Below are 53,980 nucleotides of genomic sequence, written 5' to 3' on the forward strand. Positions count from 1 at the left end.
GCAGTTGAGGCAGTTGAGGCAGTTGAGGCAGTTGAGGCAGTTGAGGCAGTTGAGGCAGTTGAGGCAGTTGAGGCAGTTGAGGCAGTATCAGAATGGATTAAAAGAAAAGCCGGGACAAGCCCGGCTTTTTCTTTATCACTCAGCAGCTGCTTCAGCAGCGGCCGGGCGGTCTACCAGCTCAATATAAGCCATAGGGGCGTTGTCGCCAGCACGGAAACCGCATTTCAGAATGCGAGTATAACCGCCGGCGCGCTCCAGGTAGCGCGGGCCCAGTTCATTGAACAGCTTAGCCACGATCGCGTTGTCGCGAGTGCGGGCAAATGCCAGACGACGATTAGCAACGCTATCAGTCTTGGCAAGGGTGATCAGCGGTTCAACTACACGACGCAGCTCTTTTGCCTTAGGCAGAGTCGTCTTGATGATCTCATGACGAACCAGGGAGCTGGCCATGTTGCGGAACATAGCCTGACGATGGCTGCTGTTCCGGTTCAGTTGACGACCACTCAAACGATGGCGCATGACCTTATCCTTCTAACTAAATCTGTGAAACCCGTAATCTGGATTACTCGTCAGCGATGCTGGCGGGCGGCCAGTTCTCAAGGCGCATGCCAAGAGACAGACCACGGGAGGCCAACACGTCCTTGATCTCAGTCAGGGACTTCTTACCGAGGTTAGGAGTCTTAAGCAACTCAACTTCGGTACGCTGTACCAGATCACCAATATAGTGGATAGCTTCTGCCTTCAGACAGTTCGCAGAACGAACTGTCAGCTCCAAATCATCGACAGGACGCAGCAGAATCGGATCAAACTCGGGTTTCTCTTCTTTCTTCTCGGGCACGCTGACATCGCGCAGATCCACGAAGGCTTCCAGTTGCTCAGCCAGAATAGTGGCAGAACGACGGATAGCTTCCTCAGGATCCAGGGTACCATTGGTCTCCATGTCGATGACCAGCTTGTCCAAGTCGGTACGCTGTTCCACACGTGCTGCCTCAACATTGTAGGCAATACGAACGATGGGGCTGAACGCGGAGTCCAGCAGCAGGCGACCGATAGGACGCTCTTCGTCATCGTTGTGAACACGAGCAGAAGCAGGCACATAACCACGACCGCGCTGAACTTTCAAGCGCATGCTGATTTCAGCATTGGCACCAGTCAGGTGGCAGATTACGTGCTCCGGGTTTACGATCTCGACTTCATCACCGTGAGTGATATCACCTGCGGTAACGGGGCCTGTTCCAGACTTGGTCAGGGACAGAGTTACCTCGTCCTTGCCTTCCAGCTTCACAGCGATACCTTTCAGGTTGAGCAGGATTTCAAGAATGTCTTCCTGTACACCTTCTTTGCTGCTGTACTCATGCAGTACCCCGTCAATTTCGACTTCAGTAACTGCACAACCGGGCATAGAAGACAGCAAAATACGACGCAGGGCGTTGCCCAGCGTGTGACCAAAGCCACGCTCGAGTGGCTCAAGAGTCACTTTCGCATGAGTCGGGCTAACTTGCTCGATGTCAACTAGCCGCGGTTTAAGAAAATCTGTTACAGAACCCAGCATTGTGTCCTCTCTTTAGAAGCTAGCTTTACTTGGAGTAAAGCTCGACGATCAGCTGTTCGTTAATGTCGGCAGACAGGTCGGAACGCTCTGGCAGGCGCTTGAAGGCACCTTCCATTTTAGCGGCATCAACCTCTACCCAAGTCGGCTTCTCGCGCTGACCAGCAACCTCAAGGGCAGCTTTGATACGCGCTTGCTTCTTAGCCTTCTCACGAACGCAGATCACGTCCTCAGGGGAAACCTGGAAAGAAGGAATGTTCACAACGCGGCCGTTTACCATGATGGCCTTGTGGCTCACCAGCTGACGAGATTCAGCGCGGGTAGCACCGAAGCCCATGCGGTATACGACGTTGTCCAGACGACCTTCCAGCAGCTGCAACAGGTTTTCACCGGTGTTACCCTTTTGACGGGCAGCGTCGCGGTAGTAGTTGCGGAACTGTTTTTCCAATACGCCGTAGATACGACGAACTTTTTGTTTCTCGCGCAGTTGCACACCGTAATCGGACAGACGGGGCTTGCGAGCGCCGTGCTGACCAGGAGCGGTGTCAATCTTGCACTTAGAATCAATCGCACGAACACCAGACTTCAGGAAGAGGTCTGTGCCCTCACGACGGCTAAGCTTAAGCTTAGGACCGATATATCTTGCCATCTTCTTTCTCCAACAATCCTAGACCAAGTAGCTACAGCGTTACACGCGGCGCTTCTTGGGAGGACGACAACCGTTGTGCGGGATCGGAGTCACATCAGTAATGTTAGTGATGCGGAAACCAGCCGCGTTCAGGGCGCGGATGGAAGACTCACGACCGGGACCCGGACCTTTGACCATGACTTCCAGGTTCTTGACGCCATATTCTTTGGCCATCTCACCAGCGCGCTCGGCAGCTACCTGAGCAGCGAACGGGGTGGACTTACGAGAACCACGGAAACCGGAACCACCAGAAGTAGCCCAAGACAGAGCATTGCCCTGACGGTCAGTAATGGTCACGATTGTGTTGTTGAAAGATGCATGAACGTGCGCAATACCGTCGCTCACTTGCTTTTTAACGCGCTTGCGAGCACGAGTCGGAGTTTTAGCCATTTTCTACCTTCCCGTTACTTCTTGATAGCCTTGCGCGGACCCTTACGGGTACGAGCGTTGGTCTTGGTACGTTGACCACGAACAGGCAGGCTACGACGGTGACGCAAACCACGGTAGCAACCCAGATCCATCAATCGCTTGATGTTCATGGAAATCTGACGACGCAGGTCACCTTCAACGGTGAATTTACCTACTTGTTCACGCAGACTCTCGATCTGAGCTTCGTCCAGGTCTTTAATTTTCACATTCTCAGCGATACCGGCTGCGGCACAAATGGCCTTGGAGCGGGTACGACCGACGCCATAAATCGCAGTCAAAGCAATGACTGCATGCTTATGGTCAGGAATGTTAATGCCAGCGATACGGGCCACTATTCACTCCTACATATAGTAGATTACGACCACCACAAAGCCCGTGAGCGGATACGTGGCGGTCAACCAATACACAACAAAAGTTGGCTGGCTATATTAGCCAGCACAACTATTTGTTGCAAGTACTAACCGTAAAAAATTAGCCTTGGCGCTGTTTATGCTTTGGCTCGCTGCAAATCACACGCACCACACCGTGACGCTTGATGATTTTGCAGTTACGGCAGATTGCCTTAACGGAAGCACGAACTTTCATTGCTTAACTCCGTAACTACGCCGACCTTTAGCGGCCGTAGCCCTTCAGGTTGGCCTTCCTCAGGACGTCACCATATTGATGAGACATCATATGGGTTTGTACCTGAGCCATGAAGTCCATGATAACCACCACAATAATCAGCAGCGAAGTGCCACCGAAGTAGAACTGTACGTTCCAGGCAGTCATCAGGAACTGGGGTACCAGACAGATAAAGGTTATATAGAGCGCACCTGCCAATGTCAGGCGAGTCATAACCTTATCGATATAACGTGCTGTCTGCTCGCCCGGGCGGATCCCCGGGATAAAGGCTCCACTCTTCTTCAGGTTATCTGCTGTCTCGCGGGGGTTGAACACCAGCGCGGTATAGAAGAAACAGAAAAAGATAATGGCTGCTGCATACAGCATCTCGTAAAGCGGCTGACCCGGCTGCAGGACCATAGAGACCTGTTGCAGGATATCAGCGACTTTACCCTCACCCTGACCAAACCAGGAGGTAATGGTACCCGGGAAGAGGATGATACTGGATGCGAAAATCGCAGGAATCACACCAGCCATATTCACTTTCAACGGCAGGTGCGTGCTTTGCGCGGCAAATACCTGGCGGCCTTGTTGACGCTTGGCATAGTTAACGACGATACGACGCTGACCACGCTCCACGAACACCACAAAGTAAGTCACTGCGAAAACAATCAAGCCCAGCAACAACAACAGCAGGATGTGCAATTCCCCTTGACGTGCCTGTTCGGCCGTAGCGCCAATGGCATGCGGCAGACCAGCAACGATACCTGTGAAAATAATCAACGAGATACCATTACCAATCCCACGCTCGGTAATCTGCTCACCCAACCACATCAAGAACATGGTACCGGTGACCAGACTCACAACCGCTGTGAAATAGAAGCCCAAACCCGGATGAGTCACGAGTCCTTGCATCATATTCGGCAGACCGGTTGCAATACCAATGGCCTGGAAAGTTCCCAAAACCAGCGTGCCCCAACGGGTATATTGGCTAATCTTGCGACGGCCGGATTCACCCTCTTTCTTGAGTTCAGCAAGAGCAGGATGAACCACTGTCAGCAGCTGGATAATGATCGACGCCGAAATGTACGGCATGATCCCCAACGCAAGAATAGAAGCACGCGATAGTGCACCACCACTGAACATGTTGAACATCTCAATGATGGTGCCCTTCTGTTGCTGGAACAACTCGGCCAGTACGGCGGCGTCAATACCAGGAATCGGCACATAAGAGCCTGCACGGAAAACGATAATCGCCCCGAGAACGAAGAGCAGACGGCTCTTCAGTTCACTCAGACCACCCTGTGCTTTAACATCCAATCCTGGTTTCTTAGCCATTGTACTGATTATTCCTCGATTTTACCGCCAGCGGCCTCGATGGCTGCACGTGCACCTTTGGTGACGGACAGACCACGAACGGTCACAGCACGGTCAATGTTGCCAGACAGAACAACTTTAGCGAACACGATGTTCTTGGTCAGAACGCCGGCTTGCTTCAGAGTGCTCACGTCGACTACATCACCTTCTACCAGGGCGATTTCGTTCAGGCGCACTTCGGCAGATACCAAAGATTTGCGAGAGAAGAAACCGAACTTCGGCAGACGGATTTTCAAAGGCATCTGGCCGCCTTCGAAACCGTTGCGGACTTTACCGCCACCGGAACGAGAGGTTTGACCTTTAACACCACGACCACCGGTCTTGCCCAGACCAGAACCGATACCACGGCCCGGACGGTGCTTAACGCGCTTGGAACCAGCGGCCGGAGACAGAGTATTCAGACGCATGCTTAGCCCTCCACCTTAACCATGTAATAAACCTGGTTGATCATACCGCGTACGCAAGGAGTATCTTCCAGCTCAACGGTGTGACCAATGCGACGCAGACCCAGACCACGCAGAGTCGCCTTGTGCTTTGGCAGACGGCCGATAGAGCTGCGAGTTTGAGTTACTTTTACAGTGTTAGCCATGTCGCATTACCCCAGAATTTCTTCAACGCGCAGACCACGCTTGGCAGCGATCTGTTCCGGTGACTGACCGTGAACCAGAGCGTCTACAGTTGCGCGAACAACGTTGATTGGGTTGGTGGAACCGTAGGTCTTAGCCAGCACGTTGTGGATACCAGCAACTTCCAGAACGGCACGCATGGCGCCGCCTGCGATGATACCAGTACCTTGAGAGGCCGGCTTCATGAACACGGTGGAACCGGAGTGAACACCTTTCACCGGGTGGTGCAGGGTGCCGTTGTTCAGTTCAACCTTGTTCAGGTTACGCTTGGCCTGTTCCATTGCTTTTTGAATAGCAGCCGGAACTTCACGGGCTTTACCGTAACCGTAACCTACACGGCCGTTACCATCACCCACCACGGTCAACGCGGTGAAGGACATGATACGACCACCTTTAACAGTTTTCGAAACACGGTTTACTGCAATGAGCTTTTCTTGCAGTTCGCCGGCTTGAGATTCGACTTTAGCCATCTTCGACTCCTAGCTTAGAACTGAAGACCAGCGTCACGTGCGGCAGCTGCCAGGGCAGCGATGCGACCGTGATACTTGAAACCGGAACGATCGAAAGATACGTTCTGAACGCCTTTGGCAATAGCACGCTCAGCGATAGCTTTACCTACAGCGGTAGCAGCATCTGCGTTACCGGTGTATTTCAGAGCTTCACTGATGGCTTTCTCTACTGTGGAAGCAGAGGCCAGAACTTCGGAACCGTTGGCTGCAATAACCTGCGCATAGATATGACGCGGGGTACGGTGAACAACCAGACGGGTAGCTCCCAGTTCCTGCATCTTTTTCCGAGCACGAGTAGCACGACGGAGACGAGCTGCTTTCTTGTCCATAGTGTTACCTTACTTCTTCTTAGCTTCTTTAGTACGCACTTGCTCGTTGGCATAGCGTACACCCTTGCCCTTGTAGGGCTCCGGAGCGCGGTAAGCACGGATATCGGCGGCGACTTGGCCAACCAGCTGCTTGTCGACGCCACGCAGAACGATTTCTGTAGCAGTCGGGCACTCAGCGGTCACACCAGCCGGCAGCGCATGCTCTACCGGGTGAGAGAAGCCCAGAGCCAGCGCAACAGCATTGCCCTTGATGGAGGCTTTATAACCTACACCAACCAGCTGCAGCTTGCGCTCGAAGCCTTGGGTAACACCGATTACCATGTTGTTGACCAATGCACGGGCAGTACCGGCCTGAGCGTCAGCACCAGCGATGCTGCTGCGCGGGGCGAACTTCAGTACATTGTCTTCTTTGGTCACTTCTACACCGGCGTGAATAGAGCGAACCAGAGAACCTTTACCACCTTTGATGGTCAGTTCCTGGCCGTTCAGAGTCACCTCTACGCCAGCAGGAATAGTGACGGGTGCCTTAGCAACACGAGACATTTCCTACCTCCTATTAAGCGACGTAGCAGATGATCTCACCGCCCATGCTTGCTTTGCGAGCAGCACGGTCAGTCATCACACCTTTAGACGTGGACACGATAGCAACACCGAGACCGCCCATAACTTTCGGCAGATCAGTAGTGCGCTTGTAAATACGCAGGCCTGGACGGCTTACGCGTTGGATCAGTTCTACAACTGGCTTGCCCTGGAAATATTTCAGTTCAATTTCCAGTTCCGGCTTCACGTCACCAGCTACGGAGTAGCCAGCGATGTAACCTTCTTCTTTCAGCACTTTGGCGATAGCCACTTTCAGCTTGGAAGAAGGCATGGAAACCGCAACTTTGCTCGCCGCCTGACCGTTACGGATGCGGGTCAGCATATCCGCGATCGGATCTTGCATGCTCATAAGTCTAACTCCCGAGATTCGTTACCAAGAAGCCTTCTTCAGGCCCGGAATTTCGCCCTTCATGGCATGCTCACGCACCTTGATGCGAGACAGGCCAAACTTGCGCAGGAAACCGTGCGGACGACCAGTAATATTGCAACGGTTACGCTGGCGGGACGGACTGGAATCACGGGGCAGCTGTTGCAGTTGCAGTACAGCATCCCAACGCGCTTCTTCAGAAGCGTTCATGTCAACGATGATAGCTTTCAGCTCGGCACGCTTGGTCGCGTACTTGGCTACCAGCTTGGCACGCTTTGCTTCGCGCGCTTTCATGGATGTTTTAGCCATAACCCTAACCTTACTTGCGGAATGGGAAGTTAAAGGCAGCCAGCAGAGCACGGCCTTCTTCATCGGTATTCGCGGAAGTGGTGATGGTGATATCCAGACCACGGACGCGATCGACTTTGTCATAGTCGATTTCCGGGAAGATGATCTGCTCACGCACGCCCATGGAGTAGTTACCACGACCGTCGAACGCTTTAGCGTTCAGGCCACGGAAGTCACGGATACGCGGTACGGAGATGCAGATCAGCCGTTCCAGGAACTCCCACATACGCTCGCCACGCAGGGTTACTTTACAACCTATCGGGTAGCCTTCACGAATCTTGAAGCCCGCAACAGATTTGCGAGCTTTGGTGATCAGCGGCTTCTGACCGGAAATGGCAGCCATATCGGCAGCAGCATTTTCCAGCAATTTCTTGTCAGAGATCGCTTCACCAACACCCATGTTCAGGGTGATTTTCTCGATCCGAGGGACTTGCATGATAGTCTTGTAACCGAACTGCTTGGACAGTTCATTTACTACATCGGATTTGTAGTAATCATGCAGTTTCGCCATCGTTAAACTCCAATTACTTCACAAGTTCGCCGGTGGATTTGAAGAAACGGACTTTTTTGCCGTCTTCAATCCGGAAACCAACGCGGTCAGCTTTGCCAGTGGCAGAGTTGAACAGCGCTACGTTTGATACATCGATGGGGGCTTCTTTGGTGACGATACCGCCAGCCTGACCCAGTGCGGGTACCGGCTTCTGGTGTTTCTTCACCTGGTTGATGCCTTCCACGATTACCTTACCTTTTGCAATCAGGACTTGAGTGACTTTGCCACGCTTGCCCTTGTCTTTGCCGGTAAGAACAATCACTTCGTCTTCGCGACGGATTTTAGCTGCCATCGTTCGACTCCTTACAGTACTTCGGGTGCCAGGGACACAATCTTCATGAACTTCTCATTACGCAGTTCACGGGTCACCGGGCCAAAAATACGAGTACCGATTGGCTGTTGGTTGTTGTTAAGCAACACAGCCGCATTGTTGTCGAAACGGATGACAGAGCCGTCCGGACGACGAACGCCTTTACGGGTGCGTACGACCACCGCGTTATACACATCACCTTTCTTCACTTTACCGCGAGGAATGGCTTCCTTGATGGAAACCTTGATGATGTCGCCGATGCCGGCGTAACGGCGGTGCGAGCCACCCAGAACCTTAATACACATTACACTGCGAGCGCCGGAGTTGTCGGCAACACCCAGCATACTTTGCATCTGGATCATCTTAGTGCTCCGCTTTGTTTACTTCTTATCCCTAATGGGATCTGGCTGCCTTCAAAAGGCGCGAAACTATAACACAGGATTTTCAGAAAAGGTAGCCTAAAAAACAAACGGCCCCTGAAAGGGGCCGCTTGGACTACAAAGTACCGATTAGGCCTTTTCTACAACGGCAACCAGGGTCCAGGACTTGGTCTTGGACAGCGGGCGGCATTCGCGGATTTCCACGAGGTCGCCAGCTTTGCACTCGTTGTTTTCGTCATGTACGTGCAGCTTGGTAGTGCGCTTGATGATCTTACCGTAGATCGGGTGCTTTACCTTGCGCTCGATAGCAACAGTGATGGACTTGTCCATCTTGTCGCTGATTACACGACCTTGCAGAGTACGGATCTTGTCAGTCATTACGCACCTGCCTTCTCAGTCAGTACAGTCTTGATACGTGCGACGTCACGACGCACTTGTTTCAGAGTGTGAGTCTGAGCCAGCTGGCCGGTGGACGCTTGCATGCGCATGTTGAATTGCTCACGCAGCAGGCCCAGCAGCTCCTGGTTCAGTTCTTCGACGCTCTTTTGACGCAGATCTTGGGCTTTCATCACATCACCGTCTTAATTACGAAAGTGGTCTGAACAGACAGCTTAGCTGCGGCCAGGGCAAACGCTTCACGCGCCAGAGCCTCAGGTACACCGTCCATCTCGTACAGAACCTTGCCAGGCTGGATCGGGCAAACCCAGTATTCCACGTTACCCTTACCTTTACCCATACGAACTTCAAGGGGCTTTTCGGTGATGGGCTTGTCCGGGAACACACGGATCCAGATCTTACCTTGACGCTTAACGTGACGGGTCATGGCACGACGGGCTGCTTCGATTTGACGAGCAGTCAGTTGACCACGGGATGTCGCCTTCAGGCCAAAGGTACCGAAGGATACTTCGTTACCAGAGGTGGCCAGACCGCGGTTACGACCCTTGTGGGTCTTGCGGAATTTAGTACGCTTAGGTTGCAACATTTACCGAATCTCCTTACTTAGCAGCGCGGCGCTTGTTGTCACGCTTGGGCTTTGCAGGAGCTTGCTCTTGAGCAGCGGCAGCGTTAACAGCAGCCAGACCGCCCAGAACTTCGCCCTTGAAGATCCAAACTTTAACGCCGATCACACCGTAAGTGGTGTGGGCTTCAGAAGTTGCGTAGTCGATGTCGGCACGCAGGGTGTGCAACGGCACACGACCTTCACGGTACCATTCGGTACGCGCGATTTCAGCGCCGCCCAGACGACCGGAAACTTCCACTTTGATGCCCTTGGCACCCAGGCGCATTGCGTTCTGTACGGCGCGCTTCATAGCACGACGGAACATTACACGACGCTCCAGCTGGGAAGTGATGCTGTCGGCAACGAGTTTGCCATCCAGCTCCGGCTTGCGGACTTCGGAAATGTTGATCTGAGCAGGCACGCCAGCAATAGTGGCTACAGCTTTGCGCAGCTTCTCAACGTCTTCGCCTTTCTTACCGATGACAACACCCGGACGAGCGGTGTGAATGGTCACACGGATGCTCTTGGCCGGACGCTCAATGGTGATCTTGGACAAGGACGCGTTTTTCAGTTCCTTGGTCAGGAACTGGCGTACTTGAAAATCGCTGTACAGGTTGTCAGCGAAGTCTTTGGTGTTCGCGAACCAGGTAGAATTCCAAGGCTTGGTAATACCCAGGCGAATGCCATTAGGATGTACTTTCTGACCCATTGCTTATCTCCCAGCCTTAGCGTCGGATACCACTACAGTGATGTGAGCGGTACGCTTGAGGATACGATCCGCACGACCTTTGGCACGCGGACGGATGCGCTTCATGGAGGGACCTTCGTCGACCATGATAGTAGCAACACGCAGCGCGTCGATATCGGCGCCTTCGTTGTGCTCAGCGTTTGCAATGGCAGATTCCAGCACTTTCTTAACCAGCACTGCAGCCTTTTTCGGGCTGAAGGTCAGGATATTCAGAGCCTTGTCTACGGACAGACCACGTACTTGATCGGCTACCAGACGAGCTTTCTGGGCAGAAGTACGGGCATAACGGTGTTTAGCGATAGCTTCCATCATTTATCCCTTAGCGCTTCTTAGCCTTCTTATCAGCAGCATGGCCGCGATAAGTACGAGTCGGTGCGAATTCACCCAGTTTGTGACCGATCATTTCTTCGGTAACGAAAACCGGAACGTGCTGACGACCATTATGGACAGCGATGGTCAAACCGATCATGTTCGGGATGATCATTGAACGACGGGACCAGGTTTTAACCGGCTTTTTATCCCCGCTTTCCACCGCTTTCTCTACCTTCTTCAGCAAGTGCAGGTCAATAAATGGACCCTTCTTGAGAGAACGTGGCATGGTGATTCCTCTATGTTAACAATTACTTGTTACGACGACGTACGATGTACTTGTCGGTACGCTTGTTCTTACGGGTCTTGAAGCCTTTAGCCTTCTGGCCCCATGGGGACACAGGCTGCATGCCCTTGTTACGACCCTCACCACCACCGTGCGGGTGGTCAACAGGGTTCATCGCCATACCGCGAACGGTCGGACGAATACCACGCCAGCGGTTTGCACCGGCTTTACCCAGTTGACGCAACATGTGCTCGGAGTTACCGACTTCACCGATGGTAGCGCGGCACTCGGCCAGAACTTTACGTACTTCGCCGGAACGCAGACGCAGAGTTACATAGTTACCTTCACGAGCCAGGATCTGGATGAAAGTACCAGCGGAACGAGCCAGCTGGGCACCTTTACCAGGCTTCATCTCTACAGCGTGAACGGTAGAACCAACCGGGATGTTGCGCATCGGCAGGGCGTTACCTACCTTGATGGCTGCATCAGCACCAGAAGCGATCGCGTCACCAGCTTTCAGGCCTTTCGGAGCCAGGATGTAACGACGCTCACCGTCTGCATACAACACCAGAGCGATGTTAGCGGTACGGTTCGGATCGTATTCCAGGCGCTCTACTTTAGCCGGGATACCGTCTTTGTCGCGCTTGAAGTCGACGATACGGTAGTGCTGCTTGTGACCACCACCGATATGACGGGTAGTGATACGGCCGTTGTTGTTACGACCACCGGACTTGCTTTTGCTGTCCAGCAGAGCGGCGAAGGGCTTGCCCTTGTACAGCTCTTGATTGACGATCTTGACGACGTGGCGGCGGCCCGGAGAAGTAGGCTTGCACTTAACGATTGCCATTTTTGAGAACTCCTCTTACTCGGCTGCGCCCATGAAGTCGATGTCCTGACCAGCTTTCAGGGTCACATAAGCCTTTTTCCAATCGGAACGACGGCCTACGCGTGCACCTGCGCGCTTGGTCTTACCCTTCATGTTCAGGGTACGGACGGTCTCAACTTCGACCTCGAACAGTTTCGCAACTGCAGCTTTGACTTCCGCCTTGGTAGCATCAACAGCAACTTTGAACACGATAGTGTTCTGCTTTTCTGCAACCATGGTGCTCTTTTCAGAGATGTGCGGAGCCTTCAGAACTTTCAGCAGACGCTCTTCACGGATCATGCCAGCATCTCCTCGATTTGCTTAACTGCGTCAGCAGTCATCAGAACCTTGTCGAAAGCGATCAGGCTGACCGGGTCGATACCGGCAACGTCACGCACGTCAACTTTGTACAGGTTGCGAGCAGCCAGGAACAGGTTCTCATCGACTTCAGCAGTCACGATCAGAACGTCAGTCAGTTCCATTTCTTTCAGCTTGGCGATCAGTTCTTTGGTCTTCGGAGCTTCGATGCCGAACTTCTCAACAACGATCAGGCGCTCTTGACGTACCAGCTCGGACAGAATGCTACGGATAGCGCCGCGGTACATCTTCTTGTTTACTTTCTGGCTGTGATCTTGCGGCTTAGCAGCAAAAGTCACACCACCGGAACGCCAGATGGGCGAACGGATGGAGCCAGCACGGGCACGACCAGTACCCTTCTGACGCCACGGCTTTTTGCCGCCACCAGACACTTCAGAGCGAGTCAGCTGCGCACGAGTACCCTGACGGGCACCAGCGGCATATGCAACGACGACCTGGTGAACCAGAGCTTCGTTGAATTCGCGCCCGAAGGTAGTCTCGGAAACTTCAAGAGCGCTCTTGGCGTCTTTCATTACCAATTCCATTACTATCTCCTCAGACGTTACGCTTTGACGGCAGGTTTGACGATCACGTTGCCGTTGGTTGCACCCGGTACTGCACCTTTGATGAGCAGCAGGTTGCGTTCAGCGTCAACACGAACCAGTTCCAGGTTCTGAGTCGTTACACGCTCAGCACCCATGTGACCAGCCATCTTTTTGCCCTTGAATACACGACCCGGAGTCTGGTTCTGACCGATAGAACCCGGAACGCGGTGAGACAAGGAGTTACCGTGGGTCATATCCTGGGTGCGGAAGTTGTGGCGCTTAACAGTACCAGCAAAGCCCTTACCTTTGGATGTGCCGGTAACGTCTACCAGCTTAACGTCAGCGAGAAGATCTACTTTCAGCTCGCTACCAACAGTGAAAGTTTCACCGTTGTTCAGGCGGAATTCCCACAGACCGCGACCGGCTTCTACACCAGCTTTGGCGAAGTGGCCAGCTTCCGGCTTGGTCACACGGCTGGCTTTTTTGGCGCCAGTGGTAACCTGAATAGCGTTGTAGCCGTCGGTTTCTACAGATTTGACCTGAGTTACACGGTTAGCTTCAACTTCGATAACAGTCACCGGGATAGAAACGCCATCTTCAGTGAAGATGCGAGTCATACCCACTTTGCGACCTACAAGACCGATTGTCATTGTTATCAACCTCTTTCCGTAATTAACCCAGGCTGATCTGGACGTCTACACCAGCTGCCAGATCCAGACGCATCAGGGCGTCTACGGTCTTGTCAGTCGGCTCAACGATGTCTACCAGACGCTTGTGAGTGCGGATCTCGTACTGATCACGCGCATCTTTGTTGACGTGCGGGGAGATCAGGACGGTGAAGCGCTCTTTGCGAGTCGGCAGCGGAATAGGACCGCGAACCTGCGCGCCAGTGCGCTTAGCAGTTTCAACGATTTCCGCAGTGGATTGATCAATCAGGCGATGATCAAAAGCCTTCAGGCGGATACGGATTCTTTGGTTCTGCATTGACAGAGCTCCAATAGATAAAAGAACATAAATCAACACCGCCCGACCGAGATTTCTCCCGCCAGAGGTGTGATTTTTCACGTTTCCCCCCATATCGGGAGGACTGTATGGCTGGCTCCTGTAAACAGGAAACTCAGCAACAGACATATCGTCTGGCTTACCTCATGGGTAAGCGGAGGGGATTATACGGATTTTTCAAATTTGCGCAAGGGAAAGCGAACAGATTATGCGCAGTTTTATGTAACAGATGGATCTCGCCTGCGGCAACGCACTCTGCTACCAACACCCAGGTAACGACAATGTTACAAGCAGACTGGTAGACTGTGCGCTTGCCTCCGTCAGTGGAACGACATCCCATGCTCAAAGATCAAAAGAAAGCCTATCAGTATGGCCTTTGCGCCGTTGCCCTCTGGTCGACGGTCGCCACAGCCTTCAAGATCTCCCTCGCCTATTTCGAACCCGTGCAACTGTTGCTTGTGGCCGCCTTCACCTCAACTCTCACGCTGACAGCCGTCGTCGCCAAACAGGGCAAACTGCCGCTGCTGGGGAGCTACATCAAGGCCCGCCCTTTCTACTACTTGACTCTGGGTGTGCTGAACCCCTTTCTCTATTACTTGTTGCTGTTCAAGGCGTATGACCTGCTGCCTGCCCAGCAGGCACAGACCCTCAACTACACTTGGGCTATCACTCTCAGTCTGCTTGCCGTCCCCTTTCTCGGCCAGAAGCTGCGTCGGCGCGATGGCGTCGCCATCGTGTTGGGATATTTTGGCGCACTGGTGATCGCTACCAGAGGGGATGTATTCGGCCTGCAGTTCGACAACCCCCTCGGCGTGACGCTGGCACTGGTCTCGACCCTCATCTGGGCCAGCTACTGGATCCTCAACACCCGCAATCAGGGGGATCCCATCGTCAGCCTGTTGCTCGGCTTTATGATCAGCCTGCCCTTTATCGTCGTTGCGACCTGGTTGCTCTCCGATTTTGCCATGACCGCCTGGCAGGGATGGGCTGGTGCCATCTATGTGGGACTGTTCGAAATGGGCTTCGGTTTCGTGCTCTGGCTGATGGCGCTGCGCCATGCCACCAACACGGCCCCCATCAGCAACCTCATCTTTATCTCGCCGTTTGCCTCACTGGTGCTGCTCAACCTGTTGATCGGCGAAACCATCCATCCGGCCACCCCCATCGGGTTGGCGCTCATCGTTGCCGCCCTGCTGATCCAGCAGCTCAAGTACGGTAAACGCTATCGTGCATCAGTCGAAACCAAGAGCTGACCATGCAGAAGGGCGTATCCACGGATACGCCCTTCTCTCAATCCATCCACTCCTGTGGCTGATGTTTCGGCAGCCGTATCTCGACCAGCAGGCCGCCGAGATCCGAGCTTCCCAGCCGGATAGTGCCGTGGTGCTGGGCGACTATCTTGGCCACGATGGCCAACCCCAAGCCACTGCCGCCAACAGTTCGCGCCACATTCCCCTGAGTAAACGGCTTGAGCACCCGGGAGTAGTCCTGCTCCGGAATACCGGGGCCATCATCGGATAGGCGCAGGCGCACCCAGTGCCCGTCGTCCTTCAACTCGGCATACAAGCGGCTCGCCCCATAACGCTGCGAGTTGCTTGATAGGTTGTTCAACACCCGCCGGATACTAACCGGATTGCAGGCCACCCGCACTGCCTCTTGTGGCAGCGCCAGATCGACGTCCAGCCCCTGCTCCGAATAGATCAACAGGGTATCGTGCACCAGCTGGGTCAGATCGACAGGTACCGGAGCCTGCCCCTCATCCGGGCGGATGTAATCGATGAACTGATCGATGATGGCATTGGACTCATCAATATCTGAGTTGATGCTCTCCTTGAGATATTCGTCACCGGAGGACATCATCTCGGTAGCCAGCCGGATACGGGTCAGCGGGGTTCGCAGGTCATGGGAAACCCCCGCCATCATCAGGTTACGCTCTTCGATCAGGCTCTTGATGGAGTGGGACATATGGTTGAAGGTGCGGGTCAGACGGCGTACCTCCCGTGACCCCAGCTCCCCCAGCGCCTCGGGGAAATGTCCTCTGGCCACGGCAACCGCGCCAGCCTCGAGATCCTCGAGCGGACGAACCAACTGGCGTGCAAAGCGCCAGGCAGCAAACAGGGTGATCACCAGCAGCACGCTCAGATAGATGATGAGGGGTTCGATATCGTCATCTTCAATCTCGGTCAGCGGGATCCGCACCCAGATTTTGCTGGCCTGTGGCGGCTGGATCCAGATGATGTAGTGATCCTGGATCTCGACCCGCACCTTGGCCGGGCCACCCAGTTCGCGGCTTATGTTCTCCTCCAGATAGGGGTACGGCTTGGCATCGTTGAAGCCATGCTGCACCGCCTCGCTCTGGGTATAGATGTCGGTACCGGTCGTCACATAGACCAGCGCCTCGGCATCTTCACTCAACGCCAGCTGCTCGGTATTGACCGGAAAGATCAGCTTGACCTGATTGGCCAGCAGGTGACTGATCTGTTTGACGGTGGGTGCCAGCAGATAGTTGTAGAAGGTGACATAGGAGACCGCTTGATAGACCACCAGAACGGCGGCCAGGAACCAGAGCATGCGCGAGAACATGCTGCCGACCTTTTTCATGCACCGTCACCATCTGGTACAAACACATACCCCAGACCCCAGACGGTCTGTAGATAGCGGGGCTGGGCCGGGTCCTGCTCCAGCAGGCGGCGCAGGCGAGAGACCTGTACGTCGATACTGCGCTCGGTGGCGGTATATTCGCGGCCACGTGCCAGATTCATCAACTTGTCGCGGGAAAGCGGCTCGCGCGGATGGCTGACCAGTACCTTGAGCACCGCAAATTCACCGCTGGTGAGCGCCATCGGCTCGCCATCCCGGCTAAGCTCACGGGTAGCCAGATTGAGTTGGAAGGCTCCGAAGTTGACCACCTTCTCTGCAGCAGAGGGAGCCCCTGGCAACTCGACAGTATGGCGGCGCAGCACAGCTCGGATCCGCGCCAGCAGTTCACGGGGATTAAATGGCTTGGGCAGATAGTCATCGGCACCCATTTCGAGTCCGACGATGCGATCCACTTCATCCCCCTTGGCGGTGAGCATCAGCACCGGGATCTGGTTGCCCGCTTCCCGCAGACGACGGCAGATGGAGAGCCCATCCTCCCCCGGCAACATCAGATCGAGCACCATCAGGCTGAAGTTTTCACGAGTCAGCAGGCGATCGGCCTGTTCGCCATTAGCCACGCCGCGCACCACGAATCCCTGCTCGGTGAGATAGCGTTCCAACAGGGAACGTAATTTCAGGTCATCGTCCACGACCAGGACCTTGTATTGCTGCTGACTCATTGCTTTGCCTCTTCATTCTTTCGCTGCCCACCATACTAGGGGGGGATATCGCGGGAGAAAAGCATAAATATGTTACCGGTTATTACCCATGATCAGAGCGTGACGGCCGTCAAGCCCTCCTCCAGACCAGTACCGCTGAATGGCTCCCGCCAAGCTGGCGCAATTTCTCTCGACAGAAGGAGGACAAAAGCTAATATTCCCGAGCAGTTAGCGATGATTACCCCTCTTTGACCAGGTCCGCATCACCATGAAGACAAAGCTGATCACCCGCGAAGGCTACAACAAGCTGAAAGAAGAGCTCGATTTCCTCTGGCGTCAGGAGCGCCCCGAGGTCACCAGAAAGGTGGCATGGGCCGCCAGCCTGGGGGATCGCAGCGAAAATGCCGACTACCAGTACAACAAGAAGCGACTGCGGGAGATCGATCGGCGGGTGCGTTACCTGCGCAAATGTCTCGAAGAGCTGGGGATCGTCGACTATGCCCCCGCGCAGGAGGGCAAAGTCTTCTTCGGTGCCTGGGTCGAGGTGGAAAACGAAGAGGGCGAGACCAAGCGCTTTCGCATCGTCGGCTATGACGAGATCTTCGAGCGCAAGGATTACATCTCCATCGACTCCCCCATGGCCCGCGCCCTGCTCAAGAAAGAGGTCGGTGATGAAGCCATCGTCCGTACGCCAGTTGGTGACGTCTGCTGGTATATCAACGAGATCAGCTACCCCAAATAGCCGGACTACTGGTGAGCTGCTTGCCACAGGCACATCCTGAGTCACAGGTGCAATGGCAAGATATGCGCTCTCCCCTGCGACTTATCAGTCTGACGGGTGCAGACCCCGGCGCAGGGTGGCATCCCGCAACACGACCCCATATAGTGCTCACACTTGGCGCCTGATGGCGCGGACTCGACCACAGAGGCCCTCAACAACATCATGATGCAAACCATAGAGAGACAGATTGCCGGTGAGCTCAATGCTCGCCCGGAGCAGGTGCAGGCCGCAGTGCGCCTGCTGGATGAAGGCTCGACCGTGCCCTTTATCGCCCGTTACCGTAAAGAGGTGACCGGCGGTCTGGACGATAGCCAGTTGCGCACCCTAGAGAGCCGCCTCGGCTATCTGCGTGAACTGGAAGATCGCCGTCAGGTGATCATTCGCTCCATCGAAGAGCAGGGCAAGCTGACCCCCGAGCTGATGCGCGAATTGAATGGTGCCGACAGCAAGACCCGGCTGGAAGATCTCTACCTCCCCTACAAGCCCAAACGCCGCACCAAGGGGCAGATGGCGATCGAAGCCGGGTTGGAGCCGCTGGCCAACCTGCTGCTCAGCGACCCGATGCAGGATCCCGAGCAAGCTGCAGCCACCTTCCTCAATCCCGAACAGGGCATTGCCGACAGCAAGGCTGCCCTCGACGGCGCCCGCTATATTCTGATGGAGCGCTTCGCCGAGCAGGCCGACCTGCTGGAGAAGCTGCGCGACTACCTGTGGCAAAATGCCACCCTGCGCGCCCGCGTGGTGGCAGGCAAGGAGCAGGAAGGGGCCAAGTTCAAGGACTATTTCGAACACGACGAACCCCTGCACAAGGCCCCCTCCCACCGGGTGCTGGCCATGCTGCGCGGCCGCAATGAGGGGATCCTCAATCTGGCGCTGGTCACCGGTGACGACGAGAGTGCCAGCCCCTGCGAAGGGATCATTGCCCACAACCTCAAGCTCAATCTGCAGAACCGCCCGGCCGACAAATGGCTGCAGGGGGTAGTGAGCTGGACCTGGAAGATCAAGTTGTCGCTTCAAATGGAGACCGAGCTGATCGGTCGCATCCGCGAGTCGGCAGAGGAGGAGGCGATCAAGGTGTTCGCCATGAACCTCAAGGATCTGCTGATGGCGGCCCCAGCGGGCATGCGCTGCACCATGGGGCTGGATCCGGGCATCCGCACCGGGGTCAAGGTTGCCGTGGTGGATGCCACCGGCAAACTGGTCGATCACGCCACCATCTATCCGTTCGAACCAAAACGCCAGATTGATCAGAGCCTCAAGACCCTGAGCGAGCTGTGCCAGAAACACAAGGTCGAGCTCATCAGCATCGGCAACGGTACCGCTTCGCGGGAGACCGACCGGCTGGTCAGCGACCTGTTCGAGCGCTACCCCGCCGCCAAGGCGCAGAAGATAGTGGTGAGCGAAGCGGGGGCCTCTGTCTACTCCGCCTCCGAGCTTGCCTCTCAGGAGTTCCCGGATCTCGACGTCTCGATCCGTGGCGCCGTCTCCATCGCCCGCCGCCTGCAAGACCCGCTGGCCGAGCTGGTCAAGATCGATCCCAAGAGTATCGGGGTGGGCCAGTATCAGCACGACGTCGGCCAGAGCCAGCTGGCCCGCCGGCTGGATGCCGTGGTCGAGGATTGCGTGAACGCGGTCGGTGTGGATGTGAATACCGCCTCGGTCGCCCTGCTCAACCGGGTTTCCGGCCTCTCCCAGACGCTGGCCCAGAACATCGTCGCCTACCGGGATGAGCACGGCGCATTCAAGAGCCGTCAGCAATTGCTGAAAGTGAGCCGACTCGGCCCAAAAGCCTTCGAACAGTGCGCCGGCTTCCTGCGCATTCGCGGCGGCAGCAATCCCCTCGACAGCTCGGCTGTACACCCCGAGTCCTATCCGGTCGTGGAGCGGATCCTCGCCAAGCTGGAGCAGACCGTGGAGAGCCTGCTCGGCAACAGCAGCCTGCTGCGCAGCCTGAAACCGGCCGATTACACCGATGAGCAATTCGGCGTGCCCACCATCACCGACATCATCGGCGAGCTGGACAAGCCGGGCCGCGACCCGCGCCCCGAGTTCAAAACAGCGACCTTCAAGGAAGGGGTGGAGCAGATCAGCGACCTGGTGCCCGAGATGGTGCTGGAAGGGGTGGTCACCAACGTCACCAACTTCGGCGCCTTCGTCGATATCGGTGTTCATCAGGACGGGCTGGTGCACATCTCCTCCCTGACCGACCGTTTCGTCAAGGATCCCCGTGAGGTGGTCAAGGCCGGCGACATTGTGCGGGTCAAGGTGCTGGAGGTGGACGCCCCGCGCAAGCGGATCAGCCTGACCATGCGCCTCGACGAAAAGGCAGGGCAGCCCGCCCGCAAGCCGGCTGAAGCGCGCAACAGCTGTGCTGGCAACACCAAACCAAGAAATGAGCCGCGCCAAAGCCCCCCTATGGGTGGTGCCATGGGCAACGCCTTCGCGGCAGCGCTCTCCAAAGCGAAAAAGTAGCGAAACCTTCCAGAAGTCCTCTGAATGCAAAAAGCCCCACAAGGGGCTTTTTTACACGCGAAGCTCAGGATTACTGCGCCAGGGCAGCAAGAATGCTCTCGGGCTCTCCATGCTGGGCCAGCACCTCCCGCAGTCGGTTGAATGCCTTGCAGGCCTCTTGCGGATACTTGCCGTAAGAGACGACGCCGGTGTGGCTCCAGCCAGCCGCCAGCATCACTTTCTTCTTGAAATGGGTTCCTTCAGTTCCCCCTCCTCCGAGCTGCATCAGAAACTGCTCCATCTGCAGGTGGGGGGGCGGTACACGGGAGAAGGTGGTGAAATCTTCCGCTTTGACTTCATCGAAATGCATGACAGCTCCTGTGAAATTGGAATGGGCCTGATCTTCAGGTTAGTTGCAAAACAGGCAAAGCAGCTGAAAGTTTGGCGAGGGTGATTCAGATATGCAGACTGAGGGACTGGGTAGAGGCTGGGCTGACAGCCTGTTGATAGTGGCTCGCGATGACGCTGTTGCGCTTGTCCATATAGGCACTCAGCACACCGCCCGATTTCGCGCTCTGCTCGGCCATCAGCTCTTTGCGCGCCTTGGCTTCACTCGCGGCGGCGCTGCGTGCAACGGCCAAATCCTGCGCGGAAGGCTCGGCAGGCGCCAGCGCTGCAGAGCGGATCTGCTGCATCTTGGAGATGGTAGCCGCAGGGTCACCGGGTACGACACTGGTATCGATCTGGACTTCGCCACCCGTAGCATAACGCTTGCCATCCGGCCCTTGCGTAAACTGATAGGTGGGCGAGCTGGCGTACTCTCCACCCGCAGACTGGTGAGCCTGCTCGTGAGTACGCACCTCCTTGTCACGCTCGACAAGATCCTGAACCTGCTGCTCTTGCCGCTGTTGCTGCTCCTGCTGTTTGGGATCTTGCTGCTTGCGCTGCCCATCCTCACCGGTGGCCTCAACAAAGCGATTGTCTGGCAGTGTCGTCGGCGCTAATTGTCCGGTTTCACGGCTGTTCTGGGAGGTCTGATTGCTGGAGGCCTGAGCGGCTTTGGATTTCTCTTTCTGGGAGCCGACTTCGGATTCGGCAACGGAGGCTTGGCCCGCTCGGGCCTGCGGGATCAGTTCTGCCCGGCGATTATCCGTCCTCGCTGCTTCCACCTGGGGTTGCAGCTGTGTCGGGATAAGGGGAGGCAGACTGACATTGATGTTCATCTCACACCCGGATGTCGATCAGGGTTCCCATCATATCGCTGGCAGTCTGCACTACCTTGGCGGAAGCGCCAGCCTGCTGCTCGGCCACCTTGAGATTGACGAGCTCATCGGTCACTTGCACCTGATCCCCGCTGGGGGTGTTGAGGCGGGCGATCTGATTGGATGCCTTGTCGGCAATCTGCTCGGCTCGCTGAAATCCCTGTACCCCGCTGTTGAAAGCAGAATCAATACGCATGATGTTACTCCTCTGGTCACAGCTTAATTATCCGCCAGACCAGAGGATTAATGAAGCTTGCAGGCTGTTTTTTAGCCAACAAAATCTCGAACGATTTCAATGAATTCGTCAGGGTGGGAGATAAAAGGTGCGTGTGAGGCCTTATTGAGAGTCACGCTGCGGCTGGCAGGGTAGAGATCATCCAGCAGGGGAATGGCCGCCTTGGGTACCAATGAATCCAGTCGCCCATAGATCCGCAACCAGGGCAGATCCAGCTCCTGAAGCGGTTCGCGCAGATCAATCTCGGCCAACAGCGTCAGTCCAGCCTCGAGTGCGGCAAACGCGGGCGCCGGCCGCTCGGCCAGCCAGTGGCGCAACTGACGGATATCGTCCCGGGCGTGTTCACTGCCCATGGCCTGGATCGCCAGAAAACGCTCTATGGTCTGGCGAAAATCCCCTGCCAGCATCTGGTTGAAACCGGTCAGTACTTTGGGGGCGATCCCCGGCCACTCATCGCGGGCCATGAAACAGGGAGAGCTGGCTACCGTGATCAGGGAGTGCAGCCGATCGGGATGCGTCAGCGCCAACTGGCTTGCCACCAGACCACCGAGCGACCAGCCAAGCAGATGACACTTCTGCGGCAAGATGGCAGCCACCTGCTCGGCAAGCCAGGGCAGGCTGTAATCCACCTCGTCTGCCAGCAGGCTGTTGCCAAAACCGGGCAAATCTACCAGATGAACCCGATAGTGGGGCGCCAACTGTTGGGCAATGCCATGCCAGACCGCACCGTTCATCCCCCAACCGTGCAACAGCACCAGATCGGCCCCCTGGCCAAACTGCTCTACCGATATGCTCATCTAGACTCAAGATCCCTGTTCATGCTCTTGGGGTCAGCATGTTAAAGCGACTGCTCGCTAAAGCAAGCCCGCTGCTCGGCAACCACGGCGACTGGCAAGGGAGTTGCCTCCTCTGTCATCAGCCTTGCGACAACGAGCCCCTGCTCTGCAGCTGGTGTCGGCAGGCGCTGCACCAGTCACAGCCGAGATGCCGCCTCTGCGCCGCACCGCTGACTGAATATATAGAAGAACGCATACCGGTCTGCGGCCGCTGCCAGCGCAGACCTCCCCCCTGGGAGCGGTTGCAGGTGATCGGCGACTACCAGGCTCCCTACCCCATGCTGATCCCCCGGCTCAAATATTCCGGCCAAATCCTGCTGGCGCCACTCCTGGCACGCCTCCTGGCCGATCATCTGGATGACAACGAGCCGCCGGAGGCGATCATTCCGGTTCCCCTGCACTGGTGGCGGCAGTGGCGGCGTGGGTTCAACCAGGCGGAGGAGATCGCGCAAGCCCTTGGCGAGTTCACCGACATTCCCTGCGACAACACTCTGTTGCAACGCATCAAGGCGACCCCGCAACAAACAACCTTGAGCGCCGGGCAGCGGCGGCGCAATCTGCGCGGGGCATTCCGGATCCGCTCCCACCAATACCGTCATGTCGCCCTGCTCGATGACGTCGTGACCACAGGCGCCACCGCTGGGCAGCTCAGCCGTTTGCTCCATGAGAGCGGCATCACAAAGGTAGAAGTGTGGGCAATCTGTCGAACCCTGCGGCACAGCAAGTAGCCATCGGCATGCTACCCAAGCATTAATAACCGCGTTATCATGAATACCCTAGTCGTACACTCAGGTTTATGAGGATAGTGATGATCAGCATTTCCGACGCCGCCCAGGCCCATTTCCGTAAACTGCTGGAAAAACAGCCTGATGGCACCAATATCCGGGTGTTTGTGGTCAATCCGGGAACCCAGAATGCCGAGTGTGGCGTATCGTATTGCCCGCCCGATGCCGTGGACCCGGAAGATCAACACCTGCCCTTCAGCGGCTTCGACTGCATGGTCGATCCCCTGAGCGCCCCCTTCCTGGTGGATGCCACCATCGACTTCGTGACCGATCAGATGGGCTCCCAGCTCACCCTGAAAGCACCGAACGCCAAGATGCGTAAAGTGGCCGACGACGCGCCGCTGATCGAGCGCATCGAGTACGTGTTGATGTCCGAAGTGAACCCCATGCTGGCCGGTCACGGTGGCAAGGTCACCCTGGTCGAGCTGACTGAAGACAAACTGGCCATCCTGCAGTTTGGTGGTGGTTGCAACGGTTGCTCCATGGTCGATTACACCCTTAAAGAGGGGATCGAGAAGCAGCTGCTGGAGAAGTTCCCGGGTGAGCTCAACGGCGTGAAAGACGCCACCGAGCACCAACGCGGCGACCACTCCTACTACTGATTTGCAGCCCTTGCAGCAAAGAAAAGGCCCCGCCATCCGGCGGGGCCTTTTGCATGGGCAATCGGCAGATTACTCGTCCTTCTTGTCTCGCGACAGCAGGGCGATGGCCGCCTCTTTCGGGTTCTTACCCTCGTAGAGCACCTTGAAGATCTGCTCGCAGATGGGCATCTCGACGCCGCAGCGGGCCGCCAGCAGATGCACCTCTTTGGTGTTGCGATACCCCTCCACCACCTGACCGATCTCGGTCATGGCGGTGTTCACATCCTTGCCAGCCCCGAGGGCCAGCCCGAAGCGACGGTTGCGCGACTGGTTGTCGGTACAGGTGAGCACCAGATCCCCGAGCCCCGCCATCCCCATAAAGGTTTTGGCATCGGCACCCAGCGCCGCACCCAGACGCTGCATCTCCACCAGACCCCGGGTGATGAGCGCGGTTCTGGCATTGGCGCCAAACCCGAGCCCGTCGGAGAGACCGGCACCGATGGCGATGACGTTCTTCACCGCCCCACCCAGCTGTAGACCGACGAAGTCCAGATTGGTATAGACCCGGAACGAACGGCCACAGTGCAGCAGGTGGGAGAGATCGTCGGCGAACTCGTCGTGGGTCGAAGCGACCGAGATGGCGGTCGGCAGACCGGCAGCCAGCTCCTTGGCGAAGGTGGGGCCGGAGATCACCGCCAGCGGTATCTCGTCACCCAGCACTTCACGAGCCACATCCTGCAGCAGACGGCCACTGTCCGGCTCCAGACCCTTGGTGGCCCAGGCGATACGGGTATCGGGGCGCAGGAAGGGTTTGATCCGGGTCAGCACATCGCCAAATACATGGCTTGGCACGACCAGCAGCAGCACGGGGGCAGCTTGTACCGCACGTTGCAAATCCGCAGTTAGCTGCAAATCAGTAGGAAAAGGGACATCAGGCAAAAATGCCTTGTTGCAGCGGTCTTGTTCCAGCTCGGCGACATGGGTGGGGTCGTGACCCCACAGCAGGGTCGGATGACCGTTGCGCGCCAGAGAAATGGCAAGGGCGGAGCCATAAGACCCCGCCCCCAAGACCGAGATAGCGATCTGGTCAGCCATTATCAGGCTTCCGCAGTCGCCTGCTGGGCCTGTGCTTGCGCCATGTGCTGGGCAAACAGGGCATCGAAGTTGACCGGTGCCAGGTTCAGCTGCGGGAAGGAACCCTTGCTCACCATGTTGGCCACGGCTTCGCGGGCATACGGGAACAGGATGTTCGGGCAGAAGGCAGCCAGGCAGTGAGCCAGTTGCGGCTCCGGCAGGTTACCGATGGTGAAGATACCGGCTTGCTGTACTTCGCACAGGAAGGCAGTTTCGGTTTCCAGTTTGCAAGTCACGGTCAGGGTCAGGACAACCTCGTAGACGTTCTCAGCCAGGATGTTGGTCTTGGTATCCATATCCAGCTTGACGTCCGGCTGCCACTCTTTCTGGAAGATGTGCGGGGTGTTCGGCGCTTCGAAAGAGACATCCTTGGTGTAAACACGCTGGATGTGGAATTCCGGTTGTACTTCCTGGTTGTTGATCTCGTCAGCCATTTCGTTTGATTCCTTGTTATGTGGATAAGTGGGCTCAGGCCCTGCTTAAATCAGCGTTTCTTGGTTACCGGCAGATTTTCTGCACGCCATTGGGCCATGCCACCGCCGAGCACATAAACCTGCTTGAAGCCAGCTTTGCTCAGCTGACGGCCCGCGCCGCCCGCAGTCATTCCCGACTCGCACACCACTATGATGGGGGCATCTTTATGCTTTTCAACCAGGCCCAGATTATTGCTCTGGATCTGGGTCAGCGGCAGGTGCTGGGCACCGGCCAGATGGCCCTTGGCGTACTCTTCCTGACTGCGAATATCCACCACGGTGGCATTCTCGCGGTTGATCAGCAGGGTCGCGGTGTGGTTGTTGACGGTTTTTACCGGGGACAAACGGGCACGCACAGTGGTGTAAACCAGGGTGCCAGCCAGACCCAACCAGGCTGCGGTCAGCAGCGGGTTACGGGCCGCAAAATCCAAATACTCTTGCATCTTCTACTATCCAGGGACCAAGACAAGGGCCCGAGTATACATGGGGGTATTGATAAGATCAGCCATCTTGGCGGCAAAGCGCGAGCAGGCTCCCATCCTCATTGGGCATCGATCATGGCAGGAAGGGCGTGGCTTGCGGGGCAGCAGGAGCGCCCCTTGGCTATCAGGTGACTATTTCGGCAGATGTAGTAATATTACGCTAGTTTCATTTCCCGCATTTTTTCCAATCCGAGAGGACATAGTCTTATGTCAACAGCTAAGAAACCTTTGGTTCTGGTCATCATGGACGGTTGGGGCTACAGCACCAAGCAAGAGCACAACGCCGTCGCTGCCGCCAAGACTCCCAACCTCGATCGTCTGGCCCGTGACTACACCAGCACCCTGATCTCAGGCTCCGGTCTGGACGTTGGTCTGCCGGATGGCCAGATGGGCAACTCCGAAGTTGGCCACGTCAACATCGGTGCCGGTCGCATCGTCTATCAGGAGCTGACCCGCATCTCCAAAGATATTCAGGACGGCCCCTTCTTCGAGAACGTCGAGCTGGCCAAGGCTGTTGACGCTGCCGTGAACAACGGCAAAGCCGTTCACATCATGGGTCTGATGTCTCCGGGTGGCGTACACAGCCACGAAGAGCACATCATGGGCATGATCGAGATGGCCGCCAAACGTGGCGCCGAGAAGATCTACTTCCACGCCTTCCTGGATGGTCGTGACGTACCGCCGCGCTCCGCCCAGTCCTCCATCGAGCTGTTCGACGCCCTCTTCGCCAAGCTGGGCAAGGGTCGTTTCGCCTCCATGATCGGTCGTTACTTCGCCATGGACCGTGACAACCGCTGGGATCGCGTGCAGCAAGCCTATGACCTGATGACCCAGGGCAAGGGCGAGTTCACCGCCGAGAGCGCCACCGAAGCGCTGGCTGCCGCCTATGCCCGCGACGAGAACGACGAGTTCGTCAAAGCCACCCGCATCGGTGAAGCTGCACCGATGGAAGATGGTGATGCGCTGATTTTCATGAACTTCCGTGCCGACCGCGCCCGTGAAATCACCCGCGCCTTCGTTGACACCGACTTCACCGGCTTCGCTCGTGCAGTCGAGCCTAAGCTGAACTTCGTGATGCTGACCGAATACGCGGCCGACATCAAAACTGCCTGTGCCTACCCGCCGACCGCTCTGGTCAACACCTTGGGTGAGTGGCTGGCCAAGCAGGGCAAGACCCAGCTGCGCATCTCCGAAACCGAGAAGTATGCTCACGTCACCTTCTTCTTCAACGGTGGCGAGGAGTCCTGCTTCACCGGCGAAGATCGCGAGATCGTGGCCAGCCCGAAAGTGGCGACCTATGACCTGCAGCCTGAGATGAGCTCCGAAGAGCTGACCGACAAGCTGGTTGCGGCCATCAAGAGCGGCAAGTACGACGTCATCATCTGTAACTACCCGAATGGCGACATGGTTGGTCACACCGGTGTATTCGATGCTGCAGTCAAAGCGTGTGAAGCCGTTGACCACTGCATCGGTCGCGTCACCGACGCCTTGGCCGAAGTGGGTGGCGAGTGCCTGATCACTGCCGACCACGGCAACGCCGAGAAGATGCTGGACGAAGAGACTGGTCAGGCCCACACAGCCCACACCAATCTGCCGGTTCCGCTCATCTATTTCGGTCGCAAAGCCGAGGTGGTTGAAGGTGGCAAACTGTCCGATCTGGCCCCCACCATGCTGACCCTGATGGGTCTGCCGGTGCCGCCGGAAATGACTGGCAAGCCCCTGATGATTCTGAAATAATCCTTCCCCATGCGGGGATGCGAAGTTATTTCACAGAAAACCAGTCGCGTCGGCCTGTTGGCCGGCGCGCTGTTTTTTTGCCTGTCATTTGGCGCCAGCAAACCGGCTTTGGCCGCCAATCAGCAGCTGGGGACCATGCAGTCCCAGATCAAAGAGCAACAGAAGACCATCAAGCTCAGCAAGCAGGAGCTTGCCAAGCTCAATACCCAGCTCAAGGCTGACGAGCAGGCCATCTCGGCCGCCGCCGCCAAACTCAACCAGACCAGGCAGCAGTTGAAGCAGAACCAGCAGAAGCTGGCGACCCTGCAAAAGGACAAGCTGGCGCTGGAAGTTCAAGCCAAACATCAGAAGCAGTTGCTGGCCAAGCAGGCGGAAAGCGCCTTTCAGGCGGGCAACCACGACTACCTCAAACTGCTGCTCAATCAGCAGGATCCGGCCAAGCTGAGCCGCTCACTCGACTACTACGACTACCTCAACAAGGCCCGCATCGAGGCCATCGACGCCCTGCGAGCCACCCGTGACAAGCTGGCGAAAAACCAGCAGGCCACCAAAGAGACCGAAAGCAAGCTGCAAGCCCTGCTTGCCGAACAGCAGGAGCATCACCAGGCTCTGCTGGCCAGCCAGCAGAGCCGGGCCAAGGTGCGCAACCAGTTGCAGCAGTCGGTACAGGATGACGAGCAGAAGCTCTCCAAGCTGGTCAAGGCGGAGAAGGCGCTGAAAGCGCGGCTGGAGGAGCTGCGCCGCCAGCGGGAAGAGCAGGAACGGCGCGAACGGGCCGAACGGGAGCGGCTGGCCAAGCTGAAAGCGGAACAGGAGCGTCAGCGCAAGCTGGCCGAGCAGCGCCGCGCCGAGCAACAACGACTTGCCGCCCAGCAGAACAAAACCGTCAAACCGGCAGAACCGGTCGAAGAGATGTCCAGTACCAAACCGGAGCGAGGCTCTGGGATTGGGACCGCAGGTTACTACAGCGGGCTCAAGACCAATGGCAGCCTGCGCTGGCCGGTACAGGGGCCGATCCTCATCTCCTACGGTTCACCGCGCACCGCCCAGCTCAAGTGGAAAGGCACCCTGATCGGCGCCAGCGAAGGAACCCAGGTCAAGGCGGTCGCACCGGGACAAGTGGTTTACGCCGACTGGCTCGATGGCTTCGGTATGCTGCTGGTAATCGATCACGGCAAGGGCTATATGAGCCTCTACGGTCACAATCAGTCGCTGCTGCGTCAGGTGGGCCAGAATGTGGAACAGGGTGAACCTGTGGCACTGGTCGGTGACAGCGGCGGTCAGGACAGACCGGGCCTCTACTTCGAAATTCGCTATCAGGGCGAGGCGATCAACCCGACCAAATGGCTGGCCAAGGGTTGAGTTAACCCGGCCGACAAGCCATCACACGCTCACTAGCAAAAGTCTGCATCACGCAGGCTTTTGTCGTTTCAGGAGCGCCCCCCACTGTCGGCCCCATTTGATGAAAAATTACCTAATTTTTCGCTCGGCTCAGGGGAAGACAACCAGACCGATCTGCTCCAGCAAGGTCTGCTGCTGATCCTCGTTGATCTGCACCCCTTGCAGATCGACCCGCCGCAGATCCAGCCCCGGCAGATCGCACTGGCGCAGATCGCAGCCCTGCAGCTTGAAACTGGTCCAGTCAATCTGGCCAAACTCAGAGCCGCTAAGATCGGAACCCGCCAGCGAGGCACCAAACAGGTTGGCCCCCTGCCAACGGTTGCCGGTCAGCTCGCACTTCTCCAGCAGGCAACCCTCGAAGCTGGCGTAGCTGAAGTTGTTGCCGGTCAGATGGGCCTCGCAGAAGTAGCTTTTCGCGGTGATCTGGTTGGCGAAGCTGGCATGGCTGAAGTTGATACCGACCGCCTGACAGTCGCGCATCTCCAACCCCAGACACTGGCTGCGGCTGCAATCGGCCATGGTGAGATCGCAGCGCAGGAAGCTGGCCTCGCGCAGATCGCAACCCTGCAACAGGCAGCCCCGTTCACTCTCCCGATCGTAGAAGCTGCAGTCGATGAAGCGGCTATCGCTCAAATCCAGCCAGGAGAAGTTGCAGCCGATAAAGCGGCACTCCGAGAACTGCTCCCCCTCCACATCCTGTTGCTCGAACCGGACATCCACGAACTGCTTGCCTCTGATCATCGGAAAACTCCTGCAAAAACGGCTTCATATGCTGACTTTATCCGCCAAAAACGGTAATGTTACATGTAACATCCACGCTGGACACCCCTATGAGCCCCACCCGCAAGCGCCGCCCCACCCTGCAAGATATCGCCGACCAGACCGGCGTGACCAAGATGACTGTCAGCCGCTATCTGCGCGACCCGCAGACCGTAGCGGAGGGGACCCGCGAGCGGATCGCAGCTGTAGTGGAAGAGCTGGGTTATATCCCCAACCGGGCGCCGGATATTCTCTCCAACGCGACCAGCAAGGCGATCGGCATCCTGATCCCCTCCCTCTCCAACCAGGTCTTCTCGGCGGTGATCCATGGCATCGAGTCGGTGACCCGACCGGCCGGTTACCAGACCCTGCTGGCCCACTACGGCTACAGTCCGGAGCGGGAGGAGGAGCAAGTCGCGTCCCTGCTCTCCTATCACGTGGATGGGCTGATCCTCTCCGACAGCCAGCACACCGAACGCACCCGCAAGATGATCGCCACCGCCGGCATTCCGGTGGTGGAGACCATGGACCTGCCGCAAACCCCCATCGACATGGTGGTCGGCATGGATCATAGAGCCGCAGCCCGGGCCATGGTAACAGAGATGCTGCGCCGGGGCCGACGCAAGGTGGTCTATCTGGGGGCGCGGCTCGACGTGCGCACCCAGCTGCGGATGGAGGGTTACTATCAGGCGATGACCGACTTCGGCCTCACCGGCCAGCATCTGCTGACCGAACAATCCTCCAGCTTCACTCTGGGGGGCGAGCTGCTGGATCAGGCGCTGGTACGCTATCCCGACCTCGACGGCCTGTTCTGCACCAACGATGACCTGGCGGTGGGCGCCCTGCTGCAGTGTCAAGCCAAGTGGATCCCGGTGCCCCAGCAGATCGCCATCGCCGGTTGCAACGCCCTCGACATCGGCCACGCCATGACCCCCAAACTGGCCAGTATCGCCACCCCGCGGGAAGCGATCGGTCGGGAGGCGGCCACCATGCTGCTGGCGCGTCTCAACGGCCAATCCCAACCCGATACCCGCAAAGATATCGGCTTCTCCCTCTATGTCGGGGAGAGTCTGGGGTAATCCCTTCCCTCACCCACTTAAGTCACGCTGATAGCAAACAGGCCACCCGAGGGTGGCCTGTTTGGTTTTCTGCACAACTGAGGCTTAGCGTTTTACCAACTCAACCGCTTCGCGGGAGAGGCGGGTCACCTCTTCCCAGTTGCCGCTCTTGACCTCATCGGCCGGCAACATCCAGGAGCCGCCGACGGTGGCCACGCACTTGAGTGCCAGATAGTCGGCCACGTTTTTCGGGCCGATGCCGCCGGTCGGGCAGAACTTCACCTGGGGCAGCGGCGCGGCAATGGCGGAGAGCGCCTTGGTGCCGCCGTTCGCTTCGGCCGGGAAGAACTTCAGGTGGTCATAGCCCGCTTCCAGCGCCTGCATCACTTCAGACGGAGTCGCCACGCCCGGGATCAGCGGTGCAGTGCTCTTGGCCGCGTGGGCCAGCAGGGCCGGGGTCATCCCCGGGGAGATGACGAAGCGGGCACCGGCGGCGACGGCGGCATCAAACTGCTCGCAGTTGAGCACGGTACCGGCACCGACCATGGCATCCGGCATCGCCTTGGCGATGAGGGCGATGGCATCGAGCGCCACCGGGGTGCGCAGGGTAATTTCGAAGACGGAGATGCCGCCGTCCAGCAGCGCCTTGGCCATCGGCAAGGCCTGATCCAGCTCGTTGATCACCATCACGGGTACCAGCGGGGAGGCGGCAAACACCTCGGCCGGGGTCACTTTCCAGTTCTGCATAGCTCTTCCTTAGTCAAAGATGGTAGCGCCACACTCGGCGCTCGATACCGCGCGACGCATCACGCTGAACAGTTCACGGCCCCACCCCTCTTGTTCCAGAGTGAGGTCAATCTCGGCCTGGGTACGGCCACTCAAATCGGTCAGGCAATCGAGGCTGCCGTTTACCGCGTCAACCCGCAGCAGGTCGCCGTCAGCAAGCAGGCCGATGGCCCCGCCGTGCAGCGCTTCCGGGGTGACGTGGATGGCGGCCGGGATCTTGCCGGAGGCACCGGAGAGGCGGCCATCGGTGACCAGCGCCACCTTGTAACCCGCCTTCTGCAGGTTGCCTAGCACCGGCATCAGCTTGTGCAGCTCCGGCATGCCGTTGGCGGCCGGGCCATTGTGGCGCACCACGATCACGGCGTCCTGATTGAGATCGCCCGCCTTGTAGGCCGCTTCCACCGCATGCTGGGAGGAGAAGACCCGCGCCGGCGCTTCAATCACCCGATACTCGGGAGCCACAGCTGAGACCTTGACCACGGCACGACCCAGATTGCCCGCCAGCAGCTTGGTGCCGCCAGTGGCCTGGAACACGCTGCCGGAAGGTGAAAGCACGCTCGCATCGCCGCTCTCGCCCACCGGCTGCCATACCAGCTGGCCATCGACCAGTGCCGGGCGGCTGAGGTAATCCTGCATCTCGCCAAAGACCGGAGTGGCGTCCATGTGGATCAGCCCCTCTTGCGCCAGACGGCGCATCAGGCCGGGCACGCCGCCTGCCTGTTCGAAGGCGTTGACGTCGGCCGGGCCGTTCGGGTACATGCGAACCAGCAGCGGCACCACGTCGGAGAGATCGCTGATGTCATCCCAGGTCAGTACCAGACCGGCCGCGCGGGCCAGCGCCACCATGTGGATGCTGTGGTTGGTGCTGCCGCCAGAGGCGAGCAGGGCCACCAGACCGTTGACCAGCGAGCGCTCATCCAGCACCTCGCTCAGCGGGCGATAGGCCGGGGAACCCGGGATCATGGCGCTGATGCGGCGGGCCGCTTCAGCGGTCAGGGCGCGGCGCAGCTCGCTATGCGGGTGCACAAAGGCGGAGCCCGGCAGCATCAGGCCCATGGCCTCGAACACCAGCTGGTTGGTGTTGGCGGTGCCGTAGAAGGTGCAGGTGCCTGCCGCGTGGTAGGCGCCGCACTCCATCTCCAGCAGAGCATCGCGACCCACTTCACCGGCGGCGTACTTCTGACGCACCTTCACCTTCTCGTCGTTGCTGATGCCGCTCGCCATCGGGCCAGCAGGAACAAATGCAGTCGGCAGGTGGGCGTGGGAGAGGGCCCCCATGATCTGGCCCGGAGCGATCTTGTCGCAGATGCCGAGCAGCAGGGTGGCGTCGAAGGTGTTGTGAGAGAGCGACAGCGCGGTCGCCTGGGCGATCAGGTCGCGGGAGAAGAGGGACATGTCCATCCCCGGCTGCCCCTGGGTCACGCCATCGCACATGGCGGGCACGCCGCCGGCGACCTGAGCACTGTGGCCCAGTTCGGCCAGCGCGCCCTTGATGATATCCGGATAGCCCTGATAGGGCTGATGGGCACTCAGCATGTCGTTGTAGGCGGTGACGATACCGACGTTGGCACGGGTCATGTCGAGGATGCGACCCTTCTCGTCACTGCTGCAGGCGGCCACGGCGTGGGCCAGGTTGCCGCAGGCCAGTGCGGCGCGGGTCTTGCCTTGCTCGGCCTGACGCTGGATGCGGGCCATAAAGGCCTGACGGCGGGCGGCACTGCGCTCGCGGATGCGGGCAGTGACGTCGGAAATTACCTTATGAATCATTGGGCTTGCTCCAATGCTGTGACGGCGCGGTCAACCACCTGTTCGAAGGTGCCGTCTATATCAATGTGGAATACACCGGCTTCGCCATCCGGGCGCTCCAGGGTATCGAACTGACTTTGTACCATGCTTTCACGCATGAAGTGGCCCTTGCGGGCACGCATCCGCTCGAGGATCAGCGGCTGGCTGCCATCTAGGAAGATGAAGCTGACCGACTCGTTGCCTTCACGGATCTGGTCGCGGTACTTCTTTTTGAGGGCGGAACAGACAATGATGCCGGTCTCGTTCTTCTGCTCGAGACTGTAGGCGGCGTCGCGGATCCGCTCCAGCCAGGGGGCACGATCCTCATCGTTGAGGGGGTTGCCGCCAGCCATCTTCTGGATGTTGGCCTTGGGGTGCAGGTCATCACCATCTATGAACTTGGCGCCCAGCGCTTCGGCCACTTTCAGACCCACGCTGGATTTGCCGCTACCACACACACCCATCACGATAATGCACTTACCCGCCATAATTTGACCTCTGTCCCACTTTTCAAAAAACCAGCTGTTGATGGGTTCTAATCTAACACGTTACCGGTAACATGTTACCGGTAACGATTGAAAATGTGAAGTCTGCCACAGACTGAGCAAACCCATAGTCACCTGGGCATATGATGTTGAGCCCTTGCCATAAATCTAAATAAATCATAAAGATATGGTTTGCCGACGGATCGGCAAGGTGTCACGACTGAACTTGGAAAAAGGAACGCATAACAATGTCTGACCTCTCCCTGATCATGACAGCCGCCGGCTCGATTGTGCTGCTGCTCTTCCTGGTGATGAAGGCCCGGCTCCACGCCGTGGTAGCCCTGATCCTGGTCTCCATGGTGGCGGGTCTCGCCGCTGGCATGAACCCGGCCGACATCGCCAACACCATCCAGAAAGGGATGGGTGGCACCCTCGGTTTCGTCGCGGTAGTGGTGGCGCTGGGCGCCATGTTCGGCAAGGTGATGGAAGTGACCGGTGCCCTCGACCGGGTGGCTCACACCCTGCTCGGCAAGTTCGGCGTCAAGCGCGCCAACTGGGCCATGGCCCTGACCGGCTTTGTCTGCGCCCTGCCGCTCTTCTTTGACGTGGCCGTGGTGCTGCTGATCGGCGTCGCCTTCGCCATCGTCCGTCGTGGCGGTGGCAGCGTGGTTAAGATTGGTATCGCCCTGCTGGCCGGTATCGCGACTTGCCAGGCCTTCCTTATTCCGGCGCCGGGCCCGATCCTGGTGGCATCCCAGCTGGGGGCCGACTTCGGCTACATGATCCTGTTCGGCCTGATCGCCGCCGTACCGGCGCTGATCCTGGCTGGCCCGCTGTTCGGTGACTTCATCAGCAAGATCGTCGATGTACCGCTGCCTGCCGATGCCCAGAACAGCGTCCACGATGACAGCAAATCCCTGCCCTCCTTCGGGCTGGCCATGGGCCTCATCGGTCTGCCGCTGCTGCTGATCGGCCTCAAGACCATCGTCGGTCGTTTCGTCGAGGCGGGCTCCACCCTGCACAACTGGCTGGAGTTCATCGGTCACCCCTTCACCGCCATCATGGTCGCCTGTCTGGCCGCCTTCTATCTGCTGGGTATTCGCCGCGGCATGTCCCGTGACGAGGTGATGAGCGTCTGCAACAGCGCCATCCAGCCGGCAGGCGTCATCATTCTGGTGACCGGTGCCGGTGGCGTGTTCAAGCAGGTGCTGGTTGATTCCGGCGTGGGTGCCGCCCTTGGCAACATGCTGGCCGACTCCGGTCTGCCCATCGTCGCGCTGGCCTTCATTCTGGCCGCTGCGGTACGGGTGATTCAGGGCTCTGCCACTGTCGCCATGCTGACCGCCTGCGGTCTGGTGCTGCCGATGCTGGAGCCGCTCGGCCTGAACGGTGCCCAGCTGGCGGCCGTCACCATCGCCATCGGCGGCGGTGCCATCGTGCTCTCCCACGTCAACGACTCCGGTTTCTGGCTGGCCAACCGCTACCTCGGCCTGACCGAGAAGCAGACCCTGCAGACTTGGACCGTGATGGAAACCATCATCGGCACCACTGGCGGCGTGATGGCGATGATCATCTACAGCTTCCTCTGACAAGGGCGAAATGCTGACAAAAAGGCCTCACTCGTGAGGCCTTTTTCATCTTTCTGATGATTCTTTCTTTGGCTGAGAGGGCGAGATTGCTAGAATCGCCTATTCATCGCTCCGAGTGGAACGCTTAACCCCGTGATTTCAGGTTTATCTATGCATTCATCGGCCCATTATCGACAACTGCTGGCGCGCCTGCCCCAGATCGCCGTCGCAGCGGATCAGTTTGAAGTGCTCTACAGCGCCCAGGATTTCAAACGCCGCATTCTTGCGCTTATCGCCAGTGCCACCCGGCGCATCTATCTGGTCGCGCTCTATCTGCAGGATGACGAAGCAGGCCGGGAGATCCTCTCCGCCCTCTACGCCGCCAAGCAGCGCAATCCGGCCCTCGACATCAAGCTGTTCGTCGACTTCCACCGTGCCCAGCGCGGCCTGATCGGCAAAGGCAAGCAGGGCGGCAACCACCTGATGTATCAGGCCATGGCTGCCGAACACGAGCACCAGATCGAAATCTACGGCGTGCCGGTCAAAGGGCGCGAGCTGCTCGGCGTGCTCCACCTCAAGGGCTTCATCTTTGATGATGTGGTGCTCTACTCCGGTGCCAGCCTCAACGACATCTACCTGCACCAGCAGGATCGCTACCGCTTCGATCGCTATCACCAGATCACCAGCCCGGAGCTGGCCCGCAGCATGGTCAACTACGTGGATGATCTGTTCGTGAAGAGCGACGCGGTGCAGCGACTGGATCACAGCGACATCCCCAGCGCCAAACAGCTGAAAGGGCCGATCCGCCACTTCAAGCAGAACCTGCGCCAGAGCCAGTACCGTTTCAGCACCATGCCGGTCAACACCCAGGAGGTGGCCGTCACCCCCATGGTGGGTCTGGGTAAGCGCAACAATCAGCTCAACTTGATGATCCGCAATCTGGTGCGCGCCACCGAGCGGGAGATCTTCATCTGCACCCCTTACTTCAACCCGCCCAAGGAGTTGAGCAAGGATATCGAGGATCTGCTGCAGCGCGGTTGCAAAGTGACCATCGTAGTGGGCGACAAGACCGCCAACGACTTCTTCATTCCGCCGGAAGAGAAGTTCTCCACCATCGGTGGCCTGCCCTATCTCTACGAAACCAACCTGCGCAAGTTTGCCGAGCGCAACCAGCGCCACATCGACGACGGTCGCCTCAACCTGATGCTCTGGTGTTGCGAGCGCAACTCCTACCATCTCAAGGGGATCTTCGTGGATGACGAGTGGGCCCTGCTCACCGGCAACAACCTCAACCCCCGCGCCTGGGCGCTGGATCTGGAGAATGGCCTGCTGGTGCACGATCGTCGCCACCTGCTGCGTCCCCAGTTCAACGCGGAGCGGGAGAACATCCTGACCAACACCAAGCGGATCAGCCACTTCGATCAGGTGGAGCAGATTCAGGACTACCCGGAACAGGTGCGCAAGCTGCTGGGACGGATCCACCGGGTCAAGGCCCACCTGCTGCTCAAACGCATCATCTGACCTTGGGCGCCATACGCCCGCACCTTGCCTGTTGGCAGCCGCACAAAGGCCTCCCGTTTTCGGCAGGCCTTTGTTATATCCGCCGTTTCCCCCGCCTTGACGGCCCAGCCAGCAGCAACTCGGCTTGCATCGGCCCCACAACAACCCCTATCATCTGGACATATTTACAGTGTTTTCGGGCATCTAATTGATGAAATTGGATAAAATTCCTCTCGATAGCCTCAAGGGTGTCGGCAGCAAGATGCTGGAGAAGCTCGAGCGGCTGGGGCTGGCCACGGTACAGGACCTGCTGTTCCACCTCCCCCTGCGCTACGAGGACCGCACCCAGGTGTGGCCCATCGGCGATCTGCCGCCCGGCCTTCACGGCGCAGTCGAGGGCGAAATCCAGGACACTCAGCTGGTGATGGGGCGCCGCCGCATGATGGTCTGTCGCATCAGCGATGGTACCGGCACCCTCACCCTGCGCTTCTTCAACTTCACCGCCGCCCAGAAAAACCGTCTGGCGACGGGCCGTCTGATCCGCTGCTTTGGCGAGGTGCGCCCCGGCAAATACGGGCTGGAGATGGCCCACCCCGAGTACAAGCTGCTCGGTGAGGAGCAAGCTGGTCAGACCGAAGAGGCGCTCACCCCCGTCTACCCGACTACCGAAGGGCTGCGCCAGCTCACCCTGCGCAATCTCACCGATCAGGCGCTGGCCCAGCTCGACCTCTACGGCGTGGAGGAGCTGCTGCCCGCCGGACTCTATCCCCATCAGATTGAACTGGCCGCCGCCCTGAAGCTGCTGCATCGCCCGCCTCCCTCGGTGGCGCTGCCGCTGCTGGAAAGCGGCCAACATCCGGCCCAGCAGCGACTGGTACTGGAGGAGCTGCTGGCGCACAACCTCTCGGTACTCAAGGTGCGTGCTCAGGCACAAACCCAGCTGGCTCGCGCTCTCAAACCGGCGCCCGAGCTGGTTGAACAACTGCTCGGCGCTCTGCCGTTCAAACCCACCGGCGCCCAGAGCAGGGTAGTAGCGGAGATAAGCAAGGATCTGCAACAGAGCCACCCCATGATGCGGCTGGTGCAGGGGGATGTGGGCTCCGGCAAGACCCTGGTCGCGGCGCTGGCTGCCCTGCAGGCTATCGGCAACGGCTGTCAGGTGGGCTTGATGGCGCCGACCGAGCTGCTGGCCGAACAACACACCATCAACTTCGCCAAGTGGCTGGAGCCGCTCGGCATCGGAGTCGGCTGGCTGGCGGGCAAACAGAAAGGCAAGGCGCGGGAAGAGTCGCTGGCCGCCATCGCCGATGGTAGCGTCAAAATGGTGGTGGGCACCCACGCCATCTTTCAGGAGCAGGTGGTGTTCCAGCGTCTGGCGCTGGTCATCATCGATGAACAGCACAGATTCGGGGTGCATCAGCGCCTCGCCCTGCGCGAGAAAGGGGAGCGGGAAGGGGTGCATCCCCATCAGCTCATCATGACCGCTACCCCGATCCCCCGCACCCTGGCGATGACCGCCTATGCCGACCTCGACACCTCGGTCATCGACGAGCTGCCGCCGGGCCGAACCCCCATCACCACGGTCGCGCTGCCCAACAGCCGTCGCGGCGATGTGATCGAGCGGGTCAAGCTCGCCTGCACCGAGGGCAAGCAGGCTTACTGGGTCTGCACCCTGATCGAGGAGTCGGAGGTGCTGGAGTGTCAGGCCGCCGAGGATACCGCCGCCGAGCTGCAGAACCTGTTGCCCGGTCTGCATATCGGGCTGGTGCACGGCCGGATGCGGCCGGTGGAGAAACAGCGGGTGATGGAGGAGTTCAAGGCAGGCATACTGCAACTGCTGGTCGCCACCACCGTCATCGAGGTGGGGGTGGATGTGCCCAACGCCAGCCTGATGATCATCGAGAACCCGGAACGGCTCGGGCTGGCGCAGCTGCACCAGCTGCGCGGCCGGGTTGGCCGGGGGGCGGTGGCCTCTCACTGCGTGCTGCTCTATCATGCCCCCTTGTCCAAGACGGCCCAGAGCCGGCTCGGGGTGCTGCGGGAGACCAACGACGGCTTCCTCATCGCCCAGCGCGATCTGGAACTGCGCGGCCCGGGGGAACTGCTCGGCACCCGCCAGACAGGTCTGGCCGATCTCAAGATCGCTGATCTGGTGCGGGATCAGCCGCTTATTCCGCAGGTGCAAAAAATGGCGCGCTTCCTCATGGATAGGCACCCAAGCCATGTCGAACCCTTGATACGGCGCTGGCTCGGTCTGCGAGACCACTACTCAAACGCCTGACAACCAATCCCAAAACAGGAGGAAAGCACCCATGAATTCCTGGCTACGCGGCCTGCTCTACACCTTCGCCTTCCTGCTGCTATTTGTCTGGGTTGCCCTCGGCCTGTTCGACGCCGAGCGCGCCAAAGGCCCCATCACCAGCTGGATCAGCCAGCAGACCGGCGTGCCGGTCACCATAGGGCGACTGGTATTCAACCCACTTCACCCCTACACCCTGCTGGCAGAGCAGGTACGCTACGGCGATGCGGTCTCCCTCGACAAGATCTATCTGGAGATCGAGAGCATCGACTGGCTGAGCCGCGACGTGCGCATCGCCCATCTCGATCTCATTCGTCCCGCCATCAAGCTGCCGCTGCCCAACCAGCTGCCAAGCCTGCCGGTGCACTCCCTCACCATCAGTGACAGCACCATAGACCGGCTCAGTCTGGAGAGCCCCGAGCTGACCCTGCGCGGCCTCAATGCCACCCTGAGCGACTGGGAGCTGATCGATCCGAAACGGCAGCCACAGGCCAACCTGAGCCTCAATATCGGCCAGCTGGAGACCCCGCAATTCACCTTCGCCCGCCTCAACCTGCAAGGACGGCTGGAGGGTGAAGTGCTGCGTACCGACAAGCTGGTGACCAACCTGTTCGACGGTCTGCTGGAGACCGGCATGGTGCTGGACTGGCCCGCCCGCACCCTGCAACTGCACGACCTCAAGGCGCGCGGCCTGCGGGTCGAGCTGGGGGACCTGACACAACAAGGCTTCCCGCAGCGCTTCCCGTTGCAAAGCGTGTCGCTGGATCGCGGTCAGTTGGACGACGTCAGCCTCAACGACATCAATCAGGAGCTCTCCTTCAACAACTTCAGCGGCCAGCTCACCGCCTTCAACTGGCAGGCGGGCAACCAGCCCACCGGCTATCTGAGCGGCACCCTGGGGGACATGGGGCGCGGCCTGTTCCAGCTGGAGGAGATCAAGGGCAAGCTCGCCTTCTCGCCCCAGCAGATCGACGGCGAACTGCAGGGCAAGGCCTATGAAGGGGAGTTCAATGTCGAGCTCTCCCTCGATAGCCAGCAGCAGAAGCTGACCCTGAAAGACGTGGCGCTCAGCGGCATGGATATCAGCCTGCCGCAGGGTTGGTGGCAGGATTGGCAGAGCTGGCGCCCGCAGCAGGTGGATATCCGCAAGCTGGCGTTCGACAAGCTCAAGGTGCTCTCCTTCGACGATACCCTGCCCCTGTCGCTGACCGGCTGGCAGCTCTATCTGAGCGATCTCGCCCTGCGCGATAACCAACCCGGCCCGCTGCTCGGCCGCGCCCGTATCGAGAGCAAATGGTTCGAGCTGGTGTGGGATGGCCTCAGCGCCCGTAACGGCGAGCTGGATGGGGAGCTGACCCCCAGCTCCTGGCAACTGGGCAAACTCACCAGCTCGCTGCCGGATGAGGGCACCTTCAGCCTGAGTGGCCAGTGGGGCCGCGAGCCGGGCCAGAGCAGCCGCCTGCAACTGCAGGCGACCAAGCTGGACCTGGTGCAGTGGGGCAAGATATTCCACTCCCCGGTCTCCTTTGCCGGCAAGGCGGACGTGAGCGCCGATCTGCAAGCCGAACATGGCAAAACGGCGGGCGAGTGGCGCCAGAGCCTGCAGGGGAGCTTTGCCCTCGATGCCGACGAGCCGTTCTGGGACAAGGTAAAGATAGATCCGCTGCTGGATGAGTGGTTCAAGGGCGCGACCCCGCCCACCCTGACGCCGGAACAGCTGTGGCAGGCGATGCAGGAGGGTGACACCCCCTTCTACCGCATCAAGCTGCAGGGCAAGATCGACAAGGGGCAACTACAAGTCGAGCAGGCTGGCGCCTCCACCATCACCCATCTGCTGGCGCTGCAAGGGGGGATCGATCTGGTCAACGAGCAGTGGCAGCTGGATCTGGGGATCCTCAACAGCAACCGCTGCGCCGAGCTGCTCGGCCAGTGGCGCGGGCCGTTGACGGAACCCACGCTGGCCTGGAGCTTCCCTCAGAAGCAGGACGCCTGCGGCTGGGAAGTGGGAGTACGCTATCCTCCGCAAGGCAACAGTGCCCCGCTCTGGCGACCGGCTCCCGCGCCGAAAGCCCAAAACCAGGCCCAAGTGCAGACCCAAGCCGGGTAGACAAGCGACAGCCAGCAAGGGTAAAAACAGACAAGGCCTCATGATGAGGCCTTGTTGTTTGATGGGGAAACGACGCGGTTACTGGCCCGGACGGCGGGGCGGCTGCACCACGTAGTGGCCGCAGAACTCAGCCGCCAGCTTGCTGCCGCTGAACAGCTGGATCTTGAGGCTGAAGGTGGCAGGCTCCCCCCGTTTGAGCGGCTGCAGCACGGCGGGCATCCCCTCGCGGGCCACCCGCGCCTCGGGCTCCTCATCGACCGGGCCATGATATTTGATGGAGCTCTCGGCCAGCACCGGCTCGCCCACCAGCCCCTCCTCTTTAAGCTGCAGCCAGATCAGCCCCCAGCCCGCCAGCACGCACTGGCTGTAGACACTGCCGGCAAACATGCTGCCATGCACGTTGAAGTTGGCCGCCAGATTGGCCTTGAGGTGGAAAGTCTGGCCATCGTAGTGGCTGATGTGCATCCCCATCTTCTCGCTGATGGGCACCCCGCGCGACCAGCGGGTGGTGAGATCCTGACACCACTCCGGCCGATACTGGATGGTCTGCAACGGGCTCAGGGATTTGATCATCTGGCGATGGGGAATCCGGCCAAAGGAGACGGGGCCGCCCCCCACTTCGAGAAAGCCGCACTTGCGATAGAACTCCACTGCCTCCTGACGGGCGTTCATCACCAGCCGTTTCACCTTCTCGCTGCGAGCCAGCTCCTCGAGATCCTCCACCATTTTGGCGCCCAGCCCCTGGCCGCGATATTCGGGACGCAGCGCCATAAAGCGGATCTGCGCCTCGTCACCGCCGATAAAGAGGCGGCCCACAGCGATGGGAGTACCATCGGGAGCCAGCATCAGCCGGTGAATGGCGACCGTATCGTATTCGTCCCGCTCGGAACCGACCGGCAGATTGAAGGGTTTACGCAGAAGTTCCCAGCGCAACTGGTAGTAGGCATCCAGCTCGGCGACTGTCTGAGGGGTGACTACCCGGTACATAGTTTCATCCTTGAGTTACACTGGTCGGAAACCATCTTGCCGTGCAAATTCATGGACTTCAATCTGCAAGCGTACCAAGCCGATCACTTGTTGCACCTCAGCGTCAAACCCCAGCGCCGCCTCACGGTACAGGAAAATGACCAGCACCGCTGGCTGGAGATAGATGGCGTGGTGCAATCCGCCATGTCGCTCGCCGACCCCGCGACCCTCTGTCTGCCCCATCAGCGGGTCATCGCCTGCCTGCTACCGGAGCGGGCTGAGCAAATCCTCGAACTGGGGCTGGGTGGCGGCGATCTCACCCGCCATCTGAGTCAGCGCTGGCCCGATGCTCGCCACGAGTGCGTTGACCTCGACGAAGAGGTGCTGACCGTTTATCAGCAGTTTTTCCAGCATCAGGCGCACGATGGGCAAGCCGTTCCGACACTCCATCAGGCCGATGCCCTCGCCTTTCTCGAGCAGAGCGAGCAGCAGTACGACCTCATCCTGCTCGATCTCTTCAGTCAGGATGGCAACCCGCTGCTGCTGTTTCAGGAGCGGCTCTACCGGGCGCTGGCTCCCCGCCTCTGCGGCACCCTGGTGATCAACCTGCTGCCGCGAACAGAACTGGAGCTAACCCACGCCCTGACACTGATAGAACAGTGGATTGGCCCCGCTACCCCCTATCCGGTTGCGGGGCTTATCAACGTGATCGTCCACGTCACACCGCGGGACGAGACATCCTCAGACCTGTAGCCAGAAGGTAACCGGGCCGTCGTTGACCAGCGCCACCTTCATGTCGGCGGCAAAACGCCCGGTTGCGGTCGGGATGCCGCTGGCAGCAGCCTTCGCCACGAAGTAGTCATAGAGGTGTTCGGCCTCGCTCGGGTGGGCACCGCAGGAGAAGCTGGGGCGCATCCCGCTCTTGGTATCGGCCGCCAGGGTAAACTGGGAGACCACCAGCAGGCTGCCGCCGACCTGACCGACATTGAGGTTCATCTTGCCATTCTCGTCACTGAAGACCCGATAGCCGCTCACCTTGTGCAGCAGTTTGTCGGCCTTGGCCTCGTCATCCCCCTGCTCTACTCCGAGCAGTACCAGCAATCCCTGACCGATGGCGCCGGTCACCTCCCCCTCAACAGTCACGCTGGCCTCGCTGACCCGCTGAATCAGTGCAATCACATCCCTCTCCTCTCAAAACAGAACGACCGCCCCGGCTCGATTGCAGGGGCGGTCGTCGATGCTACCAATAAACCGGTGGCCAAGGCGATGGCTTAGCCAAGCTCCTCGCTCGCCGGCTTCTCGTACTCACCGAGGCAGGCTGTGGTCTCCGCACCGAGCAGCACCACCAGCCAACTTAAATAGACCCAGACAAACAGAATCGGGATGGTGGCCAGCGCACCGTAGATGGCCTGATAGGAGGGGAAGTTGGTGATATAGATGGCAAAGCCGCGCTTGGCCAGCTCGAACAGGGTCGCCGCTACCAGCGCACCGATAAAGGCGTGGATCAGCCGCACCTTGCAGTTCGGCACCACGGTATAGACCAGCAGGAAGGTGAGCACCGAGAAGAGGAACGGCAAACCGCGCAACAGCAGATAACCGATGCCGAACAGGCTCTCGGCGCCAAACAGCCGCAGCGAGAAGATATAGGAGGAGATGGCGATACTGGCCCCGATAAGCACAGGCCCCAGGGTCAGGATCATCCAGTACATGGCAAAGGCCTGCGCCAGCGGGCGGCCCTGGGTCGAGCGCCAGATGTAGTTGAGGTTCTTGTCGATGGCGGAGATCAGCATCAACGCCACCACCACCAGCGCCCCAATCCCCACAGCAGTGGTGTTGGTGGCATTGGCGACGAAGCCGTCGATGTACTCCTTGAGCATATCGCCCGCGGTCGGCACGAAGTTGTGGTAGACGAACTGCTCCATCGCCTGCTTGAGGCTCTGGAACACCGGGAAGGCGGACATCATGCCAAAGACCACGGCGATCATCGGCACCAGTGAAAGCAGGGTGACATAGGCCAGATAACCGGCGGTAACCGTCAATCTGTCCTGCTGGAAACGGCCCCAGACAAACTGGGCAAAGTGGCGACCATCATGGCGCAAGAAGGAGAGGGCGTGGGCCAAACGGCCGCTGACAGGCTGCTGCATCTTGATTCTCGTTAGCGTCATAGTGGCAATATTGTGTCAGAGGAGAGCGCTGTTTGACCACCTTTGAACCCGATTTGCCTCCATATGCCCCAACCTGTTACCCGGGTTACGCCTCCGACTGTCGCCAGAAGCAGAGATAAAAACGGCCCCGCTATGGGGCCGTTTGCAACGCTGGATTACAGCATGTAGTCCGCAGGTAGCTCGATGCGGGCGACGCCGGAGGCCACCGCCGCCAGCGCCACGGCGCGGGCTACGCGCGGCAGCAGACGGGCATCCATCGGCTTGGGAATGACGTAATCCTTGCCGAAGGCAAGCTCGCTCACCCCGGCGGCGGTCAGCACCTCGGCTGGCACCAGCTCCTTGGCCAGCGCGCGGATCGCTTCGACCGCAGCAATCTTCATGGCATCGTTGATGCGGCTGGCACGGGCGTCGAGGGCTCCGCGGAAGATGAAGGGGAAGCAGAGCACGTTATTGATCTGGTTCGGGTAGTCGGAGCGGCCGGTACCCATGATGAGGTCGCTGCGTACGGCGTGGGCCAGCGCAGGCTTGATCTCCGGGTCCGGGTTGGAGCAGGCGAAGATCACCGGGTTGGGCGCCATCAGTGCGACCGCTTCGGCGGGCAACACGTCGGGGCCTGAAACACCGACAAACACATCTGCCCCTTCGATAACATCCATCAGGGTGCGCAGCGGGGTCTCGTTGGCGAAGCGCTGCTTGTACTTGTTGAGATCGCTGCGGCCGGTATGGATGACACCCTGACGATCCAGCATGAAGATGTTGTGCGCCCTGGCGCCGCACTTGATCAGCAGGTCCATGCAGGCGGTGGCGGCAGCCCCCGCCCCCATGCAGACGATGCGGCTGTCACTGATCTGCTTGCCCTGCACTTCCAGCGCGTTGAGCAGCCCGGCGGCGGTGACGATGGCGGTACCATGCTGATCATCGTGGAACACCGGAATGTCGCAGCGCGCGATCAGCGCCTCTTCAATCTCGAAACACTCCGGCGCCTTGATATCTTCCAGATTGATGCCACCGAAGGTATCGGCGATAGCCGCCACCGTGTCGATAAACTGCTGGCTGGTCTCGTGCTTCACCTCGATGTCAATGGCGTCGATACCGGCGAAGCGCTTGAACAGCAGGGCCTTGCCCTCCATCACCGGCTTGGAGGCCAGCGGCCCCAGATTACCCAGACCCAGAATGGCGGTGCCGTTGGAGATGACGGCCACCAGATTGCCCTTGCCGGTATAGCGGTAGGCATCGGCCGGGTTGGCGGCGATCTCGCGCACCGGCTCGGCAACCCCCGGGCTGTAGGCCAGCGCCAGATCGCGGGCGGTTTCGGCAGGCTTGGTCAGGGCGATGGCAATTTTGCCCGGTACGGGCAGGGCGTGGTAATCGAGTGCTTCTTGACGCAGATCGGACATGGGGGACCCCGATGTGGTTGGTGCAAATGAGGTGCCGACAGGGGGCACGCAGAAGGGCGGGGATCATAAAAGAAAGCGGTGGGCATGCCCAGCAGATCATGCTGCCATCAGCCAGATCAGACCAGTTATTTCAGCACCTTACCCCACCCACGCATACCACTTTAGTTATAGATTCTGCCGCATGGGATGAAAATGGAGCAAAAAGGGCGGCAAGTTGGCCTTGCCGCCCTTTCTGTCAGAACTGTAGACCTGACTCAGTTGCCCAGATAGACCGGCAACAGATTTGCCATCGACAGGAAGTGGAACAGCGCGGTCGCCAATCCGAACAGGATCAGCAGCCAGGCCATCAGCTTGCCGCCGGGGGTGACGAAATGGGGAGTCACTTCGCCCCGCTCGGCCCGCGCCCGGGTGCGCAGCACCAGCAGTGCCGGGATGATGCAGGTCCAGATGGTGGCGGCGGCACCGGCATAGCCGATGGCCAGCAGGAAGCCGAACGGGAAGAGCAGGGAGAGCACCAACGGCGGCAGGAAGGTGACCGCCCAGGTCTTGCAGCGACCGGCGCGGCTGTTGTCGAACTTGAACAGATCAGCCAGATAGTCGAACACCCCGAGCCCCACCCCGATAAAGGAGGAGAGAATGGCCGCCATGGAGAAGCCGTTGATGGCGCTGGCCACCTTCTCCGATTCGATCACCCCTGAAAGCGCGGAGAGCAGCACACTCACGTCACCCCCCTTGGCAATCACGGGGGCAAAATCCTGACGGGGCAGGTTGCCGAAAATCCCCAGCAGCCAGAGCACGTAGAGCGCCAGCGCGATCAGGGTTCCCCCCAGAATGGCCCATCTGGCCTGCTGCTCGTTCTGGTAATAGGCACGCAGGGAGGCAACCGAGTGGTGATAGCCGAACGAGGTGAGCGCCACCGGCAGCATCGCCATGGCATAGGGGGCGTAGCGACTCTCGCTGCCCGCCAGGTCGAGCAGGGTCGGCAGCTTGATACTGCCGAGCAGACCGGCCACACCGAGGGCGAAACTGAGGATCATGAAGGCGATCAGAACCACCGAAATACGGTCAACGGCGCGAGTCGAGTGCCACACCACCGCAGAGAAGAGCGCCACGAACAGCACGGATGCAAGCTTGCTGTCGATCCCCAGTATCCCCTGCAGGATGGCACCGGAGGAGGTGATATAGGCGTAGAGCAGAATGCCGCCAACAAAGTAGACCGAGAGGTTGTTGAGGAGATTGAGCTTCTCCCCCAGCAGCTCGCGAGTCACGGTATTGAAGGAGACCCGCATATCGTGGTGCTGGAAGGATTCCAGCAACATCCAGCCGGAGAGGGTCATCATCACCATGGTGACGGTCAGCGCCAGCACCGACCAGAGGGTCCAGGCCCCCGCCCCCGAACTCGGCAGACCGAGCATGCCGGCTCCCACGCAGACGCTGGCAATGATGCAGGCGCCCCCCAAAATTGACGGTTTTTTCTTCATAATCCCTTCTTTTTCTGACTGATTATCTATCCGCGGTAAACAAGACCGCGGCATGATGCCAGCCTTTGCCATGAGACGCCTACCACTATCTGCCATAACCTGGCATGGCGGCCGCATAAAAAATGCCCCGAATGGGGCACTCTATCAGCGGGGATAGTGTGAAGAGGGGTTAATCCATCACCGGGATACCTGCCCTGGCTTCGGCCTGACGGGCGATGGCCTCTGTCATCCCCTGAAAAATGAAGAGGTGGAACGGCAGCATGGCGAGCCAGTAAGCCAGCCCCCAGGCGCCCTGCGGGTGCCAGTGAGCGGTGACCCGGATGCGGGTCAACCCGGACTCCTCCGGCAGGATGTTGAACTCCAGCCGCCCGACGCCCGGGGCCTTCATGTTGAACAAGAGATCGAGCCTGCGCCCCTCATCCACCCCGAGGATCTGCCAAGAGTCGAGCATGTCACCCTTCACGAAGCGATCCGGATTGGTGCGACCACGGGTGCGGGCCGGGCCGCCAATCAGGTGATCCATCCATTCGCGCACCACCCACAGCTCGTTCATGTAGAAGTAGCGCTGCTCCCCCCCCAGCTGCTGCAACACCTGCCACACCACCTCGGGGGAGGCGAGGCAGATGGCCTCGCCGCTGGCGGTACGGTCATAGAAACCATATTCGGGATGGCGCCAGCGCAGGCCGAGGGGGGTCTCCTGCCCCTGCTGCTCGGCACCCAGCTTCTGCTCCAGCGCCAGACTCTCCGCCAGCGCCTCGTCGAAGCTGAGCAGGGTCTGCGGCAGCAAGGCGCGCAGCGGGCCGTCATCGGCCGGGATGTCGTGCTTGAGACCGCCCACCAGCGCCTTGGCTACCGGTTGCGGCACCGAGGTAACAAACTGCAGCCACCAGGCGGAGAGGCGCGGGCTCAGAAACGGGATGGGAATGATGGGGCAGCGCTTGCCGATATGGGCGGCGAACTTCTGCAACTGCTGCTGATAGCTGAGCAGCTCGGGGCCGACCGCGTTGAAGATGCGCCCATCCACCTCGTCTGCCTCTACCAGCCCGCCCAGATAGTGCAACAGGTTGGACAGCGCAATCGGCGGCGTGCGCGAGCGCACCCATTTGGGCGTCACCATCATCGGCAGGTTGAACACCAGATCCCGCATCACCTCGAACGCCGCCGAACCGGGCCCGATGATGATGCCGGCGCGCAGCTCCACCGTCGGTACGCCAGATTCGCGAAACAACTCGCCACAGTAGCGGCGGGAGTTGAGATGGCGGCTGTTGCACTGTTCAGGCTGGATTGCCCCGAGATAGATGATACGGCGCACCCCGGCAGCACGGGCGGCGGCAGCAAAATTCTTTACCCCCTGCTGCTCCAGCCGGTGAAAATCGGCCCCCGCCCCCATGGCATGCACCAGATAGAAGACTGTGTCTATGTTCGCCAGCGCAGGCAGCAGTGTGATCGGCTTGAGGCTGTCGGCGAGGCGAAACTCGACCCCCTCAGGCAAGCGGCAGGGACGGCGCGCCCCGGCAATCACCTTGTAGCCTAGGGTTTGCAGGTGGGGCACCAGATAGGAGCCTATATAGCCCGCCGCCCCCATCACCAGACAGTTTCTCATCCTCTCTCCCCTTTCCATTGTCGTCCCGGCCACCGGGCTGGCAACCTGAATGCCCATCATCCAGCCTCACCGTCACTTTGCAACATGGAACTAACAATTCTGCCTGTTAGTCCGATTTAGTGTTAATCCCGGTTTATTTATCGGTCGATAACTGACCAGATGTATAGCGCCGAGGGCGAACGTATGCGCATCGACCACTACGACCTCCAGGGGGAGGTGCAATACCGGCAACAACAGGCCCAGAGCCGCAAGGTGCGCAATCTTGGGCCAGTGCCACCCGTAGTTAATCCACCGGAAGGCAACAATACGGCAGCGGCCGGCGAACGCAGCAGCACCCTGACCCTCGCCAGCGCCCTGACGCTGCAAACCCCGAGGCAATCCGCCGCCAGTCAGCAAGCTTCAACGCCTCCCACACCGCCCGCAGCGGAAGTCGGCAAAGAGCAGGATGGCATTCCCGACGATGGACTGGATAACCGCCAGCGGCTGATCAAGCTGATGATCGAGGCGATGCTGGGCCACGAAATCGAGCTGCCCAAGCCGATCAAACCCTCCGAAGAAGGAGGCGATGGAGTGACCCAAGGAGACGCCGCTGCTCAAGCCGCCGAGCCGGATCAACTGGTGGAGGTGACTGACACCCTGCTGCAACAGGAGCAGCTCAACGTGGTGGCATCGGCCAGCGTAGCGACTCAAGATGGTCAGACTATGCAGCTCGATCTCGGCTTTGTGCTCGACTGGCGTCAACTGGAGGTGAGCCAGCGGCGCACCACCCTCAATGCCCTCAAGGATCCGCTGGTGCTGAGTCTGGATGGCAAGATTGCCGATCTGACCGAGGCACGGGTCACTTTCGATATCGATCAGGATGGCAAGGAGGATAGCCTGCCGGGTCTGCGGGAAGGGAGCGGCTTTGTGGCGCTGGATCGCAATGGCAACGGCACCATAGACGATGGGGGCGAGCTGTTCGGTGCCCGCTCCGGCAATGGCTTCGGCGAGTTGGCCACCCTAGATGAGGATGGCAACGGGGTGCTGGATGAGGGGGATAGCCAGTTTTCAGCCCTGCAGTTCTGGCATCCGGATCACGCCCCCATCGCTCTGGTGGAGCTGGGGATCGGCGCCATCCTGCTGCGCCCCCTCGACACCCCCTTCAACCATCTGGGGGAGAGCGGCAATCAGGGGGTGCTGCGCCAATCCGGCCTCTATCTCACCGAACAGGGTAAAGGAGGCTGGGTGCAGCAGATCGATCTGCGGGTCTGAGCCTTGAAATGAAATCACCCATCGGTCGCTGACGATAACTGCCAGCGACCGGCTCCGGTGCCACCATCAACTCAGCTCGGTGGGGTCGATATCCAGACTCCAGCGCACCTTTTTGGTCTCGGGCCAGCCTTCCAGCTCCTTCACCACCCAGTCCAGCAGTTGGGCCAGCGGTGCCCGGCTCGGCCCCTGCACCAGCAACTGCATGCGAAATTTGCCCGCCTTGCGCTCCATAAAGCCGCTGATGGGCCCCAGCACCTGAACGTTGGGATAGCGGGCGCTGCGCAGGGTATCGGCGAGGCGGGCGAGGAACAGCTGCACCTCGTCGCGGCCGTTGGCCTCGGCGCGGAACAGCCCCTGATAGCTGAAGGGTGGCAGCCCCAGCAGGCGGCGCTCTTTCAACGCCGTATCGGCGAAGTGGCCGTAGCCATTCTGGGTCAGATCCTGCAGCAGGGCGTGCTCCGGATGGTGGCTCTGCAGCACTACCAACCCGGGTTTGCTGGCGCGACCGGCGCGGCCCGCCACCTGGGTGTAGAGCTGGGCCAGTTTCTCGGCGGCGCGAAAATCGGCGCTGAACAGGGCAGCATCCACATCCAGCAGACCCACCAGCGTCACATCCGGGAAGTGGTGGCCCTTGGCCAGCATCTGGGTGCCGATCAGGATCTTGTACTTGCCCGCCTTGATGTCGCCGAGATGGGTCTCCAGCTCCCCCTTGCGACGGGTGTTGTCCCGATCGATGCGCACCACCGGATATTGTGGGAAAACCGTGGTAAGCAGCTGTTCCAGCTGCTCGGTGCCCACTCCCGAGCCGATCAGTTCGTTGCTGCCACACTCGGGGCAGTGGTGGGGCAAGGGGCGCACGCTGTCACAGTGGTGGCAGTGCAGCCGTCGTCCGGCCTGATGCCAGGTGTACCAGGCGTCGCAGCGCTCGCAGGCGGCGCTCCAGCCGCACTGGTGGCAAATCAGAGCCGAGGCATAGCCACGGCGGTTGAGAAACAGCATCACCTGATTGCCCGCCGCCAGATGCTCTGCCATCAGCTGCTCCAGCTGGGGGGAAAGCCCGGCCTGCAACCGCACGTTTTTGATATCGAGGATCACCTGACGGGCGGTCTGGGCATTGCCGGCGCGGCGAGTCAGGGTGAGGTGGTGATACTTGCCGGTGCGGGCGTTGTGCAATGTCTCCAGCGACGGGGTAGCCGAGCCAAGCAGGATGGGGATACCGGCACGATGAGCCCGCATCACCGCCAGATCTCGCGCGTGGTAGCGAAAACCGTCCTGCTGCTTGAAAGAGCCGTCGTGCTCTTCGTCGATGATGATGATGCCGAGGTTGTGAAACGGGGTGAACACCGCCGAGCGGGTGCCGATCAGGATGGCGGCGCCGCCGTCGCGGCAGGCGAGCCAGGCGTCGAGCCGTTCCCGATCGTTCATGGCGGAGTTCATCGCTACCACCGGCACGTTAAAGCGGCGCCGGAAGCGGTTGATGGTCTGCGGGGTGAGACCGATCTCCGGAACCATCACCAGCGCCTGCTTGCCCGCCTTGAGCAAGGGCTCAAGGATGCTTAAATACACCTCGGTTTTGCCGGAGCCGGTAATGCCATCCAGCAGGAAGGCACCGAACTTGTCGCTCTGGCTGGTAACGGCAGAGACAGCCAGCGCCTGCTCGCCATTGAGGCGCAGCCCCTCCCCCGGTTCAAAACGGGCGGCCCAGTCGCCGTCATGGCTTGGCTCCAGCGAGCGCTTCTCCAGCAGCCCCTTCTTCTCCAGCGCGGTGAGAGCGGAGCTCTGGATCTCCTCCTGCTTGAGGGCAGAGGGGGTCTGCGGCCCTTTGCGCAGCAGGGCGAGCGCTTGCTGCTGCTTGGCCGCCCGCTTGAGCTCGTTAAGGTCGATGGCCATGCCCGCCTCGGTGGTAAACCAGAACTCCAGCTCCCGATAGGCGGCTGGCTCCCCCTTGCGCACCAACACCGGCAGGGCATGGGGCAGCACTTCCCCCAGCGGATGCTGGTAGTAGCTGGCGCTCCAGTTCATCAGCGCCAGAATATCCGGCCCCAGCACCGGAGCCGTGTCCAATACCCGTTTGATGGGCTTGAGCTTGTTGCGGGGCACCTGGCTGTCGGCCGGATGATCCACCACCAGCCCGACCAGGGTCTGGGGACCGAAAGGGATCTCGACCCGGCAACCGGGGGCAGGTAACGGCAGGGGAGAGAGATAGTCGAAGTGACGGCGTAACGGTACCGGGACAGCGACACGAACCAGATCCAGCGTTTGGGAAGAATTCACCAGGGGTTGCCTATTTTTTCTGCGAAGCCACTTGCCTGATCTCAGGCATTTCCTATATTATTCGCAGCCTTTGAAACTGTGTTCAACAATCGTGTGGTGTCCGACAAGAGATCGGATGGCGACACGGCCTATTAATTGAGGTTGTCCATGAAAGCTGGTATCCATCCTGACTACGTAGCCATCACCGCCAAGTGCTCTTGCGGTAACGTCATCAACACTTTCTCTACCATCGGTAAAGATCTGAACCTGGACGTGTGCTCCGAGTGCCACCCGTTCTACACCGGCAAGCAGAAAGAAGTTTCTAGCGGCGGCCGCGTAGACAAGTTCAACAAGCGTTTCGGTGCGATGACCACCAAGAAGTAATTTTACTTCTGAAGAATTCTGAAAAAGGCGCCCATCGGGCGCCTTTTTTACGATCCCTGTTTTTCATCCTTCATGTTCCCGCAGCCAGACGTACTCTCCCCTACTGACCAAACCCCTTGGAACGACGCAAATAGACATACCCCTCACCCGGGCTGCCCCAGCGCGGACTCCCTGCGTTGTCATAGGCGCGATCCAGCAATCTGACGCTATCGGGGCCAATCCAGATATGCTGCACCAGCGTTGTGGCACCGCCAAAATCGGTGGAGCAGTGGCCCACCCGGGTGTGACCGGCATATTCGCCGGAGGGAGTGCGTGTCAGCCAGATCTCACAACCGTGGCGCAAGGAGAGCTGCTGCGGGGTCAGACTGTCGAGCAGGCCGGGATCATGCCAGGCACCGGCAAAATCGGTGGCACGGGGCATGGTCAGCTCTGCCATCAGGATCCGCCCGTCAGGGGCGGGTGAGAAGCGATAAATACGCTGGCGAAAGGGGCGGACGGAGCGCATGCTCAGATACTGCTCGGCATAGACCCAGCGATAGCCCTGATAGCCGGGCCAAATCTCCATCAGACGCAGCTCGGCACTGGTAAAGCGGCTGTCGTAACTGGCCTGCTCCCGGCTCGTAAAGGCCCCGTTGAACCAGCTGAGCAGCGGTTCCATACCGGGCTTGAGTGGGGTAGCCTGAGGCGCCGAGCCTGCCAACACCAGACAGGAACAGAGCAGCCCGAATACGGCCACCAGCAACTTTGCCATCGAATCCTTCCGAATCATCATAGTGGCGGCGATTATATGAGCGAATTACCCCAATAACAGCCATTACGATCAAATCATTGCCACTCTGGTGCAAAAACCTCACAAGGATGCCAGTCCGCTCACTAAACCCGATATTTTGCCACCGCCT

General features: G+C 59.2%; 65 protein-coding genes (1 of these 65 cut by a window edge). 15 read left to right on the forward strand and 50 right to left on the reverse strand.

The genetic code is table 11. The features are described from left to right. Positions 1-135 precede the first annotated feature (135 nt). The 28 genes from rplQ to rpsJ all read right to left on the reverse strand — a co-directional run bounded on the left by rplQ (position 136) and on the right by rpsJ (position 13,759). The gene (gene rplQ, locus G5287_RS08065; protein WP_005307999.1) at positions 136-519 is read right to left on the reverse strand and encodes a 50S ribosomal protein L17; all 384 of its coding nucleotides are present in this window, start codon (positions 517-519) and stop codon (positions 136-138) included. A 43-nt stretch (positions 520-562) separates the two neighbouring features. After that, positions 563-1,552: a DNA-directed RNA polymerase subunit alpha gene (locus G5287_RS08070; protein WP_005307997.1), complete on the reverse strand. Its 990-nt coding sequence runs from the start codon at positions 1,550-1,552 to the stop codon at positions 563-565. Positions 1,553-1,577: 25 nt separating this feature from the next. Continuing rightward, positions 1,578-2,198: a 30S ribosomal protein S4 gene (gene rpsD / locus G5287_RS08075; protein ID WP_005342696.1), complete on the reverse strand. Its 621-nt coding sequence runs from the start codon at positions 2,196-2,198 to the stop codon at positions 1,578-1,580. A 39-nt stretch (positions 2,199-2,237) separates the two neighbouring features. Beyond that, entirely contained in the window at positions 2,238-2,627 is a 390-nt protein-coding gene (rpsK, locus tag G5287_RS08080; protein ID WP_005307993.1) for a 30S ribosomal protein S11, read from the reverse strand. 14 nt (positions 2,628-2,641) lie between these two features. Continuing rightward, the gene (rpsM, locus tag G5287_RS08085; protein WP_005307991.1) at positions 2,642-2,998 is read right to left on the reverse strand and encodes a 30S ribosomal protein S13; all 357 of its coding nucleotides are present in this window, start codon (positions 2,996-2,998) and stop codon (positions 2,642-2,644) included. Positions 2,999-3,137: 139 nt separating this feature from the next. Beyond that, positions 3,138-3,251 carry a 50S ribosomal protein L36 gene (gene rpmJ / locus G5287_RS08090; protein WP_005319705.1) on the reverse strand — a complete coding sequence of 38 codons (114 nt, stop codon included), beginning with the start codon at positions 3,249-3,251 and terminating at the stop codon, positions 3,138-3,140. A 27-nt stretch (positions 3,252-3,278) separates the two neighbouring features. Next, positions 3,279-4,607: a preprotein translocase subunit SecY gene (gene secY / locus G5287_RS08095; RefSeq protein WP_005307989.1), complete on the reverse strand. Its 1,329-nt coding sequence runs from the start codon at positions 4,605-4,607 to the stop codon at positions 3,279-3,281. Between the two features lie 8 nt (positions 4,608-4,615). Then, positions 4,616-5,053, reverse strand: coding sequence for a 50S ribosomal protein L15 (gene rplO, locus G5287_RS08100; protein WP_005342691.1), 438 nt, complete (start codon positions 5,051-5,053; stop codon positions 4,616-4,618). A 2-nt stretch (positions 5,054-5,055) separates the two neighbouring features. Further along, positions 5,056-5,235 carry a 50S ribosomal protein L30 gene (rpmD, locus tag G5287_RS08105; protein ID WP_005307985.1) on the reverse strand — a complete coding sequence of 60 codons (180 nt, stop codon included), beginning with the start codon at positions 5,233-5,235 and terminating at the stop codon, positions 5,056-5,058. A 6-nt stretch (positions 5,236-5,241) separates the two neighbouring features. Continuing rightward, on the reverse strand, positions 5,242-5,742 hold the full coding sequence (gene rpsE / locus G5287_RS08110; protein WP_005342686.1) for a 30S ribosomal protein S5: 501 nt from the start codon (positions 5,740-5,742) through the stop codon (positions 5,242-5,244). Positions 5,743-5,756: 14 nt separating this feature from the next. Beyond that, the gene (rplR, locus tag G5287_RS08115) at positions 5,757-6,110 is read right to left on the reverse strand and encodes a 50S ribosomal protein L18 (protein WP_005340606.1); all 354 of its coding nucleotides are present in this window, start codon (positions 6,108-6,110) and stop codon (positions 5,757-5,759) included. Positions 6,111-6,119: 9 nt separating this feature from the next. Beyond that, complete coding sequence (gene rplF, locus G5287_RS08120; RefSeq protein WP_139739779.1) at positions 6,120-6,653, reverse strand: 50S ribosomal protein L6; 534 nt, start codon at positions 6,651-6,653, stop codon at positions 6,120-6,122. A 13-nt stretch (positions 6,654-6,666) separates the two neighbouring features. Beyond that, positions 6,667-7,059, reverse strand: a complete 393-nt coding sequence (gene rpsH / locus G5287_RS08125) for a 30S ribosomal protein S8 (RefSeq protein ID WP_005307980.1) — start codon at positions 7,057-7,059, stop codon at positions 6,667-6,669. A 21-nt stretch (positions 7,060-7,080) separates the two neighbouring features. After that, positions 7,081-7,386 carry a 30S ribosomal protein S14 gene (rpsN, locus tag G5287_RS08130; RefSeq protein WP_005340609.1) on the reverse strand — a complete coding sequence of 102 codons (306 nt, stop codon included), beginning with the start codon at positions 7,384-7,386 and terminating at the stop codon, positions 7,081-7,083. A gap of 10 nt (positions 7,387-7,396) precedes the next feature. Further along, positions 7,397-7,936 (reverse strand): 50S ribosomal protein L5, encoded by a 540-nt coding sequence (rplE, locus tag G5287_RS08135; protein ID WP_005331162.1) that lies wholly within the window; start codon positions 7,934-7,936, stop codon positions 7,397-7,399. Between the two features lie 13 nt (positions 7,937-7,949). Continuing rightward, a complete protein-coding gene (rplX, locus tag G5287_RS08140) occupies positions 7,950-8,267 on the reverse strand; it encodes a 50S ribosomal protein L24 (protein WP_005307977.1) in 318 nt (105 codons plus the stop codon). 11 nt (positions 8,268-8,278) lie between these two features. Next, positions 8,279-8,647: a 50S ribosomal protein L14 gene (rplN, locus tag G5287_RS08145; RefSeq protein WP_005307975.1), complete on the reverse strand. Its 369-nt coding sequence runs from the start codon at positions 8,645-8,647 to the stop codon at positions 8,279-8,281. A gap of 147 nt (positions 8,648-8,794) precedes the next feature. Further along, positions 8,795-9,043, reverse strand: a complete 249-nt coding sequence (gene rpsQ, locus G5287_RS08150; protein WP_005307966.1) for a 30S ribosomal protein S17 — start codon at positions 9,041-9,043, stop codon at positions 8,795-8,797. Further along, entirely contained in the window at positions 9,043-9,234 is a 192-nt protein-coding gene (gene rpmC / locus G5287_RS08155) for a 50S ribosomal protein L29 (protein WP_005307965.1), read from the reverse strand. Before rpmC ends, rpsQ begins: the two co-directional genes overlap by 1 nt. Then, positions 9,234-9,647, reverse strand: a complete 414-nt coding sequence (rplP, locus tag G5287_RS08160; protein ID WP_005340612.1) for a 50S ribosomal protein L16 — start codon at positions 9,645-9,647, stop codon at positions 9,234-9,236. The genes rpmC and rplP overlap by 1 nt, the downstream gene beginning before the upstream one ends. Before the next feature lie 13 nt (positions 9,648-9,660). Next, positions 9,661-10,374: a 30S ribosomal protein S3 gene (gene rpsC / locus G5287_RS08165; protein WP_005307962.1), complete on the reverse strand. Its 714-nt coding sequence runs from the start codon at positions 10,372-10,374 to the stop codon at positions 9,661-9,663. Between the two features lie 3 nt (positions 10,375-10,377). Next, on the reverse strand, positions 10,378-10,722 hold the full coding sequence (rplV, locus tag G5287_RS08170) for a 50S ribosomal protein L22 (protein ID WP_005319741.1): 345 nt from the start codon (positions 10,720-10,722) through the stop codon (positions 10,378-10,380). A gap of 10 nt (positions 10,723-10,732) precedes the next feature. Further along, a complete protein-coding gene (gene rpsS / locus G5287_RS08175) occupies positions 10,733-11,011 on the reverse strand; it encodes a 30S ribosomal protein S19 (RefSeq protein WP_005307960.1) in 279 nt (92 codons plus the stop codon). Between the two features lie 22 nt (positions 11,012-11,033). Further along, positions 11,034-11,855: a 50S ribosomal protein L2 gene (gene rplB, locus G5287_RS08180; protein WP_005340614.1), complete on the reverse strand. Its 822-nt coding sequence runs from the start codon at positions 11,853-11,855 to the stop codon at positions 11,034-11,036. Between the two features lie 15 nt (positions 11,856-11,870). Continuing rightward, positions 11,871-12,173 (reverse strand): 50S ribosomal protein L23, encoded by a 303-nt coding sequence (rplW, locus tag G5287_RS08185; RefSeq protein WP_005307955.1) that lies wholly within the window; start codon positions 12,171-12,173, stop codon positions 11,871-11,873. Continuing rightward, positions 12,170-12,775, reverse strand: coding sequence for a 50S ribosomal protein L4 (rplD, locus tag G5287_RS08190; RefSeq protein ID WP_005340616.1), 606 nt, complete (start codon positions 12,773-12,775; stop codon positions 12,170-12,172). Before rplD ends, rplW begins: the two co-directional genes overlap by 4 nt. Before the next feature lie 17 nt (positions 12,776-12,792). Continuing rightward, positions 12,793-13,425, reverse strand: coding sequence for a 50S ribosomal protein L3 (rplC, locus tag G5287_RS08195; protein WP_005340620.1), 633 nt, complete (start codon positions 13,423-13,425; stop codon positions 12,793-12,795). 22 nt (positions 13,426-13,447) lie between these two features. Next, positions 13,448-13,759 (reverse strand): 30S ribosomal protein S10, encoded by a 312-nt coding sequence (gene rpsJ, locus G5287_RS08200; protein WP_005307944.1) that lies wholly within the window; start codon positions 13,757-13,759, stop codon positions 13,448-13,450. 356 nt (positions 13,760-14,115) lie between these two features. On the opposite strand from rpsJ, the gene G5287_RS08205 reads away from it, so the two are divergent. Then, on the forward strand, positions 14,116-15,030 hold the full coding sequence (locus tag G5287_RS08205; RefSeq protein ID WP_227341575.1) for a DMT family transporter: 915 nt from the start codon (positions 14,116-14,118) through the stop codon (positions 15,028-15,030). A gap of 37 nt (positions 15,031-15,067) precedes the next feature. Here G5287_RS08205 and envZ read toward each other — a convergent pair whose 3' ends face one another. Both envZ and ompR read right to left on the reverse strand, forming a co-directional pair. Continuing rightward, entirely contained in the window at positions 15,068-16,378 is a 1,311-nt protein-coding gene (envZ, locus tag G5287_RS08210; RefSeq protein ID WP_227341576.1) for a two-component system sensor histidine kinase EnvZ, read from the reverse strand. Beyond that, positions 16,375-17,097 (reverse strand): two-component system response regulator OmpR, encoded by a 723-nt coding sequence (gene ompR / locus G5287_RS08215; RefSeq protein WP_005340625.1) that lies wholly within the window; start codon positions 17,095-17,097, stop codon positions 16,375-16,377. The genes envZ and ompR overlap by 4 nt, the downstream gene beginning before the upstream one ends. Before the next feature lie 247 nt (positions 17,098-17,344). Between ompR and greB the strand changes: the two genes are divergently transcribed. Continuing rightward, positions 17,345-17,818 (forward strand): transcription elongation factor GreB, encoded by a 474-nt coding sequence (gene greB, locus G5287_RS08220; RefSeq protein WP_005355349.1) that lies wholly within the window; start codon positions 17,345-17,347, stop codon positions 17,816-17,818. Between the two features lie 201 nt (positions 17,819-18,019). Then, entirely contained in the window at positions 18,020-20,329 is a 2,310-nt protein-coding gene (locus tag G5287_RS08225) for a Tex family protein (RefSeq protein WP_421231134.1), read from the forward strand. Positions 20,330-20,399: 70 nt separating this feature from the next. Here G5287_RS08225 and G5287_RS08230 read toward each other — a convergent pair whose 3' ends face one another. The 4 genes from G5287_RS08230 to bioH form a co-directional block, all read right to left on the reverse strand. Continuing rightward, a complete protein-coding gene (locus G5287_RS08230) occupies positions 20,400-20,678 on the reverse strand; it encodes a hypothetical protein (protein WP_042059175.1) in 279 nt (92 codons plus the stop codon). An 85-nt stretch (positions 20,679-20,763) separates the two neighbouring features. Next, the gene (locus tag G5287_RS08235) at positions 20,764-21,531 is read right to left on the reverse strand and encodes a putative metalloprotease CJM1_0395 family protein (RefSeq protein WP_227341578.1); all 768 of its coding nucleotides are present in this window, start codon (positions 21,529-21,531) and stop codon (positions 20,764-20,766) included. 1 nt (position 21,532) lies between these two features. Beyond that, a complete protein-coding gene (locus tag G5287_RS08240; RefSeq protein WP_005340632.1) occupies positions 21,533-21,766 on the reverse strand; it encodes a flagellar basal body rod C-terminal domain-containing protein in 234 nt (77 codons plus the stop codon). Between the two features lie 71 nt (positions 21,767-21,837). Then, positions 21,838-22,602: a pimeloyl-ACP methyl ester esterase BioH gene (gene bioH, locus G5287_RS08245; protein ID WP_227341579.1), complete on the reverse strand. Its 765-nt coding sequence runs from the start codon at positions 22,600-22,602 to the stop codon at positions 21,838-21,840. 38 nt (positions 22,603-22,640) lie between these two features. On the opposite strand from bioH, the gene G5287_RS08250 reads away from it, so the two are divergent. Next, positions 22,641-23,369 carry a ComF family protein gene (locus G5287_RS08250; RefSeq protein WP_227341580.1) on the forward strand — a complete coding sequence of 243 codons (729 nt, stop codon included), beginning with the start codon at positions 22,641-22,643 and terminating at the stop codon, positions 23,367-23,369. Positions 23,370-23,449: 80 nt separating this feature from the next. Beyond that, positions 23,450-24,028, forward strand: a complete 579-nt coding sequence (gene nfuA, locus G5287_RS08255; protein ID WP_005340636.1) for a Fe-S biogenesis protein NfuA — start codon at positions 23,450-23,452, stop codon at positions 24,026-24,028. Between the two features lie 69 nt (positions 24,029-24,097). On the opposite strand, the gene gpsA is transcribed toward nfuA, so the two are convergent. The 3 genes from gpsA to G5287_RS08270 are packed head-to-tail and all read right to left on the reverse strand — an operon-like array spanning position 24,098 to position 26,057. Continuing rightward, entirely contained in the window at positions 24,098-25,102 is a 1,005-nt protein-coding gene (gpsA, locus tag G5287_RS08260) for an NAD(P)H-dependent glycerol-3-phosphate dehydrogenase (protein WP_227341581.1), read from the reverse strand. 2 nt (positions 25,103-25,104) lie between these two features. Then, positions 25,105-25,575: a protein-export chaperone SecB gene (secB, locus tag G5287_RS08265; RefSeq protein ID WP_005340639.1), complete on the reverse strand. Its 471-nt coding sequence runs from the start codon at positions 25,573-25,575 to the stop codon at positions 25,105-25,107. Between the two features lie 50 nt (positions 25,576-25,625). Next, positions 25,626-26,057 carry a rhodanese-like domain-containing protein gene (locus tag G5287_RS08270; RefSeq protein ID WP_227341582.1) on the reverse strand — a complete coding sequence of 144 codons (432 nt, stop codon included), beginning with the start codon at positions 26,055-26,057 and terminating at the stop codon, positions 25,626-25,628. Positions 26,058-26,303: 246 nt separating this feature from the next. Between G5287_RS08270 and gpmM the strand changes: the two genes are divergently transcribed. Both gpmM and envC read left to right on the forward strand, forming a co-directional pair. After that, positions 26,304-27,833 carry a 2,3-bisphosphoglycerate-independent phosphoglycerate mutase gene (gene gpmM / locus G5287_RS08275; RefSeq protein ID WP_216952667.1) on the forward strand — a complete coding sequence of 510 codons (1,530 nt, stop codon included), beginning with the start codon at positions 26,304-26,306 and terminating at the stop codon, positions 27,831-27,833. Positions 27,834-27,842: 9 nt separating this feature from the next. Next, entirely contained in the window at positions 27,843-29,195 is a 1,353-nt protein-coding gene (gene envC / locus G5287_RS08280) for a murein hydrolase activator EnvC (RefSeq protein ID WP_216952666.1), read from the forward strand. Between the two features lie 129 nt (positions 29,196-29,324). Here the strand turns inward: envC and G5287_RS08285 are convergent, their stop codons facing one another. Further along, entirely contained in the window at positions 29,325-29,975 is a 651-nt protein-coding gene (locus G5287_RS08285; RefSeq protein ID WP_005340643.1) for a Qnr family pentapeptide repeat protein, read from the reverse strand. Positions 29,976-30,064: 89 nt separating this feature from the next. On the opposite strand from G5287_RS08285, the gene G5287_RS08290 reads away from it, so the two are divergent. Continuing rightward, complete coding sequence (locus tag G5287_RS08290; RefSeq protein ID WP_076493932.1) at positions 30,065-31,072, forward strand: substrate-binding domain-containing protein; 1,008 nt, start codon at positions 30,065-30,067, stop codon at positions 31,070-31,072. Between the two features lie 84 nt (positions 31,073-31,156). On the opposite strand, the gene G5287_RS08295 is transcribed toward G5287_RS08290, so the two are convergent. Genes G5287_RS08295 through G5287_RS08305 form a run of 3 tightly spaced genes read right to left on the reverse strand, consistent with a single transcriptional unit; the run spans position 31,157 to position 34,110 of the window. Beyond that, positions 31,157-31,798, reverse strand: coding sequence for a bifunctional 4-hydroxy-2-oxoglutarate aldolase/2-dehydro-3-deoxy-phosphogluconate aldolase (locus G5287_RS08295; protein WP_421231135.1), 642 nt, complete (start codon positions 31,796-31,798; stop codon positions 31,157-31,159). Between the two features lie 9 nt (positions 31,799-31,807). Next, a complete protein-coding gene (gene edd, locus G5287_RS08300; protein WP_216952665.1) occupies positions 31,808-33,604 on the reverse strand; it encodes a phosphogluconate dehydratase in 1,797 nt (598 codons plus the stop codon). Continuing rightward, the gene (locus G5287_RS08305; protein WP_005340649.1) at positions 33,601-34,110 is read right to left on the reverse strand and encodes a gluconokinase; all 510 of its coding nucleotides are present in this window, start codon (positions 34,108-34,110) and stop codon (positions 33,601-33,603) included. The genes edd and G5287_RS08305 overlap by 4 nt, the downstream gene beginning before the upstream one ends. Positions 34,111-34,355: 245 nt before the next feature. Here G5287_RS08305 and gntU point away from each other — a divergent pair, with 245 nt between their 5' ends. The 4 genes from gntU to G5287_RS08325 all read left to right on the forward strand — a co-directional run bounded on the left by gntU (position 34,356) and on the right by G5287_RS08325 (position 41,581). After that, a complete protein-coding gene (gene gntU / locus G5287_RS08310; RefSeq protein WP_005355418.1) occupies positions 34,356-35,696 on the forward strand; it encodes a gluconate transporter in 1,341 nt (446 codons plus the stop codon). Positions 35,697-35,846: 150 nt separating this feature from the next. Beyond that, on the forward strand, positions 35,847-37,196 hold the full coding sequence (gene pssA / locus G5287_RS08315; RefSeq protein WP_421231136.1) for a CDP-diacylglycerol--serine O-phosphatidyltransferase: 1,350 nt from the start codon (positions 35,847-35,849) through the stop codon (positions 37,194-37,196). A gap of 190 nt (positions 37,197-37,386) precedes the next feature. Continuing rightward, on the forward strand, positions 37,387-39,456 hold the full coding sequence (gene recG, locus G5287_RS08320) for an ATP-dependent DNA helicase RecG (protein ID WP_421231137.1): 2,070 nt from the start codon (positions 37,387-37,389) through the stop codon (positions 39,454-39,456). 31 nt (positions 39,457-39,487) lie between these two features. Next, positions 39,488-41,581, forward strand: coding sequence for an AsmA-like C-terminal region-containing protein (locus tag G5287_RS08325; RefSeq protein ID WP_421231138.1), 2,094 nt, complete (start codon positions 39,488-39,490; stop codon positions 41,579-41,581). Positions 41,582-41,659: 78 nt separating this feature from the next. Here the strand turns inward: G5287_RS08325 and G5287_RS08330 are convergent, their stop codons facing one another. Continuing rightward, the gene (locus tag G5287_RS08330) at positions 41,660-42,568 is read right to left on the reverse strand and encodes a bifunctional GNAT family N-acetyltransferase/hotdog fold thioesterase (protein WP_139437785.1); all 909 of its coding nucleotides are present in this window, start codon (positions 42,566-42,568) and stop codon (positions 41,660-41,662) included. Positions 42,569-42,619: 51 nt separating this feature from the next. Between G5287_RS08330 and G5287_RS08335 the strand changes: the two genes are divergently transcribed. Then, positions 42,620-43,300 (forward strand): spermidine synthase, encoded by a 681-nt coding sequence (locus G5287_RS08335; RefSeq protein ID WP_162628440.1) that lies wholly within the window; start codon positions 42,620-42,622, stop codon positions 43,298-43,300. Here G5287_RS08335 and dtd read toward each other — a convergent pair. The 5 genes from dtd to G5287_RS08360 all read right to left on the reverse strand — a co-directional run bounded on the left by dtd (position 43,289) and on the right by G5287_RS08360 (position 49,193). Then, a complete protein-coding gene (gene dtd / locus G5287_RS08340; protein WP_227341589.1) occupies positions 43,289-43,726 on the reverse strand; it encodes a D-aminoacyl-tRNA deacylase in 438 nt (145 codons plus the stop codon). The two genes, G5287_RS08335 and dtd, sit on opposite strands and share 12 nt — an antisense overlap. A 92-nt stretch (positions 43,727-43,818) precedes the next feature. After that, a complete protein-coding gene (locus tag G5287_RS08345) occupies positions 43,819-44,691 on the reverse strand; it encodes a virulence factor BrkB family protein (RefSeq protein ID WP_005340664.1) in 873 nt (290 codons plus the stop codon). A 176-nt stretch (positions 44,692-44,867) separates the two neighbouring features. Next, complete coding sequence (locus tag G5287_RS08350; RefSeq protein ID WP_421231139.1) at positions 44,868-46,109, reverse strand: malic enzyme-like NAD(P)-binding protein; 1,242 nt, start codon at positions 46,107-46,109, stop codon at positions 44,868-44,870. A gap of 254 nt (positions 46,110-46,363) precedes the next feature. Continuing rightward, positions 46,364-47,590: an aromatic amino acid transporter gene (locus tag G5287_RS08355; protein WP_005355439.1), complete on the reverse strand. Its 1,227-nt coding sequence runs from the start codon at positions 47,588-47,590 to the stop codon at positions 46,364-46,366. Positions 47,591-47,759: 169 nt separating this feature from the next. Beyond that, entirely contained in the window at positions 47,760-49,193 is a 1,434-nt protein-coding gene (locus G5287_RS08360; RefSeq protein ID WP_227341591.1) for a DUF2867 domain-containing protein, read from the reverse strand. Between the two features lie 159 nt (positions 49,194-49,352). Between G5287_RS08360 and G5287_RS08365 the strand changes: the two genes are divergently transcribed. Beyond that, on the forward strand, positions 49,353-50,444 hold the full coding sequence (locus G5287_RS08365) for a hypothetical protein (protein WP_421231140.1): 1,092 nt from the start codon (positions 49,353-49,355) through the stop codon (positions 50,442-50,444). A gap of 66 nt (positions 50,445-50,510) precedes the next feature. Here the strand turns inward: G5287_RS08365 and priA are convergent, their stop codons facing one another. Then, positions 50,511-52,718 (reverse strand): primosomal protein N', encoded by a 2,208-nt coding sequence (gene priA, locus G5287_RS08370; RefSeq protein ID WP_421231141.1) that lies wholly within the window; start codon positions 52,716-52,718, stop codon positions 50,511-50,513. 147 nt (positions 52,719-52,865) lie between these two features. On the opposite strand from priA, the gene rpmE reads away from it, so the two are divergent. Continuing rightward, a complete protein-coding gene (rpmE, locus tag G5287_RS08375; protein WP_005340673.1) occupies positions 52,866-53,081 on the forward strand; it encodes a 50S ribosomal protein L31 in 216 nt (71 codons plus the stop codon). A 100-nt stretch (positions 53,082-53,181) separates the two neighbouring features. Here the strand turns inward: rpmE and G5287_RS08380 are convergent, their stop codons facing one another. Together G5287_RS08380 and G5287_RS08385 are read right to left on the reverse strand one after the other, a co-directional pair. Beyond that, a complete protein-coding gene (locus G5287_RS08380; RefSeq protein WP_227341594.1) occupies positions 53,182-53,832 on the reverse strand; it encodes a chromophore lyase CpcT/CpeT in 651 nt (216 codons plus the stop codon). A gap of 122 nt (positions 53,833-53,954) precedes the next feature. Next, on the reverse strand, positions 53,955-53,980 hold the 3' portion of the coding sequence (locus G5287_RS08385; protein WP_227341595.1) for a methyl-accepting chemotaxis protein. 1,828 nt of this gene lie beyond the right edge of the window; 26 of the gene's 1,854 nt are visible here — the last part of the coding sequence; its start codon lies beyond the right edge, outside the window; its stop codon occupies positions 53,955-53,957.

Source organism: Aeromonas sp. 603079 (assembly GCF_049172135.1).
Lineage (GTDB): Bacteria > Pseudomonadota > Gammaproteobacteria > Enterobacterales > Aeromonadaceae > Aeromonas > Aeromonas veronii.

Excerpts from the sequence above, each read along its gene's own strand:
- G5287_RS08285 (WP_005340643.1), bottom strand. The coding sequence starts at position 29,975 with ATGATCAGAGGCAAGCAGTTCGTGGATGTCCGGTTCGAGCAACAGGAT.
- G5287_RS08290 (WP_076493932.1), top strand. The coding sequence starts at position 30,065 with ATGAGCCCCACCCGCAAGCGCCGCCCCACCCTGCAAGATATCGCCGAC.
- rplX (WP_005307977.1), bottom strand. The coding sequence starts at position 8,267 with ATGGCAGCTAAAATCCGTCGCGAAGACGAAGTGATTGTTCTTACCGGC.
- secB (WP_005340639.1), bottom strand. The coding sequence starts at position 25,575 with ATGGCTGACGAGATCAACAACCAGGAAGTACAACCGGAATTCCACATC.
- rpsN (WP_005340609.1), bottom strand. The coding sequence starts at position 7,386 with ATGGCTAAAACATCCATGAAAGCGCGCGAAGCAAAGCGTGCCAAGCTG.
- rplE (WP_005331162.1), bottom strand. The coding sequence starts at position 7,936 with ATGGCGAAACTGCATGATTACTACAAATCCGATGTAGTAAATGAACTG.
- G5287_RS08205 (WP_227341575.1), top strand. The coding sequence starts at position 14,116 with ATGCTCAAAGATCAAAAGAAAGCCTATCAGTATGGCCTTTGCGCCGTT.
- gntU (WP_005355418.1), top strand. The coding sequence starts at position 34,356 with ATGTCTGACCTCTCCCTGATCATGACAGCCGCCGGCTCGATTGTGCTG.
- G5287_RS08360 (WP_227341591.1), bottom strand. The coding sequence starts at position 49,193 with ATGAGAAACTGTCTGGTGATGGGGGCGGCGGGCTATATAGGCTCCTAT.
- rpmJ (WP_005319705.1), bottom strand. The coding sequence starts at position 3,251 with ATGAAAGTTCGTGCTTCCGTTAAGGCAATCTGCCGTAACTGCAAAATC.
- rplB (WP_005340614.1), bottom strand. The coding sequence starts at position 11,855 with ATGGCAATCGTTAAGTGCAAGCCTACTTCTCCGGGCCGCCGCCACGTC.
- rpmC (WP_005307965.1), bottom strand. The coding sequence starts at position 9,234 with ATGAAAGCCCAAGATCTGCGTCAAAAGAGCGTCGAAGAACTGAACCAG.
- rpmE (WP_005340673.1), top strand. The coding sequence starts at position 52,866 with ATGAAAGCTGGTATCCATCCTGACTACGTAGCCATCACCGCCAAGTGC.
- rpsJ (WP_005307944.1), bottom strand. The coding sequence starts at position 13,759 with ATGCAGAACCAAAGAATCCGTATCCGCCTGAAGGCTTTTGATCATCGC.
- bioH (WP_227341579.1), bottom strand. The coding sequence starts at position 22,602 with ATGAGCATATCGGTAGAGCAGTTTGGCCAGGGGGCCGATCTGGTGCTG.
- rpsD (WP_005342696.1), bottom strand. The coding sequence starts at position 2,198 with ATGGCAAGATATATCGGTCCTAAGCTTAAGCTTAGCCGTCGTGAGGGC.
- rpsC (WP_005307962.1), bottom strand. The coding sequence starts at position 10,374 with ATGGGTCAGAAAGTACATCCTAATGGCATTCGCCTGGGTATTACCAAG.
- rplC (WP_005340620.1), bottom strand. The coding sequence starts at position 13,425 with ATGACAATCGGTCTTGTAGGTCGCAAAGTGGGTATGACTCGCATCTTC.
- G5287_RS08240 (WP_005340632.1), bottom strand. The coding sequence starts at position 21,766 with ATGCGTATTGATTCTGCTTTCAACAGCGGGGTACAGGGATTTCAGCGA.
- rpmD (WP_005307985.1), bottom strand. The coding sequence starts at position 5,235 with ATGGCTAACACTGTAAAAGTAACTCAAACTCGCAGCTCTATCGGCCGT.
- envC (WP_216952666.1), top strand. The coding sequence starts at position 27,843 with ATGCGGGGATGCGAAGTTATTTCACAGAAAACCAGTCGCGTCGGCCTG.
- rplO (WP_005342691.1), bottom strand. The coding sequence starts at position 5,053 with ATGCGTCTGAATACTCTGTCTCCGGCCGCTGGTTCCAAGCGCGTTAAG.
- rpsH (WP_005307980.1), bottom strand. The coding sequence starts at position 7,059 with ATGAGCATGCAAGATCCGATCGCGGATATGCTGACCCGCATCCGTAAC.
- rplW (WP_005307955.1), bottom strand. The coding sequence starts at position 12,173 with ATGATCCGTGAAGAGCGTCTGCTGAAAGTTCTGAAGGCTCCGCACATC.
- nfuA (WP_005340636.1), top strand. The coding sequence starts at position 23,450 with ATGATCAGCATTTCCGACGCCGCCCAGGCCCATTTCCGTAAACTGCTG.
- G5287_RS08235 (WP_227341578.1), bottom strand. The coding sequence starts at position 21,531 with ATGAACATCAATGTCAGTCTGCCTCCCCTTATCCCGACACAGCTGCAA.
- gpmM (WP_216952667.1), top strand. The coding sequence starts at position 26,304 with ATGTCAACAGCTAAGAAACCTTTGGTTCTGGTCATCATGGACGGTTGG.
- rpsE (WP_005342686.1), bottom strand. The coding sequence starts at position 5,742 with ATGGCTAAAGTCGAATCTCAAGCCGGCGAACTGCAAGAAAAGCTCATT.
- G5287_RS08335 (WP_162628440.1), top strand. The coding sequence starts at position 42,620 with ATGGACTTCAATCTGCAAGCGTACCAAGCCGATCACTTGTTGCACCTC.
- G5287_RS08270 (WP_227341582.1), bottom strand. The coding sequence starts at position 26,057 with ATGCAAGAGTATTTGGATTTTGCGGCCCGTAACCCGCTGCTGACCGCA.
- edd (WP_216952665.1), bottom strand. The coding sequence starts at position 33,604 with ATGATTCATAAGGTAATTTCCGACGTCACTGCCCGCATCCGCGAGCGC.
- G5287_RS08345 (WP_005340664.1), bottom strand. The coding sequence starts at position 44,691 with ATGCAGCAGCCTGTCAGCGGCCGTTTGGCCCACGCCCTCTCCTTCTTG.
- rplD (WP_005340616.1), bottom strand. The coding sequence starts at position 12,775 with ATGGAATTGGTAATGAAAGACGCCAAGAGCGCTCTTGAAGTTTCCGAG.
- rpsS (WP_005307960.1), bottom strand. The coding sequence starts at position 11,011 with ATGCCACGTTCTCTCAAGAAGGGTCCATTTATTGACCTGCACTTGCTG.
- G5287_RS08380 (WP_227341594.1), bottom strand. The coding sequence starts at position 53,832 with ATGGCAAAGTTGCTGGTGGCCGTATTCGGGCTGCTCTGTTCCTGTCTG.
- pssA (WP_421231136.1), top strand. The coding sequence starts at position 35,847 with ATGCATTCATCGGCCCATTATCGACAACTGCTGGCGCGCCTGCCCCAG.
- recG (WP_421231137.1), top strand. The coding sequence starts at position 37,387 with ATGAAATTGGATAAAATTCCTCTCGATAGCCTCAAGGGTGTCGGCAGC.
- rplF (WP_139739779.1), bottom strand. The coding sequence starts at position 6,653 with ATGTCTCGTGTTGCTAAGGCACCCGTCACTATTCCTGCTGGCGTAGAG.
- envZ (WP_227341576.1), bottom strand. The coding sequence starts at position 16,378 with ATGAAAAAGGTCGGCAGCATGTTCTCGCGCATGCTCTGGTTCCTGGCC.
- G5287_RS08225 (WP_421231134.1), top strand. The coding sequence starts at position 18,020 with ATGATGCAAACCATAGAGAGACAGATTGCCGGTGAGCTCAATGCTCGC.
- rplQ (WP_005307999.1), bottom strand. The coding sequence starts at position 519 with ATGCGCCATCGTTTGAGTGGTCGTCAACTGAACCGGAACAGCAGCCAT.
- rplR (WP_005340606.1), bottom strand. The coding sequence starts at position 6,110 with ATGGACAAGAAAGCAGCTCGTCTCCGTCGTGCTACTCGTGCTCGGAAA.
- G5287_RS08365 (WP_421231140.1), top strand. The coding sequence starts at position 49,353 with ATGTATAGCGCCGAGGGCGAACGTATGCGCATCGACCACTACGACCTC.
- G5287_RS08070 (WP_005307997.1), bottom strand. The coding sequence starts at position 1,552 with ATGCTGGGTTCTGTAACAGATTTTCTTAAACCGCGGCTAGTTGACATC.
- rpsQ (WP_005307966.1), bottom strand. The coding sequence starts at position 9,043 with ATGACTGACAAGATCCGTACTCTGCAAGGTCGTGTAATCAGCGACAAG.
- gpsA (WP_227341581.1), bottom strand. The coding sequence starts at position 25,102 with ATGGCTGACCAGATCGCTATCTCGGTCTTGGGGGCGGGGTCTTATGGC.
- rplN (WP_005307975.1), bottom strand. The coding sequence starts at position 8,647 with ATGATCCAGATGCAAAGTATGCTGGGTGTTGCCGACAACTCCGGCGCT.
- G5287_RS08330 (WP_139437785.1), bottom strand. The coding sequence starts at position 42,568 with ATGTACCGGGTAGTCACCCCTCAGACAGTCGCCGAGCTGGATGCCTAC.
- G5287_RS08230 (WP_042059175.1), bottom strand. The coding sequence starts at position 20,678 with ATGCATTTCGATGAAGTCAAAGCGGAAGATTTCACCACCTTCTCCCGT.
- secY (WP_005307989.1), bottom strand. The coding sequence starts at position 4,607 with ATGGCTAAGAAACCAGGATTGGATGTTAAAGCACAGGGTGGTCTGAGT.
- G5287_RS08250 (WP_227341580.1), top strand. The coding sequence starts at position 22,641 with ATGTTAAAGCGACTGCTCGCTAAAGCAAGCCCGCTGCTCGGCAACCAC.
- greB (WP_005355349.1), top strand. The coding sequence starts at position 17,345 with ATGAAGACAAAGCTGATCACCCGCGAAGGCTACAACAAGCTGAAAGAA.
- G5287_RS08325 (WP_421231138.1), top strand. The coding sequence starts at position 39,488 with ATGAATTCCTGGCTACGCGGCCTGCTCTACACCTTCGCCTTCCTGCTG.
- ompR (WP_005340625.1), bottom strand. The coding sequence starts at position 17,097 with ATGAGTCAGCAGCAATACAAGGTCCTGGTCGTGGACGATGACCTGAAA.
- G5287_RS08350 (WP_421231139.1), bottom strand. The coding sequence starts at position 46,109 with ATGTCCGATCTGCGTCAAGAAGCACTCGATTACCACGCCCTGCCCGTA.
- G5287_RS08355 (WP_005355439.1), bottom strand. The coding sequence starts at position 47,590 with ATGAAGAAAAAACCGTCAATTTTGGGGGGCGCCTGCATCATTGCCAGC.
- G5287_RS08305 (WP_005340649.1), bottom strand. The coding sequence starts at position 34,110 with ATGGCGGGTAAGTGCATTATCGTGATGGGTGTGTGTGGTAGCGGCAAA.
- rplV (WP_005319741.1), bottom strand. The coding sequence starts at position 10,722 with ATGGAAGCTATCGCTAAACACCGTTATGCCCGTACTTCTGCCCAGAAA.
- rplP (WP_005340612.1), bottom strand. The coding sequence starts at position 9,647 with ATGTTGCAACCTAAGCGTACTAAATTCCGCAAGACCCACAAGGGTCGT.
- rpsK (WP_005307993.1), bottom strand. The coding sequence starts at position 2,627 with ATGGCTAAAACTCCGACTCGTGCTCGCAAGCGCGTTAAAAAGCAAGTG.
- G5287_RS08295 (WP_421231135.1), bottom strand. The coding sequence starts at position 31,798 with ATGCAGAACTGGAAAGTGACCCCGGCCGAGGTGTTTGCCGCCTCCCCG.